Source organism: Variovorax sp. M-6 (assembly GCF_052114385.1).
GTDB lineage: Bacteria > Pseudomonadota > Gammaproteobacteria > Burkholderiales > Burkholderiaceae_C > Variovorax.
On the sequence record NZ_JBFREQ010000001.1, the window covers coordinates 443,568 to 497,813 of the forward strand.

Consider the following 54,246-nt stretch of genomic DNA (forward strand, 5'->3'; position numbering starts at 1 on the left):
GATGCTCGATGGCTGCATCGAAGCGCCGTTCTTGTGGGCCCAGTAGCGCGAGACGAACTCGCTCATGCGATAGAAGACCGCACCGGCCGGCCCGAGCCCGACCGCCGCGAGGATCGAAAACCATGCGAGCACGCCGAACACGTGCCGGTGCGCGGCGATCACCGAGTGCTCGATCACGTGGCGCACGATCTCGCTGCGCGGCAGGTCGGCCGCGTCGACCTGCTGCCAGTGGGCGAGCAGCGAACGCGCGAGCGGCTCGTCGCCTTCGTCGAGCGCGTCGCGGATGCCGGTGAAATGGTGGCTGAACTGGCGGAAACCCAGCGTGACATAGAGCAGCGCGATGCTCCAGAGCACGGCAAAGGGCAAGCCCAGCGTGAGGACCAGCGCCCAGTGCACCGCCAGCGCGAGCAGCGTCGGCACCCCCACCGCGAGGCTCCAGGCCACCCAGCCGTGGTGCGGCTTGCCGGCGTCGAAGTTGCGGCTGGTCCAGCGCGTCCACGCCAGCACGCCGCCGTACACGGGGTTGTGGTACGCCAGCGGGCGCACCTGCTCGATCAGCAACGCGCAGAGGATCGCAAAGAAGCTCATCTGTCGATGATAGCGACTGGTGCAACCGAGTTCAGACGCGCCACGCTTCGGCCTGCGAATCCAGGCCCGTTGGTGAAACACCGCGGAACCGGCTTTGCCGGGCCGCCGGTGTTGCCCCCGGCCGGGGGTGGGCGGCTACACGAAGTGAGCCAACCTGGGGGCGAGCCAGATTTCAGGCGCTCAGGAAACGGTAGAGATTTCTGAGCATGCCGGCGGTCGCGCCCCACACGTAGCGCTCGTGCGGGCCGTCCTGGTAGGGCATCGAGAGCCATTGGCGCGCGTTCTGGCCGTCGCCGACCAGGGCATGGCGGCGGTGGTTCGCCGGGTTCATCAGGAAGGCGAAGGGCACCTCGAAGGACTCCTCGACCTCGTAGGGATTGAGGTTCAGCTCGAAGCCCGGACGCACCAGCGCGACCACCGGCGTCACGATGAAGGAAGTGACCGTGGTGTAGGTCGGCAGGCTGCCGAGGATCTCGATGTAGTCCGCCGACAGGCCGACCTCCTCCCAGGCCTCGCGCAGCGCGGCGGCGGCGATGTTGGCGTCTTCGGGATCGACCCGGCCACCGGGGAAAGCCACCTGGCCCGAATGGTTCTTCAGGTGCGAGCTGCGCTCGGTCAACAGCACCGTGGGCTCGTCGCGCATCACGATCGGGACCAGCACGGCCGCCTGCGCAGGCGCGCGGTCGAACATCCGCGGCTCGCGCCGCAGCTCGGGCGTCCAGGCCGGCGGCGTGGCGAAGCGCTCGCGCAAGGCCTTGACTCCGAGGCGTGCCGGATCGACCGGCGGCAGGCCGCTGTCGACGCCGATCACGGGCACCGCGCGCGGGTCGAAGGTCTGCAACGCCGGCGGGATGATGGCGTTGATGACTTCGACGGGAGAGGCGCGCATGGCCGGCGGTGGAGTAGTCAAAGAGGGCACTCGACGAGTAAAACGCAAAATCCCCGGCCAGGTGGCACGGGGCACACAACTAAATCATGAATCTGCAGCCTCCTTGCGGCACCAATGCAAAAAGCCGCCTCGAGTGGCGGCTTTCTGCACGGCAAGGGGGCGCTCTTCTTACTGAGCGGCCGCAGCGGACGGGGCCTTGCCCGGCAGCTTTTCCTTGATGCGAGCCGAACGGCCGCTGCGCTCGCGCAGGTAGTACAGCTTGGCGCGGCGGACGTCGCCGCGGCGCTTGACTTCGATCTTGGCGATCAGCGGGCTGTAGGTCTGGAAGGTGCGCTCCACGCCTTCGCCGCTGGAGATCTTGCGCACGATGAAGCCGCTGTTGAGGCCGCGATTGCGCTTGGCGATCACGACGCCTTCGTAGGCCTGCAGACGCTTGCGGGTGCCTTCGACGACGTTCACGCTGACGATGACCGTGTCACCGGGCATGAAATCGGGAATCTGCTTGTTGAGCCGGGCGATTTCTTCCTGCTCGAGAGTCTGGATAAGGTTCATTTTTTCCTGCGTTCGATCTTGTCCGCGCTACACAAAAGGCGCCATGAAGTCCGTTGAGCCAACTCGGATGGCTCGGCGCGGCCGGATAGAGGATCGGGGAACCGCAAATTATAGCTTTTTTTTCAGCGACGTCTCATCGACCGCGCTGAGCCTTCCCGCGCGCCGGGCGGCGTCGATCAGATCGGGGCGCCTGTCGCGGGTGATCGCGAGCCGCTGGTCGCGGCGCCAGCGCTCGATCTGCAAGTGATGGCCCGACAGCAGCGGCGCCGGCACGCCTTCGCCTCGCCATTGCTCCGGCCGCGTGTAGTGGGGGCAGTCGAGCAGGCCGTCGAGCGCCGGATTGAAGCTGTCCTGCACATGGCTGGCTTCGTCGCCAAGCACGCCGGGCTGCAGCCGCGCGACCGCGTCCAGCAGCGCCATGGCCGGGATCTCGCCGCCCGAGAGCACGAAATCGCCCAGGCTCAGCTGGTGCGTGACCCGCGCATCGATGAAGCGCTGGTCGATCCCCTCGTAGCGCCCGCAGACCAGCACCGCGCCCTCGCCGGCCGACCAGCGCTCGACCGCCTCGTGGCGCAGCGCCTCGCCGATCGGCGAGAAGAGCACCACCGGCGCCGGCGCGCCACGCGCGGCCAGCGCCGCGTCGAGGCAGGCCGCAAGGGGCTCGGCCATCATGACCATGCCGGGGCCGCCGCCGAAGGGCCGGTCGTCGACGCGCCGGTAGTTGCCCTCGGCGAAGTCGCGCGGATTCCACAGCACGACTTCGACCTGCTTCGACTCGTAGGCGCGGCGGGTCACGCCGCTCGCGAGGAAGGGCGCGAACAGTTCGGGGAAAAGGGTGATGACGTCGAAGCGCATGAGGCGCCGGGCCGCGGCCGGATCTGGCCGGGTCAGTAGTCGGGCTGCCAGTCGACCGTGATCAGCCGACCCGCCAGATCGACCTTGTCGACGAACACGGAAACGAAAGGCACCATGCGCTCGACCGGCTTGCCGTCTTCCTGCGCATCGAGCACCAGCGTGGTCTGCGGGCCGGACGACAGAAGCTCGCGCACGGTGCCGAGTGCCACGCCCTCGCGGTTGACCACCGCCAGGCCGATCAGGTCGACCCAGTAGTACTCGTCATCGCCGGCGGTCGGGAAACTCGAGCGCGGCACGAACACGCGCGCGCCGCGCAGCGCCTCGGCCGCATTGCGGTCGGGCACGTCCTCGGACGAGGCGACGATGCAGTCGGAATGTTCCTTGGCCTCGCGGATCGCGAGCCGGAATGCCTGGCCGCCCGCTGCGCCCGGGGGCTGGAGCAGCCATCGCTTGGAAGAAAAAAGCGCCTCGGGCTGGGCGCTGTGGGGCAGGACCTTGAACCAGCCCTTGATGCCCCAGGCATCGGCGATGCGGCCCACTTCGATCGCGTCCGCCGGCAATGCGGCGGCTTCGAGGGTGGGCAGCATCGCTTTGGCCGGCTGCTTAGGCAGCGGCCTTGGGAGCGGCTGCAGCGGCTTGCTTGATCAGGCGCGTGACCGTGGGCGAGGCTTGGGCGCCGACGCTCTTCCAGTAGGTCAGGCGGTCCTGGGCGATGCGGATGCTTTCCTCGTTTTCCTTCGCGGTCGGGTTGTAGAAACCCAGGCGCTCGATGAAACGGCCATCGCGGCGAACGCGCTTGTCCGACACGACGATGTTGAAGAACGGACGGCCTTTGGAACCGCCGCGGGAGAGTCGAATGACGACCATGATTTATCCTTGGGGTGGTGCAGCAAACCCGCAAGGTTCGCCCACAGTGTTCTTTCAGCGTCGAGACACGCGACATGGCCACCCGGCCAGCGACACGCTGAAAAGCCCACGATTATAGCCCGCTCTCCCGATTTTCAATCCCCGGCCTCGCCAAGTTCCCCCGAATGACCCAGATCCGACCCAGCCGCGACGACGACGTCGCGGCCATCACCGCCATTTACGCGCACCACGTGCTGCACGGCACAGGCACCTTCGAGACCGAGGCGCCGACCGCCACCGACATGGCCGCCCGCCGCGCCGACGTGCTGGCAAAGAACCTGCCCTACCTGGTGGCCGAGCGCGACGGCGAGCTGCTCGGCTTCGCCTACTGCAACTGGTTCAAGCCGCGCCCCGCCTATCGCTTCTCGGCCGAGGATTCGATCTACCTGGCCGACGGCGCCCGCGGCCAGGGCCTCGGCGCCCGGCTGCTGTCGGCGCTGTCGCAGGCCGCCGAAACGGTGGGCGTGCGCAAGCTGATCGCGGTGATCGGCGACTCGGCCAACGCCGGCTCGATCGGCGTGCACCGCGCCCAGGGCTTCACCCACGTCGGCGTGCTGAAGGACTGCGGCTGGAAGTTCGGCGCATGGCGCGACGTGGTCCTGATGGAGAAGGTGCTGGGCGAAGGCGCCACCACCCGCCCCGAATGAAAAACAAGACCGTGGCCGCGTGGCTGGCCTTCCTGGGCGGCCCGCTGGGGCTGCATTGCTTCTACCTGCGCGGCTTCTCGAGCGTGCTGGGCTGGCTGCTGCCGATCCCGACCGCGCTCGGCCTCTACGGCATCGAGCGGGTCCGCATGTTCGGCACCGACGACGGCCTGAGCTGGGCGCTGATCCCGATGCTGGGCTTCACCATCGCGGGCTGCGCGCTTACCGCCATCGTCTACGGGCTCATGACCCCGGAGAAATGGAATGCACGCTACAACGCCGGCCGCTCCGGCGACGCCGCAGCCGGCAACACCAGCTGGCTCACCATCGGCGCGGTGGTGCTGGCGCTGTTCTTCGGCAGCACGATCCTGATGGCCAGCATCGCCTTCAGCTTCCAGCGCTTCTTCGAGCACCAGATCGAAGAGGGCCGAAAGATGTCGCAGTAGCCGCGCGCAGAAGGCGCTGCGGCCTCAGAGGCGAACACCGGACTCGGGCGTCTTGCGCGGCCCATGTATCGGAAATCGCAGGGTGATGCTGCGATCGCCCAGCGGCGAGGGGGCGGCATAGATCCGCGCGCCGTACCTGGCGGCAATCGCCTGGCAGCTCAATGCCCGCGAGGCCATCGTTCCGCCGGCGCCGTCGAAAGCGCGCGCAAGGCACGGCGATTCGTCCCCAGTGTCGCGCCAGTTGATCACGGCATGGTGTCCGTCGACACGGGCCAGCACCTGCAGCGCGGCGCCACCCTGCAACATGCAGGCCGCCATGTCGACGATCTCCCCGAGGAGGTTCTGAAGGTCTTCAGGAACCGCGAAGACGCGCAGCGGTTCGTCCGGCAGGACCAGATCGAGGCGGATCTCGAGACCTTGCAGCGTGGGACCGTGGGTTTGCGACATTAGGCGCAGCGATTGCCGCAGGTCGATGGACTCGCGGACACCGGCAGGCACCGACGGGGCTGAGACCCACGCGGGGCGTGGGACCGGTGCCGGTGCGCCCTTGCGCGCCTCGATCCTCCTTGCCACGAACCCGACGAAGAAGACGAAGAGCACGAGCAGGACTGCAATGGCGGGGCCAAGGGCACCCATGGTCATGCGGCCCTCGCGCGAGCTGGTGAACGGAAGGATTCGGGAAGCATCGGGAGACGGGTCCTTTCTGGATTTCTGGTGGATCTGACCCTCGGCCAAACGGGGGTGCCAAAACCCGAAAGAGTGGATCAAAAAATAGAGAACTGCCGCCCTTTCAAGGGGGCGATATCAGCGGCCCGGCGAAACTTGAACCTGCCGGAAAAGCACCCGCGAAAGTCTGGAGCTGGCCTGCTGAGGGGCTACGCCCATGGTAGCGATCGAAGTCAACCAGCAACATCAGAACTGTCTGAAACTGCTTGCGTCAACAGCTGCGAGTGGTCCTTCAATGTCCGAGCGATCCAGCCTGCGCAGCGTCGGTCGGCTTTTCTCGTTGAGCGAGCGCAGGCCTCAGGCCCAGCCGGGAAACCGACTGTCCGCAGAGGATGAAGCCGGGGACCTGTCCCGTGTCTCCACCGACCTTGACGCGCAGCGAGTCACGTCCAAGGCTCCCGACGTCACCAACCGTCTCGATCAGGTTCGGGCAGAGTAAGATTCAAGTGGGTTCCGATCGGCGATGCGATGGTCGTTGAGCGCCAACGTCACACTGCTGGAAGCGCCGTGCGGTCACTTCAAATACATGCTTTGCTAGTCCTGAGCCTCTCAGCATGGTTGAGTGCCTGCTCGTCACCCCCATCAACTCCGTATTTGCCGATGCGCGACGGACATGGGCCATTCGGCTATTCGTCGGAGTCGATGGGAGATCACCTGTTTCGCGTCGAATTCTGGGGATCAGCCAAGACACCCGCACGAACAGCCTATGCCTTCGCACTCTTTCGCGCGGCAGAGTTGGCCTACTCACTCGACATGAAGGCCTTCACGGTAGAAAAGGGCCCGATTGACCGATCCGTGTTGGAGGGGGCAGACACCTTCTCTGCCAATGAATGGGTAGTACCGCAACTCRCATCTCAAGAAGCCATCCCTTCAGTCGAGACGCGCCGGATCCAAACTGCAACGATCTCAGTGCCGATTTATATCGAGACTCCCGAAGCTCGCGACGCACGCACGGCTTCAAAGCTCGTGATCCTGAGGGTACGCATGCACCCTGAACGAGTCGAGTCGAAGGATCCACGACAGTTTGCTACCGAGGACGTGTTGCGTCGTTTGGGCCCTCGAATTGTTCACGGGCAGCCAACATGAGCCAATGCGCAGGAACAGTGTCCATTTTTCTTTCAGAGAGCAGATGAAAGCGTTTTTGCGTCTTGCAACCATTCTTTGCGTGACTTGCGCGATGCTCATGGCATGCGCGTCGCGAGGGCCTGAAGAGCTGGAAGCAGCGCCCTTCCGACTTTCCGCAGGAGACAAGGTCGGTGTGTTCGTCGGGATCAGCCCGCAACCGAAGCAGTTTCATCAAGGCATGACCGCTGGCGGAAATTTCGTAAAGACCTACCCCTTCAACTGGGGGCTTGAGGAAGGCGTCAGGTCAGCGATCAACGAGGCGCTGAAGTCCCAAGGATTGGTTCCCGTCGATCTGAATGCAGCCAGGCTCAACGCCGGGTACATGAGCCCGGAAGAGCTGCCAGCGATGCGAGAGAAGTCAGGTGTCCATGCCATCATCGTCGTCAAGAGTGTGCGTGCGTACATAGGTCTGCCGGTCCATCTGCACGCCGATGCACCAGGCGTGTACAGCGTCCGATCAATTTTTGGAACGGGTTTCACGACCGTCGCGCCGCTTCAATGGAATGTGTGGGCACTCGACGGGTCAGGTGAAGATGTTGCCCTCCGACCCGAACTCTCGACGCAACTCAATACGCTTGTTCAAGTCCGACCTGAGTTGTGGAAAGGCGTCGCGGTCGCTGACTATGAGGCCATCAGCGCTGCCGAGTTCGAGCCCGTCAAAGCGATCATTCTCAGGTCCGTCTCCCAGACGGCTGAAGATGTCGCGAGGACATTGATTGCACAGTAGCTCGTTCTGAGTCTTCGAGCCGTCTGACCGGCTACATCTTCAGTACTGGAAGGAGGCCATCCATGGCAGGGCCCCGCCATTCGGACTGGATCACTTGATGCCATTTTCTAGCCCCGTAGGCACTCAAGCCGAGGCCGATCGCCAGCATGAGGCGGCCGCCTTCCTCGGGTCCAGACCAGCACCGCTTCTCTGACGAGCGCAAATCAAGCCCCCGAAGATCCCTCAGAAGATCTGCAGCCCGATCCAGTAAGCCAGCGCCGCCACGAACGCCGACGCCGGAATCGTCAGCACCCAGGCCCAGACGATGTTGCCCGCCACACCCCAGCGCACCGCGCTGGCGCGCTGCGTGGAGCCGACGCCCACGATCGCACCGGTGATGGTGTGGGTGGTCGACACCGGGATGCCCAGCGCGGTCGCGAGGAACAGCGTCAGCGCGCCGCCGGTCTCGGCACAGAAGCCACCCACCGGCTTCAGCTTGGTGATCTTCTGCCCCATGGTCTTGACGATGCGCCAGCCGCCGAACATGGTGCCCAGCGCGATCGCGGTGTAGCAGCTCACGATGGTCCAGGTCGGCGGCGCGGCCGCATCGGCGGCCGCGTAGCCGGTGGCGATCAGCAGCATCCAGATGATGCCGATGGTCTTCTGCGCGTCGTTGCCGCCGTGGCCCAGGCTGTAGGCACCGGCCGAGACCAGCTGCAGTCGCCGGAACCAGCGGTCGATGCGTGACGGCGTCGAGCGCCGGCAGATCCAGGCCACCGCGATCATCATGAACGAGCCGAGCAGGAAGCCCAGCAGCGGCGAGACGAAGATGAACGCCACGGTCTTCCAGATGCCGGAGGCGACCAGGGCGCCCGCGCCGGCCTTGGCGATCACCGCGCCGACGATGCCGCCGATCAGTGCGTGCGACGAGCTGCTCGGGATGCCGTAGTACCAGGTGACGAAGTTCCAGCTGATCGCACCGACCAGGGCGCCGAACACCACGTGCACGTCGACGACGCCCGGTTGCGCGATGCCCTTGCCGATCGTCGCCGCCACGCTCAGGTGGAAGACGAAGATCGCGATCAGATTGAAGAAGGCTGCAAACACCACGGCCTGGCCGGGCTTGAGGACCCCGGTCGACACGACGGTGGCGATCGAGTTCGCCGCGTCGTGGAAGCCGTTCATGAAATCGAAGGCAATGGCCAGCGCGACCAGAACCACCACCACCCAGAGGGCGACCTGAACCGTTGCCATTCGAAAGTCCGTCAGTTCAGGAATTCTCGAGGACGATGCCCTCGATCACGTTGGCGACGTCCTCGCACTTGTCGGTGATGGTCTCGAGCAGCTCGTAGATGGCCTTGAGCTTGATGACCTCGCGCACATCGGGTTCCTCGCGGAACAGTTTGCTCATGGCGCTGCGCATCACGCGGTCGGCATCGGATTCGAGCCGGTCGATCTCCTCGCAGGTCTTCAGCGTGGCCTCGGCCGTGGCCGGGTCGGCGATCTTCGAGAGGAACTTGACCGCGTCCTTGACCCGTTCGCAGCACTTCACGCTGAGCGTGGTGAGGCGCGTGATCTCCTCGGTCATGTGCCGCACGTCGTACAGCGCCATGGTTTCGGCCGAGTCCTGGATCAGGTCGGCCACGTCGTCCATGGTGTTGATCAGCTTGTGGATCTGCTCGCGGTCGATCGGCGTGATGAAGGTCTTGTGGATCAGCCGGTTGACGTCATGCGTGACGCGGTCGGCCGCCCGCTCGGCGTTGTCGACGTCGCGGTTGTATTGCTCCCGCAGGTGCAGGTCGTTGTAGTTGGCCACGAGCTGCTCGAACGCGCGCGCGGCTTCGACGATGCGGTCGGCGTGCTGATTGAACATCTCGAAAAAATTCCCCTCGCGGGGCAGCAGCTTGCCGAACATGGCGCTCTCCTGGGTTCGCAGCACTCACAGGCACATGCCTGTGACGCCATCGTGAAAAAATCCGCGCAAGTGTAATGGCCGGGCCTGGAAGCGGCTCTCAGAGCCGTTCGATCCGTTGGTCCGCCACCTGCGCGAGTTGAAGGGATGTGACCTGCTCCGGGGCGATTTCCGCCAATGGCAGCAGGACGAAGGCGCGCTCGCCCATCCGCGGATGCGGCAGGCGCAGCTGCGGGGTGTCGAGCACCGTGTCGCCATGGGCGAGCAGGTCGAGATCGAGGGTGCGGGGCGCATGGCGGTAGGGCCGCTCGCGGCCCGCCCCGGCTTCGAGGCGCTGCAGCTCGGCCAGCAGCGCATGCGGGTCGAGCCCGGTCCGCAGCTCGACCACCGCATTGATGAAATCGGGGCCTGCGGCATCCACGGGCGCGCTGCGATAGAGCGAGGAACGGGCGCCGACGCGGGTCTGCGGCAGCGCATCCAGGTCGTCCATGGCCTGCCGCACCGTCTCGCGGGCGTCGCCGAGATTGGCGCCGATCGCGACAAAAGCTCTGAAACTCATTCGGCCGCGACGCTGCCCGCCTCGCCGGCGCCACCGCTGCGCGGCTTGCGCCGGCGGCGGCGCTTGCGCGGCGCATCGGTGGCCTCGCCGTCCGGCGGCAGCTCAGCGTCGGCCTCCGCGGTCGGCGACGCCGCCCGTCGCTCTGCAGGGGCTTCGGCCTGCGAAGAACGCGCCGGCACGCGCTGGCGCGTCTTCTTGTGCTGCTCGTCGCGCACCTGGTCCATCAGGTCCTGGCGGCGCAAGTCGTCGGCGGTGCTGAATTCCTGCCACCACTCGGCAATCGCCTCGCTGACCTCGCCGACGTCGGCGCGCAGCCGCATGAAGTCGAAGGCGGCGCGGAAGCGCGCCTGCTCGACCAGGCTGTGGGGCGTGGCGCCGCTGCGCTTGTCGAAGCGCGGCTGCATCATCCAGATTTCGCGCATGTCGGCCGCCAGCTTGCCGCGGCCCGAGACATCGCCGATACGGGCATTGAAGACGTCGTCGATCGCATCCTGCAGCGCCGGGAACGAGGCCTGCGGCCGCTGGCCGTGCCGGCCCTCGAGCCGCTGGGCCCAGCCGTCGCGCACGTCGGCCCACAGCACGCAGGCCAGCAGGAAGCTCGGCGCCACCGGCTTGCCCTCGCCGACCCGGCGGTCGGTGTCCTGCAGCGCGGCATGGACGAAGGGCTGGTCGGCACGCTCGACCACGACGTCCAGCAGCGGATAGATGCCGGTCGCGAGACCGAGCTTGCGCAGCTGCGCCACCGTGGCGACCGCGTGGCCGGTCTGCAGCAGCTTGAGCATCTCGTCGAACAGGCGGCTCTGCGGCACGTCGGCCAGCAGCCGGCTCGACTCGATCAGCGGCGCCGCGGTCTTGGGCTCGAGCTTGAAGCCCAGCGCCGCCAGCTTGGCCGAGAAGCGGATCGCGCGGATGATGCGGACCGGATCCTCGCGGTAGCGTGTGATCGGGTCTCCGATCATGCGCAGCGTGAGCTTCTTGGCGTCCTTGATACCGTTGTGGTAGTCGACCACGATCTGGCTCGCCGGGTCGTAATACATCGCGTTGACCGTGAAGTCGCGCCGCGCGGCGTCCTCTTCCTGCGGGCCCCAGACGTTGTCGCGCAGCACCCGGCCGCTGGCGTCCACGGCGTGCTTCATGCCCGCGAGCTCGCCCTTGCTGGTGCGCTCGTTGCCGGCCACCTGCTCGGCGCCGGCGTTGTCCATGTAGGCGCGGAAGGTCGAGACCTCGATCACCTCGTGCTCGCGCCCGCGCCCGTACACCACGTGCACGATGCGAAAACGCCGGCCGATGATGAACGCGCGGCGAAACAGGCCCTTGACCTGCTCCGGCGTGGCGTTGGTGGCGACGTCGAAATCCTTGGGACGCAGGCCCAGCAGCAGGTCGCGCACCGCGCCGCCCACCACGTAGGCCTCGTAGCCGGCCTGCTGCAGCGTGGTCACCACGTTCCTGGCGCGCTCGTCGACCAGCGCCGGGTCGATGCCGTGGACGGAGGCGTCCACCTCCTGCCGTTTGCCGAAGCGGGCCTTGCCGCCGGGCGCGGCAGCGCCGGACTTGCCGAGGAGTTTGTCGATGAATTTCTTGATCATTGGAAAGTGGGCTGGGCCCTATTCGTTTTCGAGCATCGACCGGATCAGCGGGATCGTGATCGCGCGCTGGGTCTGCAAGGCGTAGCCGTCGAGCTGCGCGAGCAGCTCCATCAGGCTGCCGAGGTCGCGGCTGAAGCGGTGCAGCATGTAGTCGAGCACCTCGTCCGACAGCATCACGCCACGATCGTCGGCCGCCTGACGCAGCACCGCGCGCCGTTCGGCCTCGCTCAACACCTGCAAGTGGAACACATGGCCCCAGCCCAGGCGCGTGCGCAGGTCCTCGCGCAGCGGCAGGTCGGCCGGCGGCAGCGCACCCGCCGCCACCACGCCGCACCGCAGGCTCTGCGCATTGACGAACCAGTTGAAGGCCGCGTGCTGCTGGACCGCGGAGTAGAGATGGACGTCGTCGAGCAGCACCGCGCCCCAGCGCTCATCGAACTCGGGCGGGTTCATCGCTCCCGGGTCCAGCCAGCCGACGCTGGCGCCCTGCTCGCGCAGCGCGCCGCGCACGGCCTCCAGCAGGTGGGTCTTGCCGCTGCCGCCCTCGCCCCAGAGGTAGGTCGGCACCGGCGAATGGAGCGTGGGCGCGCGCGCATCGCCGACCCACAGCTGCAGGTGGCGCAGGGCCGGCTCGTTCGGGCCGGCGAAGAAGCCCGCGAGGGTCGGGCCGGTCGCGATGCCGATATCGAGCGCGAGCTGCTTCATGCCGTGGCCGCCGAGGGCGGCATGGATGGCGCGGACGACGCAATGGAAGGGTTCATGGAGAATTGGCGCAGGACACGAAGTGGCAAGCGGGGGGAGGGTCGACCAGGACCCTTAAAATCGTGGCGAATTCTATCGGCCCGCCCAGATCGGTCGCCGGCCTCATTGTCCTCTCCTTCCGCCCTCCCCCTCCAGCCCGGCCCGCCATGAACTCCAACACCACCTCCCCGCTCAGCTACAAGGACGCCGGCGTCGACATCGATGCCGGCGATGCGCTGGTCGACCGCATCAAGCCGCTGGCCAGGAAGACGATGCGCGAGGGCGTCCTGGCCGGCATCGGCGGCTTCGGCGCCCTGTTCGAGGTGCCCAAGCGCTACAAGGAGCCGGTGCTGGTGAGCGGCACCGACGGGGTGGGCACCAAGCTCAAGCTGGCCTTCGAATGGAACATGCACGACACCGTCGGCATCGACCTGGTGGCGATGAGCGTCAACGACGTGCTGGTGCAGGGCGCCGAGCCGCTCTTCTTTCTCGACTACTTCGCCTGCGGCAAGCTCGATGTCGACACCGCCGCGGCGGTGGTCGGCGGCATCGCCCGGGGCTGCGAACTGAGCGGCTGCGCGCTGATCGGCGGCGAGACGGCCGAAATGCCCGGCATGTACCCGGCCGGCGAATACGACCTCGCCGGCTTCGCGGTCGGCGCAGTCGAGAAATCCCTGATCCTGACCGGCAAGGACGTCAAGCCAGGAGACGTGGTGCTGGGCCTGGCCTCGTCGGGCGTTCATTCCAACGGCTTCAGCCTGGTGCGCAAGGTGATCGACCGCGCCGCCGGCGCCCTGCCCGCGACGCTGGACGGCCAACCCTTCCGCGACGCCGTGATGGCGCCGACCCGGCTCTACGTGAAGCCGGTGCTGGCGGCGCTGGCCCAGCACCCGATCAAGGCGCTGGCCCACATCACGGGCGGCGGCCTGCTCGAGAACATCCCGCGCGTGCTGCCCGAAGGCACGGCGGCCCTCCTGCGCAAAGGCAGCTGGCCGCAGACCGAACTGTTCGCCTGGCTGCAGAAGGTGGCCGGCATCGACGACATCGAGATGAACCGGACCTTCAACAACGGCATCGGGATGGTGGTCGTGATCGACGCGGCCGAAGCCGCCGCCTGCGCGGCCACGCTGCGGGCCGCCGGCGAGACGGTGCACGAGATCGGGGTCATCGCCGAGCGCGGCACCGGCGCGGCCGTGGTCGTCGGCTGAAGCGCCCCGCCGCGTGAGCGACCCCACTGCTGCCTCTTCGCGTTCCGTGGTCACGGCGAGCTACCTGCTCATCGCCGCGGCTTTGCTGCTCATCATGTGGCAGGGTCTGCTGCCGGGCCTGCTGTGCGTGTGCATCGGCTTCCTCGGCACGCGCTGGCTGGTGCGCGCGCTCGACGTCGGCCTGCGCCGGCGCGAGAAGGTCAGCGCCAACGACCCGACCTGGAGCGCGGCGCCGCCGCTGCCCCGCGTGGTCGCCGCGACGCTGGTGATGCTGGCGCCGATCGGCCTGCTGATCCTGGGATTCTCCGAGGCGCGCGAGTTCGTGCTCAACGCCCCCGAACAGTACAAGGAACTGCTCGACTACATCGCGCGCACGGTGCTGGAACTGCGGCTCAAGCTGCCGCCGGACATCGGCGCCTACCTGCCCGAAGGCTCGGCGGAAGTGCAGCGCGTCGTCGCCGGCTACCTGCGCGGGCAGGCCGGCTCGCTGGCACTGACCGGCCGCGCCTGGCTCGGCGGGCTGCTGTTCGCCTATGTCGGCCTGATCGTCGGGGCGCTGGCGGCGGTCGCCATCCGCCCGCCCGCCCGCCGGCCGCTCGCGCGCGAGCTGAGGGCGCGCATCGTGCTGTTCGGCGAAGCCTTCGGCCAGATCGTGGCCGCGCAGTTCTGGATCGCGGCCTTCAACACCTTCCTGACCGCCATCTTCCTGCTGTTCCTGCTGCCGATGTGGCAGATGGAGCTGCCCTACACGCCGGCCCTGATCACCCTGACCTTCGTCGCCGGACTGGTGCCGATCGTGGGCAACCTGATCTGCAACGCGGTCATCACGCTGGTGGGCCTGTCGGTCTCGCCGATCACGGCACTGGCCTGCCTGGCCTTCCTGGTCCTGATCCACAAGGCCGAGTACCTGATCAATGCCAAGGTGGTGGGCAGCCGCACCCAGATGGCGGTGTGGGAACTGCTGGCCGTGATGTTCGTGGCCGAGGCGGTGTTCGGCCCGGCCGGGCTGGTGGCGGCGCCGCTGTTCTACGCCTATCTCAAGAAAGAGCTGAAGGCGGCGGCGCTGGTCTAGCGACGCCCGATGTCCGGAATTGATCGATTCCGGTCCGCGACGGCCCGGACGATGCGCCGGTGACACTCGAAAATTGGGTGCATCATCCACTTCTCTTCCGGAGATTGCCCCCATGTCCAGCTGTCTGATAGTGATCGATGTCCAGGAGTCGTTCCGCCGCCGCCCCTACTTCGACGAGCGCGGCCTGCCGGCCTACCTGGCAGCCCAGAACGCGCTGATCGAGGGCTTCGCTGCAGCCGGTGCGCCGATCGTCCGGATCTTCCACAGCGACGGGCCCGCCGTCGCGAGCAACGCCTTCGCGGTCGAATCGGGCCACGTCCGCCCGCTCGAAGGGCTGGCGCCATTCGAAGCCGCCGCCACCTTCACCAAGCGACGCCACAGCGCGCTGGTGGGCACCGGCCTTGACGTCTGGCTGACCCAGAACCGCATCGACCGGCTGGTGGTCAGCGGCATCCGCACCGAGCAGTGCTGCGAGACCACCGCGCGTCATGCGTCCGACCTGGGCTGGCAGGTCGACTACGTGACCGACGCCACGCTGACCTTCGACATGGTTCAGCCCGACGGCCGGCCCCTCGCGGCGGCCGACATCCAGGCGCGCACGGCGACGGTGCTCGATGGCCGCTTCGCGAAGGTGTGCGGCGTGAGCGAGGCGCTCGAGCGGCTCTCGGCATCGGCCTGAGCCGACACCCGGCCGATTCCGCATGGACGAGCGCCCAGGTCCGATCCGGGTCGTCTTCGCGCTGCTGCCGCACAGCCTGGTGCTCGACTGGGCCGGCCCGGCGGAGGCGCTGCGCATCGCCAACCAGTTGCGCATCGCGGCCGGCCTGCCGCCGCGCTTCGAACTGGTGTTCGCGAGTCCCGAGCCGGAGTCGGCCAGCTCGGTCGGCGTCAGGCTCGCGGGCCTGCAGCCGCTGCCTTCGGACTGGGCGGCGCCGACCTGGGTGGTGCTGGTCGGCCTGCCGGGCGACGCCATCGAGGTCGACAACGCGCCGGCACGGGCGCTGCTGCACTGGCTGCGCGGCCTGCGGCTCGAGGCCGGCCGACTCGAACTGGTCACGGTCTGCGCCGGCACGCTGCTCGCGGCCCATGCCGGCCTGCTCGCGGGCCGCCGCGCCACCACGCACCACCACCACCTGGACGAATTGCAAAAAGTCGAGCCGCGCTGCGACGTGGTCGCCAACCGGGTCTTCGTGCTCGACGCCCCGCTCTACAGCAGCGCCGGCGTAACCACCGGCATCGACCTGATGCTGCACCGCATCGGCCAGGCCTGCGGTGAATCGCTGGCGGCGCGCGTCGCCCAGACCATGGTGGTCGCGATGCGGCGCGGCCCGCAGGACCCCGAGCTTTCGCCCTTCCTGGCCTACCGCAACCACCTGCATGCAGCGCTGCACCGGGTGCAGGACGCGGTCAGCGAACGACCCCAGGCCGACTGGACCGTGCCGCGCATGGCCGAAGTGGCGCACACCTCGCCGCGGCACCTGACGCGCCTCTTCGACGAACATGCAGGCGTGGCGCCGCTGACCTACCTGCGCCGGCTGCGGCTCGCCACGGCACAGCTGGCGCTGCAATCTGGCGCCAACGTCACGCGCGCGGCAGAACTGTCAGGGTTCGGCTCCGACACGCAATTGCGCCGCGCCTGGCATCAGTTCGGATTGGCCGGCTCACCCTCAGCGCCAACCTGAACCCGGCCGGCGCAGCCAGGCCCCTTCGCGGAACACCGCGGAACCGGCTCCGCCGGGCCGCCGGTGTTGCCCCCGGCAGGGGGTGGGCGCCCCGACACGAAGTGCGGGGCAACCTGGGGGCGAGCTAAAGATATCCGCAGAAGCGCAACACATGACCGTCGGGTTCGCGGATCGCGAATTCGCGCAGGCCCCAGGGCTGCGAGGTCGGTGGCTCGACCACCTGGACGCCGCGCTTCAGGTACGCCGCGTGCAGGCCGTCCACGTCGCGCCCGACGTGGATCACGATCTCGCCGCGCCACGGGCTGGCCTCGCGCCGGCCGCATTGCCAGAGGCGAAGGTAGACCGGATCGCCATAGCTTCGATCGCCCTTCTTCACGCGCGCATAGCTCGGCGGCTCGCCGGCGATGAAGTCGAGCTCGAAGCCCAGGACGTCGCAGAAATAGCGCGCCGCCCGCGCCGCATCGGCCACCGGCAGCACGGGCTGCACGCCGTGGAACTCGTGCAGTGTGCCCAGATCCGCGACGGGCGCCCTGACCGGCTCCATCAGTACTCCGCGCGACGCAGCGCAGCGACCTTTTCGGCGATCGCATCGAGATCGAGCGCGTCCTCGGCATGCGCGAGGTAGGTCTCGAGGTCGCGCACCGCGAGTGCGGGGTTGCCCTGCTCGGCATGCGCCAGGCCGCGGTCGCGGTGCTCGCCCCAGGCCTCGGGCAGGAGCGCGATCAGACGGTCCTGCACCGCGATCGCGCGCTGCCAGTCTTCCTGGGCGCGATGGATCTCCTTCAGGTTGCGCAGCATCCGCCCGATGATCTCGCGCGGCGTCGCCGGCTGCAGGTACAGGCCCAGCGGCACGTCGAAATCGCCGACCAGGCCATTGCTGCGCTTGTAGGGCTCGAGCCGCTCGCTGAGCTCTTCGCGCGACAGCGACTTGCCGGTGAAGGGATCGATCACCACCTGCCCCTTGGGCAGCGTGACCTTGAGCATGAAATGGCCCGGGAAGCCGACGCCGCGCGCCTGCAGGCCCAGCCCCTGCGCCAGTTCCATCCACAGCACCGCGAGCGAGATCGGGATGCCGCGCCGCGTGCGCAGCACCGCGTTGAGGTAGCTGTTGTCGGGGTCGTAGTAGTCGTTGACGTTGCCGCCGAAGCTCAGGTCATGGAAGAAGAACTGGTTCAGCGAGCGCAGGCGGTGCAGCGGCGCGGCATCGGCCGGCAGGCGTCGCTTGAGGCGCGCCAGCAGCTGGTCGACATCGCCCAGCACCTGCTGGACGTCCAGCTCGGGATATTCGTCCTGCGCCAGGCTGGCGGCCGCCTCGAGCAGCGGGAACTGCTCGTCGCTCTTCACGAGCGAATCGAAGTATTCGAGAGCGGTGGGCGTCGAGAAGCTGAACGTCATGTGGCTTTGTAGAGGAGCGGGCGGAGACCGTCAAGGCGGCGGCGGAGATGGGCGTCGATCAGCGGCGCACCAGACTGCGCAGCTTGACGCCGGTCATCGCCAGCACCGCGAAATAGAGCAGCGCCGCGCCGGAAATGAGCGCCGCCAGCAGGCCGACGCGGTACAGGCGCTGGGACTGCAGGCCGATCCAGTCGAAATGGCCATTGCCCCAGACCAGCAGCGCGCCGAGCGCCACGGTGGCGAGCAGCACCTGGAGCACGAATTTGCCCCAGCCCGGCTCGGGCTGGTAGCTGCCGCGGCGGATCAGCCCGACCAGCAGCCAGATCGCATTGACCAGCGCGCCGATGCTGATCGTGAGCGTCAGCGCCGCATGCTGCATCAGCGGCACCAGGAAGACGTTGAGCAGCTGCGTCAGCACCAGCACCCCGACCGCGATCAGCATCGGCGTGCGCGTGTCCTGCTTCGCGTAGTAGCCGGGCGCCAGCACCTTGATCGCCACCAGGCCGACCAGGCCAACGCCGTAGCCCATCAGCGCCACGCTGGTGCGCTGCACGTGGAGCGCGGTGAATTCGCCGTTGTGGAACAGCACCGCGACCAGCGGGCGCGAAAAGACCAGCAGCGCCAGCGCGCAGGGCACCGACAGCAGCACCACCAGGCGCAGCCCCCAGTCCAGCATCGCCGAGTAGCGCGCATCGTCCTTGGCCGCGCGCGCGCCGGCCAGTTGCGGCATCAGCACCACGCCGAGCGCCACGCCGAGCATGGCGGTCGGGAACTCCATCAGGCGGTCGGCGTTGGTGATCCAGCTGACGCTGCCGGTCGCCAGGTGGGAAGCGATCTGGGTGTTGATCAGCAGCGAGATCTGCGCCACGCTGACGCCGATCAGCGCCGGCAGCATCAGCCGCATCACGCGGCGGGTCGTCGGGTCGGTCCAGGCGGCTCGCAGCGCGCCGAAGCTGGCGCCGATGCGCGGCAGCATGCCCAGGCCGCGCAGGGCCGGAATCTGGATCGCCAGCTGCAGCACGCCGCCCACCATCACGCCCACGCACTGGGCGTAGATCGGCTCGATGCCGAAGCGCCTGAAGAGCGGCGCGCCGAGCACGATCGCCGCGATCAGCGCCAGGTTCAGCAGCACCGGCGAGGCCGCCGGCACCGCGAACTTGCGCCAGGTGTTGAGGACGCCGCCGGCCAGCGCCACCAGCGACATGAAGCCGATGTAGGGGAACATCCAGCGCGTCATGACCACCGCGGCGTCGAAGCCCTGCGGGTTCTGCTTCAGGCCGCTGGCCATGGCCCAGACCATCAGCGGCGCCCCGATGACGCCGAGCGCGCAGACGACCACCAGGGTCCACGTCAGCAGCGTCGCCACGTGGTCGACCAGCGCCTTGGCGCCGGCGTCGCCGTGCTCGGTCCTGGAGGCCGCCAGGACGGGAACGAAGGCCTGGCTGAAGGCCCCCTCGCCGAAAACACGCCGGAACAGGTTCGGGATGCGAAACGCGACGTAGAAGGCGTCGGTCATCGCGCTGACGCCGAACACCGAGGTCATGAGCACGTCGCGGATCAGGCCGGTCACCCGGGAGGCGAGCGTCAGCAGCGAGACGGTGGAGGCGGATTTGAACAGGGACACGGGGGAGAAGTGTATGTGCCCGCGCGTGCTCTCCAGGCTCCCGCTGGCACCCTGGCCCATCTCGCCTATAATGGAGGGCTTTGCTGCATCATCCCCAAACCCTCAAGGAACACTGAATATGGCATCCGCCAAGCCCAAGAAGAAGAACCCGCGCCTCGCGTCGGGCCGTAAACGCGTCCGCCAGGACGTCAAGCTCAACGCCGCGAACACCTCGCTGCGCTCCAAATACCGCACCGCCGTGAAGAATGTCGAGAAGGCCGTGCTGGCCGGCGACAAGACCAAGGCGGCAGAAGCCTTCGCGAAGGCCCAGAGCATCGTCGACACCGTCGCCGACAAGGGCATCTTCCACAAGAACAAGGCCGCTCGCGACAAGAGCCGCCTGTCGGCCAAGGTCAAGAACCTGGCCCTCGCCCCTGAAAAGGCCGCCGCCTGACGCTATCAGGCAAACAGCCCGGATTGGTTTTCCAGTCCGCCGTTTGATCGGGGTGCGCTGCAGCAAAGTGAAAAACCGCCTTCGGGCGGTTTTTTCATGGGCGATCGTTCGAAGAACCGCTATTTCTTGTCGGCCGTGGGCGCGGCCACCGGCGCCGCATCCGGAACCAGGCAGGCCTCCGCCACCTGCAGACCGTTGTCCTTGGCGAAGTTGAGGCAGAAATCCCAGGCCATCGGCTCGGCATTGCGCAGTTCGCTGTTCACCACCACGCATTTGATGCCGTTGATGACCGTCGGCACGCACCAGGGCGAATAGTTCAGGTGGCTGCCCGGCTGGGGCCCGCCGGGCCGGAACGAGCACATCACGCCCGCCAGCCGTTCTGCCCAGTCGCTGGGGCGAAATGTCCGACCATCCTGGGTGATGCCCTGGATGAAAACTTCTTTGGCGGAGGGAGAAACCATCGGTTGGCGTGAGGGAATGCGGGCGCCATTGCTGCGCCGCACAACGATTCTATCCGGGGGTCCCGAGGGCGACACGCGCGGGGGCATTGCTCTGATGCGCAATCCTCAATGAAGCAGTCGGAGCGGACGCCTAGAATCCGCGTTCCCTTTTCCGGAGATCCGCATGAGCGCCACTGCTGCCCCCTCGTCGCCCCACGTCATGAACACCTACGGTCGCCTGCCGATCGCACTGTCGCACGGCCAGGGCTGCCGAGTCTGGGACACCAACGGCCGCGCCTACCTCGACGGTCTCGGCGGCATCGCGGTCAACACGCTGGGCCACAACCACCCGGAGCTGGTGCCGGCGCTGCAGGACCAGATCGCCAAGCTGATCCACAGCTCGAACTACTACCACGTGCCCGGCCAGGAACAGCTGGCGACCAAGCTGACCGAGCTGTCGGGCCTGACCAACGCCTTCTTCTGCAGTACCGGCCTGGAGGCCAACGAGGCGGCGCTCAAGCTGGCGCGCAAGTTCGGCCATGACAAGGGCATCGAACGGCCCGAGATCGTGGTCTACGAGGCCGCATTCCATGGCCGCAGCATCGCCACGCTGTCGGCGACCGGCAATCCCAAGGTGCAGGCAGGCTTCGGTCCGCTGGTCGAAGGCTTCATCCGGGTGCCGCTGAACGACATCGACGCATTGAAGAAGGCCACCGAAGGCAACCCGAACGTGGTCGCCGTGTTCTTCGAGACCATTCAGGGCGAAGGCGGCATCCACCCCATGCGCTGGGAATACCTGCGGCAGGTCCGCCAGCTCTGCGACGAGCGCGACTGGCTCATGATGATCGACGAAGTGCAGTGCGGCATGGGCCGCACCGGCAAGTGGTTCGCGCACCAGTGGGCGGGCATCTTGCCGGACGTGATGCCGCTGGCCAAAGGCCTGGGCTCGGGCGTGCCGATCGGCGCCGTGGTCGCCGGACCGCGCGCCGCCAACATCTTCGGCCCGGGCAACCACGGCACGACCTTCGGCGGCAACCCGCTGGCGATGCGCGCCGGCATCGAGACCATCCGCATCATGGAAGAGCAGAAACTGCTCGAGAACGCGGCCAGCGTCGGCAGCCACCTGAAGGCGGCGCTCGAGCGTGAGCTCGGCGGCCTCGCGGGCGTGAAGGAGATCCGCGGCCAGGGCCTGATGCTCGGCATCGAGCTCGACCGTCCCTGCGGCGTGATCCTGGGCCGCGCGTGCGACGCCGGCCTGCTGCTGAGCGTGACCGCCGACAGCGTGATTCGCCTGGTGCCGCCGCTGATTCTCAGCATCGCCGAAGCCGACGAGATCGTTGCCATCCTGGCGCCGATCGTGAAGGCCTTTCTCGCGGAGCCTCAACCATGACCGATCCACTTGCCGTCCGGCACTACCTGCAGTTCTCCGACTTCAGCGCCGACGAGTACGCGCACCTGTTCGCGCGGGCGGCGCTGATCAAGAAGAAGTTCAAGGCCTACGAAAGGCACCAGCCGCTGGTCGACCGCACGTTGGCCATGATCTTCGAGAAGGCCTCGACCCGCACCCGCGTGAGCTTCGAGGCCGGCATGTACCAGCTCGGCGGCAGCGTGGTGCACCTGACCACCGGCGACAGCCAGCTCGGCCGCGCCGAGCCGATCGAGGACAGCGCCAAGGTCATCAGCCGGATGGTCGACCTGGTCATGATCCGCACCTACGAGCAGACCAAGATCGAGGCCTTCGCCGCGCACTCGCGGGTGCCGGTCATCAACGGCCTGACCAACGAATTCCACCCGTGCCAGATCCTGGCCGACCTCTTCACCTTCATCGAGCACCGCGGCTCGATCGCGGGCAAGACCGTGGCCTGGGTCGGCGACGGCAACAACATGGCCAACACCTGGCTGCAGGCCAGCGAGATTCTCGGCTTCAAGGTGCACGTGAGCACGCCCAGCGGCTATGAAGTCGACCAGTCGATCGCCGGCCTGCGCTCGGGCGACAGCTATCGGGTCTTCAAGGATCCGATGGAGGCCTGCCGTGGCGCCGACCTCGTGACCACCGACGTCTGGACCAGCATGGGCTACGAGGCCGAGAACGATGCCCGCCGCACCGCCTTCGCCGACTGGTGCGTCGACACCGAGATGATGCGCGCGGCCCAGCCCGACGCCCTCTTCATGCACTGCCTGCCCGCGCACCGGGGCGAGGAAGTCGAGGCCGACGTCATCGACGGCCCGCAATCGGTGGTCTGGGACGAGGCCGAGAACCGGATGCACGTGCAGAAGGCGTTGATGGAATTCCTGCTCCTTGGCAGGATCTAGCTCGCCCCCAGGTTGGGCTCACTTCGTGTAGCCCGCCCACCCCCTACCGGGGGCAACACCAGCGGCCCGGCGAAGCCGGTTCCGCGGTGTTTCACCAACGGGCCTGGCTGCGCCGGCCAAGGAAAGAGGGGCGCGGTGCCTTTGTCGTCGGCTGCGCGCAGCGCGCCTGTTCGTGGGCAGTCGCGGAACCGGCTTTGCCGGGCCGCTGACTGCGCCCCCGGCAGGGGGTGGGCGTCCCGACACGAAGTGCGGGACAACCTGGGGGCGAGCAATATCCCTTTGTTGGAAATAACCGACACCACGACCCCCTGCGTGGCGCTAACTTTGCGCCATGACTCTACGACTCTGGGACATCTCGCCACCGGTGCATGAAGGCGCGCCGGTCTTCCCCGGCGACACGCCCTACCGCCAGCGCTGGGCGGCGACGATCTCGCCCGGCTGCCCGGTCAATGTCAGCGAGATCAGCCTGTCGCCGCACGTCGGCGCGCATGCCGACGCACCGCTGCACTACGACCCGACGGGCGCCACCATCGGCGAGGTCGACCTCGCGCCCTTTCTCGGCCGCTGCCGCGTGATCCACGCGATCGCGCGCGGGCCGCTGATCGAATGGGACCACCTGGCGCACGCGCTCGCCGACCTGCCGCCGCGCGTGCTCGTGCGCACCTACCAGCGCGCACCGGTCGAGCGCTGGGACGGCGCACTCGCCGCCTACGCGCCCGCCACCATCGAACGCCTCGCGGCACTCGGCGTGAAGCTCGTGGGCATCGACACGGCCAGCATCGACCCGGCCGACAGCAAGACGCTCGACAGCCACCAGGTCATCCGCCGGCTCGGCCTGCGCGTGCTCGAGAACCTCGTGCTCGACGAGGTGCCCGAGGGCGACTACGAACTGATCGCCCTGCCGCTCAAGCTCGTGAGCGCCGATGCCTCCCCGGTGCGCGCGGTGCTGCGCGAACTTCAACCTGGAACGCCATGACACACGACGATTGCCGGCGCCTCGATGCGCAAGACCCCCTGGCGCCGCTGCGCGAGCAATTCCTGCTGCCCGACGGCGTGATCTACCTCGACGGCAACTCGCTGGGCGTGCTGCCGAAGACCGCACCCGGGCGCATCGCCGAGGTGGTCGCGAAGGAATGGGGCGAAGGCCTGATCCGCTCCTGGAACAATGCCGGCTGGTTCGACCTGCCGCAGCGTCTCGGCGACAAGGTCGCGCGCCTGATCGGTGCGGCGCCCGGCGAGGTCGTCTGCACCGACAGCACCTCGATCAACCTCTACAAGGTGCTGTTCGCGGCGCTGAGCCAGGTGCTGCTGACCACGCCGGCCGACCGCAAGCGCCGGGTCGTGCTGAGCGAACGCAGCAACTTCCCGACCGACCTCTACATCGCCGAGTCGATGTGCCGGGAGCGCGGCTTCACGCTCAGGCTGATCGACGCCGGCGAGTTGCCCGGGGCGCTCGACGACGAGGTCGCGGTGCTGATGCTCACGCACGTCAACTACCGCACCGGCGCCATGCACGACATGAAGGCGCTCACCGCCGCCGCCCACGCGGCCGGTGCGCTCACGGTCTGGGACCTCGCGCACAGCGCCGGCGCGGTGCCGGTCGCGCTCAACGACAGCGAGGCCGACTTCGCGATCGGCTGCGGCTACAAGTACCTCAACGGCGGCCCCGGCGCCCCGGCCTTCGTGTGGGTGCACAGGCGCCACGCCGGCCAGTTCGCGCAGCCGCTCTCCGGCTGGTGGGGGCACGCGGCGCCTTTCGAATTCACGCCGCACTACCGCCCGGCGCCCGGCATCGCCCGCTACCTGTGCGGCACGCAGCCGATCATCGCGCTGGCCGGCCTCGAATGCGGCATCGACAGCGTGCTCGCGGCCGAGGCCTTCGACGGCGGCCAAGGCCCGATGGCGGCGCTGCGCAGCAAGTCGCTGGCGCTCACCGATGCCTTCATCGCGCTGGTCGAGCAACGCTGCGCCGGCCGCTTCACCCTGGTGACGCCGCGCGACCATGCGCGGCGCGGCTCCCAGGTGTGCCTGGCCCTGCATGACGGCGGCCCGGGCGCCTACGCGATCGTGCAAGCCCTGATCGCGCGCGGCGTGATCGGCGACTTCCGCGCCGGCGACGCGCAGGTCCCCGACATCCTGCGCTTCGGCTTCACGCCGCTGTACCTCGGTTTCGAGGATGTATGGAACGCGGTCGAGCATCTGGTTCAAGTGCTCGACCGCGAAGAATGGAAACGACCCGAGTTCAACCAGAAACTCGCGGTCACTTGAGGAAATTTATGAGTACGGAACAGATCGTCCACGAAGAAAAGGCCAAGCTCGACTTCAGCGCCTCGATGAGCTACAGCGACTACCTGAGTCTCGACCAGGTCCTGAACGCGCAGCATCCGCGCTCGCCGGCGCACGACGAATTGCTCTTCATCGTGCAGCACCAGACCAGCGAGCTCTGGATGAAGCTGATGCTGCACGAGCTGCGTGCCGCGATCCGCAGCATTGCGCAGGACGACCTGTCGAGCGCCTTCAAGATGCTGGCGCGGGTCTCGCGCATCATGGAGCAGCTGGTGCACGCCTGGGATGTGCTGGCCACCATGACGCCGCCCGAATACAGCGCGATGCGCCCCTACCTCGGCAGCTCGAGCGGCTTCCAGAGCTGGCAGTACCGCTGCATCGAATTCGCGCTGGGCAACAAGAATGCCGCCATGCTCAAGCCGCATTCGCACCGGCCCGAACTGCTGGCCGAGGTCGAGGCGGCCTGGCGCGCGCCCTCCCTCTACGACGAGGCGCTGCGCCTGCTGGCGCGCCGCGGGCTCGAGGTGCCGGCCGACCACCTGGAGCGCGACTGGACGAAGCCCTACGAGTCCAGCGACATCGTCGAGCAGGCCTGGCTGGTGGCCTACCGCGAGCCCAAGAAGCACTGGGACCTCTACCAGCTCGGCGAGGAACTCACCGACCTCGAGGACGCCTTCCGCCTCTGGCGCTTCCGCCACGTGACCACGGTCGAGCGCGTGATCGGCTTCAAGCGTGGCACCGGCGGCACCGGCGGCGTAAGCTATCTGCGCAAGATGCTCGACGTGGTGCTGTTCCCGGAAATCTGGAAGCTCAGAACGGATCTCTAGGCTGCCCCGCGTTGGCCCGCTTCGAATCACGACAAAGAGGAGACGAGGATGGACAACGATTTCTTCGGGGATGAGGAACTCGCGCTGCTGCGCGCCCACGGCATCGCGCTGTTCGCGCGGCGCGTGATCTTCGACGCGCAGCCGCCGATGGCGGAGGCGCAGATCGCCTCGCTGCAGGCCCTGTGCGCGGGGCCGCTGCCGCCCGAACTGCTCGCGCTGTGGCGCTTGACCGCGGGCGGCCGGATCGACTACGACCTCCATCTGCACATGAACGGCAACGAGGAATCGGTGGCCTGGAGCGAACTGTTCTGGAACGGCGGCGATGGCCCGCGCGACCTGCAGGGCTGGATCGATCACGAGCTCGAAGGCGCACGGCAGGCGGTCGATCACGGCGGCGAGCCGTGGGACGGCAAGCTGACCCTGCTGCCTTTCGGCGGCTTGGAGGACTGCGACCGGGTCTACGCCGTGGTCGAGCCCGGCCCGGACTACGGCCATGTGCTGGCGTGGAAGCAGGGCTTGCCGGCCGCCTGGTCGCACGAGATGCACGAGGACGGCATGACCACCATCGCGCACGACCTGTGCGCCGCCTTCGAGGCCCTGCGCCTCGACGAAGACCCGCTGGCGCCGGCGGGCGACTACTTCACCGGGCAGGCGCTGCTCGAATACCTCGACCAGCGGCACCAGGAGCACGACCTGTCGATCGAGCTGATGGACCGGCTGATCGCCTTCTATCGCCGCGCGATGGTCGACTGGCGCTCGCCGCTCGCCGCCGGCACGCTGGGCCAGGACGCGCCGCTGGCGCGCATCGCCTTGCGCCACGCGATCGCCACCGACGACGCCGAGTTGGTCGCCCGGCTGGCGGCGGCCGAGGTGGCGCTCGACGGGCCGCTGCACGGCAGCGCGATCGCAACCGACCTCGCGCTGAGCCACGGCGCCCACGCCGCCGCAGAAGCGCTGGTGCGTGCCGGCGCGCCGGTGGCACGCGATGCGCTCGACTACATCGACAGCGCGGTCTCGCCCGAACTGGTCGAGCTGCTGCTGGCACGCGGCGCCGAACCCAGCGCCACCGCGATCGCGGAGTGCGTGGCCTGCGGTGCGCCGGCCGCCGCACGGCTGATCGCCGGAGCCTACGCGCAATCGCACGGCGACCTGCCCACCGCCTATGCGGCGGTCAGGGATGGCATGCTCGCCGAGCTCGAAGCCTCGCTGGTCGAGGTGCATGCCGGCCGGCTCACGCACTACCTGGGGCCGGTCGGGCTCGCCAAGCGCGTCGACCACCTCCAGAGCTTCAAGTTGTGAGGGCGAGCTAGTGCTCGTATAACCAGGGAACGTCGAGCAAGCGGGCACCGAGCAGCCGCAGAGCCGCGTCGCGACCGACGCGCACCAGCCCGGTGGCATGGAAGATCTCCCCGTTGCGCCGGGCTCGCGCCTGCACCTGGGCATTGCGCTGCCAGCGCTGCGCGGCATAGCGCGCGAACGCGGCCGGCACCGACGCCGCATCGCCGCCATCGAGCGCCTCGGCCAGCGCCACGGCATCCTCGATCGCCATGCCCGCCCCCTGCGCGAGGTACGGCAGCATCGGGTGCGCCGCGTCGCCAACCAACGCCGTGCGCTCGCTCGCCATCTGCAGCGGGCCGGTCAGCGGCGGCCGGTCGTTGAGGGTCCAGGCGCGCCAGGTGGGCACGGCCTCCAGCAGTGCCTGCAGCCCCGCGCTGGTGCGGCCGGTCGCCGCCTGCAAAGCGGCCAGGCTGGAGGATTGGTCCCAGTCGCGCGCATCGCCGGCCGGCGCCGCCTCGGCCAGCACCACCACATTGAGGGCCTCGCCGCGGCGCACCGGATAGGCCACCGCGTGCAGCCGCGGCCCGAGCCAGACCGTGATCTGCGTGCTGCGCAGCGACGCCGGCAAAGCGGACTGGTCGACCAGTGCGCGCCAGGCCGTGTGGCCGGTCGGTCGCGGCGGCGGGCAGTCCGCCAGCAAGCGCGGCCGCACCGTGCTCCAGAGGCCATCGGCGCCGATCAGCGCATCGCCCTCCCAGACGCGATCTTCCGTGCTCGAGACGCAGACCGCGTGATCGTGCGCCACCACCTCGGTCACGCGCGCCGCGGTCGTCAGGGTCACGGCGCCGGTGCCGCGAGCCGCCGCCAGCAGCAGCGCGTGCAGGTCGGCGCGATGGACGCAGAAATAGGGAGCGGCGTAGTTGTGCAGCATCGCGTTGCCGAGCGGCAGGCGGGCGATCTCCCGGTCGTCGGTGGCGCTGCGCACCACCAGCGCCTCGGGTCGCGCGGCGACGCGCACCAGCGCCTCCCAGACGCCGAGCGACTGCAGTCGGCGCGTGACGTTGGGCCCCAGTTGTATGCCGGCGCCCACCTCGCCGAAGGCGACCGCCTGCTCGAGCAGGTCGACGCGATGGCATCGCCGGGCCAGCGCCAGCGCGCTCGCGAGGCCCGCGATACCGCCGCCTGCAATCAGGATGTGGGCCGACATCGCGCGCACTCTCAGTGCGAGCGCGCGGGAGTGGTCTTGCCGGCCGCATCCGGCTTCGCGCCGGTGCCGCAACTGCCGCAGCTGTCGCAGGAACCGCAGCCGGAGGCCTTGCCCAGCGAGGTGGCCAGGCGCTCGGCGCGCTCGGCGTCGACCAGGCCGGCGCGCTGGGTGCCGGCGGCCACCCGGCCGGCCGCCGCACGGCGCCAGCTCCCGGGCATCCAGCGCCAGATCGCATAAAGCGCGGCCAGCGCGACGATCAATCCGACGAGGACTTCTTGCGTCATGTCACACCTCCACCGCGCTGCACGCGCGACCATGGCCGATGGAACCCGCGGTTCCGAGCCTGGAGACACCGGGGAACCGGCTTCGCCGGGCCGCTGGTGTCGCCCCCGGAGAGGGAGTGGGCGGCCACACGAAGTGGGCCAACCTGGGGGAGAGCATCATTCATCCTCCTGTGAGCGCCAGGGCCACCCGGTAGGTGATCCAGCATGCAATGTAGGCGAGCGCGAACAAATAGCCCGCCATGATCCAAACATAACGCCAGGAGCCGGTCTCGCGTTTGACGGCGGCCAAGGTCGATACGCATTGGGGCGCGAAGACGTACCAGACCAGGAGAGACAGCGCCGTGGCGAGCGACCAGCTGCCGGCGATCAGCGGCTCGAGCTGACCCGCCACGTCGTCGCCGGTGGCCGAGAGCGCATACACGGTGCCGAGTGCACCGACGGCCACCTCGCGCGCCGCCATGCCGGGCACCAGCGCGATCGAGATCTGCCAGTTGAAGCCGATGGGCGCGAAGATGTGCTCCAGACCGCGGCCGATCATGCCGGCCAGGCTGTACTGGATCGCCGGGCCGGTGGCGCCTTCGGGTGGCGACGGGAAGGTCGAGAGGAACCACAGCAGGATCGTCAGCGTGAGGATGATCGTGCCCACGCGCTGGATGAAGATCCAGGCCCGCTCGTAGAGGCCGAGCACCAGGTTGCGCAGGTTGGGCCAGCGGTAGGCCGGCAGCTCCATCAGCAGCGGCGACTGCTGCTTGGAATCGCGGAAGCGCTTCATGACCCAGGCCACGGCCATCGCCGAGACGATGCCGAAGACGTACAGCGCGAACAGCACCACGCCCTGCAGGTTGAACACTCCGCCCACGGTGCGTGCCGGAATGAAGGCCGCGATCAGGAGCGCATAGACCGGCAGCCGCGCCGAACAGGTCATGAGCGGCGCGATCATGATGGTGGTGATGCGATCGCGCCAGTTGCTGATGGTCCGGGTGGCCATCACGCCCGGAATCGCGCAGGCGAAGCTCGACAGCAGCGGGATGAAGGAGCGGCCCGAGAGCCCCACCGTCCCCATCACGCGGTCGAGCAGGAAGGCCGCGCGCGGCAGGTAGCCCGAGTCCTCGAGCGCGAGGATGAACAGGAACAGGATCAGGATCTGCGGCAGGAAGACGATCACGCCGCCGACGCCCGCGATGATGCCGTCGACCAGCAGGCTCTGCAGCATCCCTTCGGGAAGGTAGTGCTTGACGAGTTCGCCGAACGCCGTGGTGGCGTCCTTGATCGCGTCCATCGGCACTTCGGCCCAGCTGAACACGGCCTGGAACATCAGGAACATCGCGACCGCGAGCACCACCATGCCCCACACCGGATGCATCACGATGCGGTCGATGCGGTCGCTGGTGGCCAGGCTGCCGGCCGGCTCGCGCACCGCCAGGCCGAGGACGCGGCGCACCTCGCGCTGGGTGTCGAGCACGTCGTCAAGCCCGGGCGCCTGCCATTGCTGCTGGGGGCCCGGGGCGGCCACCGGCGCGTCGAGCGCCTCCAGCAAGCCCTGGGCGCCGCCGCTGTGCACGCCGACGGTCTCGATCACCGGCAGGCCGAGTTCACGCGACAGCACGGCCGCATCGATCGTGATGCCCTGCTTTTTCGCCATGTCGGTCATGTTGAGCGCCACCACCAGCGGCAGCCCCAGGCGCTTGGCCTCGAGCACCAGCCGCAGATTGAGGCGCAGGTTGGTGGCGTCGGTGACGCACACCAGCAGGTCGGGCAGCGCCTCGTGGCTCTTGCCCGTGACCACGTCGCGCGTGACGGCCTCGTCGGCCGACAGCGCATTGAGGCTGTAGGCGCCCGGCAGGTCGAGCACGAAGACGCGGCGGCCGGCGGCGGTGCGCAAGGTGCCTTCCTTGCGCTCGACGGTCACGCCCGCGTAGTTGGCCACTTTCTGGCGGCTGCCCGTCAGCAGATTGAACAGCGCCGTCTTGCCGCAGTTGGGATTGCCCAGCAGCGCGATGCGCTCGGGCAGGCTGCTCGAATGGGCGGCGCCGGGCTGGAAGGTCAGGGTCGCTTCAACCATGGCCGACCGCTCCCGGCGTCACGCGGATCAGCGACGCTTCGTGGCGGCGCAGCGCGAAAGTGGTGTGTCCCAGCCGCACGGCGAGCGGCTCGCGGCCGGGCACGCCCGTGGCGACGATGCGCACGGCCTCACCCGGCACGAAGCCGATTTCGGTCAGGCGCAGCACCAGTTCCCTGCCCTCGGCCTCCTCGGGCCGGAGGACGTCGAGTACCGTGGCCCATTGGTGCGTGGGAAGCTGATCGAGGCTGATGGCGGCCGAGGCCGCGCCGTTCATTGTGGTCACCCGCGGAATCCAGAGAATGCAAAAGAGAATTATTCTCGAAAACTCCGGGGTTTGGGGCGATCTGGCGCAAGAATCCCTTCAAGACGTCCGCGTCCAGTCAGTCTCCGGTCAGGCCGCCAGCAGCTGACGCAGCACGAAGGGCAGGATGCCGCCGTGCTTGTAGTAGTCGACCTCGATCGGCGTGTCGATGCGCAGGCGCACCGTGACTTCCTGGTGCGTGCCGTCCGGGCGGTGGACCACGATCTTGACGTCCATCTGCGGCTTCAGGTCGCCGCCGATCACGACATCGATCTTCTCGTCGCCGGTCAGGCCCAGGCTTTCCCACGAATCGGCGCCGCGGAACTGCAGCGGCAGCACGCCCATGCCGACCAGGTTGGCGCGGTGGATCCGCTCGAAACTGCGCGCCACCACGGCCTTGATGCCGAGCAATTGCGTGCCCTTGGCGGCCCAGTCGCGCGAGGAGCCGGTGCCGTACTCCTCGCCGCCGAAGATCACGGTCGGCACGCCCTGCTCGATGTACTTCATCGCGGCGTCGTAGATGAACATCTTCTCGTTGCCCGGCTGAAACAGCGTGAGCCCGCCCTCCTCGCGCGAACCCTCCGCATCGGCCGGGATCATGAGGTTCTTGATGCGCACGTTGGCGAAGGTGCCGCGCATCATCACGTCATGGTTGCCGCGGCGCGAGCCGTAGCTGTTGAAGTCGGCCTTCGCCACGCCGTGCGCCTTGAGCCAGATGCCCGCCGGCGAGCTTTCCTTGATCGAGCCGGCCGGTGAAATGTGGTCGGTGGTGATCGAGTCCCCGAACAGCGCCATGATGCGCGCGCCTGTGAAGCCGGCGTCGCTCGCGTGCGGCTCCATCTTGAAGCCCTCGAAGAACGGCGGCTCGGCGATGTAGGTCGACTTGGGCCAGTCGTAGACCTGCCCCTTGGTGCCCTTGATGCTGCTCCAGAGCTTGCCCGGGTTGTCCTTGATCTGCTCGTAGTTCTTCCGGAAGGCCTTGGCGTTCATCGCGAAGCGCAGGTTGTCGTCGATCTCCTTCGGGCTGGGCCAGATGTCGCCGAGGTAGACGTCCTGCCCCTTCTTGCCCTTGCCCACCGGCTGGGTCATGAGGTCGACCATCACGTTGCCCGCGATCGCGAAGGCCACCACCAGCGGCGGCGAGGCCAGGAAGTTGGCCTTCAGGTTCGGATGGATGCGGGCTTCGAAATTGCGATTGCCCGACAGCACCGCGGCACCGATCAGGTTGTTCTTGGTGATGACTTCGTTGATCTCGGGCGTGAGGTCGCCGGCATTGCCGATGCAGGTGGTGCAGCCGTAGCCGGCCAGGTAGAAGCCGAGCTTCTCGAGGTAGGGCAGCAGACCGGCCTTCTCGAGGTACTCGGTCACGATTCGGGACCCCGGAGCCAGCGAGGTCTTGACGTGCGGCTTCACGGTGAGCCCCGCCTCCACCGCCTTCTTCGCCAGCAGGCCCGCGGCCAGCATCACGCTCGGGTTCGAGGTGTTGGTGCAAGAGGTGATGGCGGCGATCAGCACGTCGCCGTTGCCGATGGTCACCTGGCCCTTCGGCGCGGGCGGCGCGGAGGCCCCCACATGGGCTGCAGCCTTGGTGGAGCGGTTTGCGACCATTTCCATCTCGGCGCGCGGCGCACCGGGCGCAGGTGCAGCCGTCTCCTTTTCGCCGCTGCGGCCATCGTGCGTCAGCGGATAGCGCAGCTTCAGCGTGTCGGCCGGCTGGTTGAAGCCGTTGGCTTCGTTCGGCTTGCTGTAGAGCTCGGAGAACTTGGTCGCCAGGTGCCCCAGGTCGATGCGGTCCTGCGGCCGCTTCGGGCCTGCCAGGCTGGGCGACACGGTGCCGAGGTCGAGCTTCACGACCTTGGTGTATTGCAGCTCGCCCGGCGCCGGCATGCCGAACAGTCCCTGCGCCTTGTAGTAGGCCTCGAAGCGCTCGACCTCGGCGTCGGTGCGGCCGGTGCCCTTGAAATAGGCCACGGTCATCTCGTCGACCGGGAAGAAGCCCATGGTGGCGCCGTACTCGGGCGCCATGTTGCCGATGGTGGCGCGGTCGGGCACCGCGATCGAGGCGGCGCCGGGGCCGAAGAACTCGACGAACTTGCCCACCACCTTCTCGCCGCGCAGGATCGCCGTGACATAGAGCACCAGGTCGGTCGCGGTGACGCCCTCGCGCAGCTTGCCCGTGAGTTCGAAGCCCACCACGTCGGGGGTCAGCATGTAGACCGGCTGGCCCAGCATCGCGGCCTCGGCCTCGATCCCGCCCACGCCCCAGCCGACCACGCCGATGCCGTTGATCATGGTCGTGTGGCTGTCGGTGCCGACCAGCGAGTCGGGGTAGTAGGTCGGCGGATCCGCCTTGTCGTGCGGGCTCTTGTAGACGCCGCGCGCAAAGTACTCGAGATTGACCTGGTGCACGATGCCGAAGCCGGGCGGCACGACGCCGAAGGTGTCGAAGGCCTGCATGCCCCATTTCATGAACTGGTAGCGCTCGTTGTTGCGCTGGAACTCGAGCTTCATGTTGAGGTCGAGCGCCTTCGGCGTGCCGTAGTAGTCGACCATCACCGAGTGGTCGACCACCAGGTCGACCGGCACCAGCGGCTCGATGGTCTTGGGCGACTTGCCCAGCGACTGGGCCACGCTGCGCATCGCGGCCAGGTCGGCCAGCAGCGGCACCCCGGTGAAATCCTGCAGCACCACGCGGGTCACGACGAAGGGCACTTCGTCGGTGCGCTCCGCGTTGGGCGTCCAGTTGGCGAGCTGTTCGACATGCTCGGCCGTGACCTTCTGGCCGTCGCAGTTGCGCAGCACCGATTCGAGCACGATGCGGATCGAGACCGGCAGCTTGTCGACGTTGGGGTATTGCTTCGCAAGTTCCTTGAGCGACCAGTACTTGCCGGCCTTGCCCGAAGCGGTCTTGAAGGTCTTGAGCGTGGAGGCGAAGGCGTGCGCCGGTACTTTGGCCATGAAGAAACTCCTGTGTTCGTGGAAGCTCCTCAAAGATAGCAGGGTTCGGTGACGCCGGCAGCAATCGGGAGCCCGCCGGCGCGGCATCGGCTCGATGACCTGGGAGGTCATGGCTGCGGCGTGCCGGTTCACTAGGATGTCGTCCATGCACACATCGAGCGCCCCCCCGACCGCGGCCGACCCGTTCGGCGCCCACCTGCGCCACTGGCGCCAGCACCGACGCCTGAGCCAGCTCGACCTGGCCCACGAGGCTCAGGTGTCGACCCGCCACCTGAGCTACGTCGAGACCGGCCGCGCCGAGCCCAGCCGCGAGATGGTGCTGCGGCTGGCCGAGCGGCTGGAAGTGCCGCTGCGCGAGCGCAACGCGCTGCTGGTGGCCGCGGGCTACGCGCCGATGTACCGGCAACGCTCGCTCGACGACCCGGCCCTGGCGGCGGCACGGCGGGCGGTCGACCTGGTGCTCAAGGGCCACGAGCCCTTCCCCGCGCTGGCGGTCGATCGCCACTGGAATCTGGTGGCGCACAACGCGCTGGTGCCGATGCTGATGGCCGGTGCGGCCCCGCACCTGCTCGAGGCGCCGATCAACGTGCTGCGGCTCAGCCTGCACCCGGACGGCCTGGCGCCGCGGATCGCCAACCTGGCGCAATGGCGCGGCCACCTGCTCGAACGGCTGCAGCAGCAGATCGCCGCCACCGGCGATACCGCGCTGGCGGCGCTGCACGACGAACTGGCGGCCTATCCGACGCCGCAGGTGAGCCACGACGCGCCGGCCGCCGGCATCGAACTCTCCAACGTGATCGTGCCCTTCCAGCTCGTCACGCCCGACGGCGTGCTGAGCTTCATCAGCACCACCACGATCTTCGGCACCCCGGTGGACGTCACCTTGCAGGAACTCGCGGTGGAATCGTTCTTCCCGGCGGACGCGCAGACGGCGAAGGCGCTGAGCGCACTGGCGCCGCGCTGAATCGGCCGGCCGCCTGGCGGTCGCCCATGAAAAAAGCCCCGCGGGCGCGGGGCTTCGTGCTCGGACGGCCGAGGATCAGGCGGCGACCGTGGCCGCGACGTCCTTGTAGTCGTCGATCTTGTCGAAGCTCAGGTACTGGTAGATCTGGTCGCTGGCGGCGTCGAGCACGCCGACGCTCGCCATGTACTCGGCCTTGGTCGGGATCCGGCCCAGTCGCGAGCAGATCGCGGCCAGTTCGGCGCTGCCGAGGTACACATTGGAGTTCTTGCCCAGGCGGTTCGGGAAATTGCGCGTGCTGGTCGACATCACGGTCGCGCCTTCGCGCACCTGCGCCTGGTTGCCCATGCACAGCGAGCAGCCCGGCATTTCGGTGCGGGCACCGGCATTGCCGAAGACGCCGTAGTGGCCTTCCTCGGTGAGCTGCTGCGCGTCCATCTTGGTCGGCGGCGCGATCCACAGCTTGACCGGGATGTCGCGCTTGCCTTCGAGCAGCTTGGAGGCTGCGCGGAAGTGACCGATGTTGGTCATGCACGAGCCGATGAACACTTCGTCGATGGTCGCGCCGGCCACGTCCGACAGCGTCTTCACGTCGTCGGGGTCGTTCGGGCAGGCGACGATCGGCTCATGGATGTCGGCCAGGTCGATCTCGATCACGGCCGCGTAGTCGGCGTCGGCGTCGCCCTTGAGCAGCTGCGGGTCCTTGAGCCAGGCTTCCTGCGCGGCGATGCGGCGCGCCAGCGTGCGGCCGTCGGCATAGCCCTCGGCGATCATCCAGCGCATCAGCGTGATGTTGCTGTTGATGTACTCGATGATCGGTTCCTTGTTCAGGTGCACCGTGCAGCCGGCGGCCGAGCGTTCGGCCGAGGCATCGCTGAGTTCGAAAGCCTGTTCGACCTTCAGATCGGGCAGGCCCTCGATCTCGAGGATGCGGCCCGAGAAGACGTTCTTCTTGCCCTTCTTCTCGACCGTCAGCAGGCCCGCCTTGATCGCGTAGAGCGGAATCGCGTTGACCAGGTCGCGCAGGGTCACGCCCGGCTGCATCTTGCCCTTGAAGCGCACCAGCACGGATTCGGGCATGTCCAGCGGCATCACGCCGGTGGCGGCCGCGAAGGCCACCAGGCCGGAGCCGGCCGGGAAGCTGATGCCGATCGGGAAACGCGTGTGGCTGTCGCCGCCGGTGCCGACCGTGTCGGGCGTCAGCAGGCGGTTGAGCCAGCTGTGGATCACGCCGTCGCCCGGGCGCAGCGAGACGCCGCCGCGGGTGGCCATGAAGTCCGGCAGCTCGTGGTGCATCTTGACGTCGACCTTCTTCGGATAGGCCGCCGTGTGGCAGAACGACTGCATCACGAGGTCGGCGCTGAAGCCGAGGCAGGCCAGGTCCTTGAGTTCGTCGCGGGTCATCGGGCCGGTGGTGTCCTGGCTGCCGACCGAGGTCATCTTCGGCTCGCAGTAGGTGCCGGGGCGAACGCCCTGGCCTTCAGGAAGACCGCAGGCGCGGCCGACCATCTTCTGCGCCAGCGAGAAGCCCTTCTTGGTGTCCACCGGGCTGACCGGCAGGCGGAACAGCGTCGAGGCCGGCAGGCCCAGCGCCTCGCGCGCCTTGGCCGTGAGGCCGCGGCCGATGATCAGGGGAATGCGGCCGCCGGCACGCACTTCGTCGAACAGCACGTCGCTCTTGACGGAGAACTCGGCAATCACCTTGCCGTCCTTGAGCGCCTTGCCCTCATAGGGACGCAGCTCGACCACGTCGCCCATGTTCATCTGGCTGACGTCGAGTTCGATCGGCAGCGCGCCGGAGTCTTCCATCGTGTTGTAGAAGATCGGAGCAATCTTTCCGCCGAGGCAGACGCCACCGAAGCGCTTGTTCGGCACATACGGAATGTCTTCGCCGGTGAACCACAGCACCGAATTGGTCGCACTCTTGCGCGACGAGCCCGTGCCGACCACGTCGCCGGCGTAGGCCACCAGATGACCGCGGGCGCGCAGGTCCTCGATGAACTTGACCGGGCCGCGCTTGCCGTCTTCCTCGGGAACGATGCCGGGACGCGCGTTCTTGTGCATCGCCAGTGCGTGCAAGGGAATGTCCGGACGCGTGGTCGCATCAGGCGCGGGCGACAGGTCGTCGGTGTTGATTTCGCCTGCGACCTTGAAGATGCTGACGGTGATGCTTTGCGGCACTTCGGGGCGGCTGGTGAACCATTCGGCATCGGCCCAGCTCTGCAACACCGACTTGGCGTTCGCATTGCCCTTGTCGGCCTTCTCCTTGACGTCGTGGAACTGGTCGAACATCAGCAGGGTCTTCTTCAGGCCTTCGGCCGCGACGGCGCCGACTTCGGCGTCGTCCAGCAGGTCGACCAGCGGTCCGATGTTGTAGCCACCGAGCATGGTGCCGAGCAGTTCGGTCGCGCGGGCGCGCGTGAGCAGCAGGCTCTTCTCGGTGCCGTGGGCCACGGCCGCGAGGTAGCTGGCCTTGACCTTGGCGGCGTCGTCCACGCCCGCCGGCACGCGGTTCGTCAGCAGGTTGAGCAGGAAATCGGCCTGGGCCACGGCCGGCGACTTCATGAGCTCGATCAGTTCGGCAGTCTGCTTGGCGGTCAGCGGCAGCGGCGGGATGCCGAGCGCGGCGCGTTCGGCAACATGTTCAACGTAGGCTTGCAACATCTTCTTTTCTCCGGATACACAAAAGGGCGGGCGGCTCCCGCCCGAAAGCGGGAGCCGCGCCTTGACGGATGACTACTGCTTCTTGGTGGCCGGCGCAGCGTCGGCGCCGTCGAACAGGCTCTTGGGCGGGTTCTTCTTCATGTCCTCGGCCACTTCGGCCTGCTTGGCAGCCTGGCATTCGTCGGCCAGCCGCAGGCCCTGCTTCTGGCTCATCAGCATCGACTTGTTGCCCAGCTGCAGCCACATGGCCTCGCGGACCGGGTCTTCGAGCCGGACCGCGCCGGTGCGGCTGGTGACCGGGTGCAGGCGGTACTTCACGTTGGCATGCGTCAGGATGAAGAAGCCGGGCTTCTTGGGATCGGGCTCGATGTTCACGCTGGCGCCGAGTTCGCACTTGATGGTGCCGGTCAGGATGGTCTCGGCGACCTTCAGGTCCTGCTCCGAGAGCGTGATGTCGGTGTCTTCGCTGATGGGTTTGGCCTCTTCGACCTTCTTGATGATGCGCTTGGGCACCACCTTCTGCACGACCTTCTTGCCGGTCGTGTTGGCTGCCGGCTGCTTCGCCGGGGTGCTTGCAGCATTGGTCTGGGCCATCGCCGCGAGCGGCAATGCGAGGGCGGTGGCGGCGATCAGGGCAATCGTCTTCATGGGTAGGTTCTTTCGGGGGTGGATTTCAGGAGATGGCGGGAGCGAACCAGGCCTGTGCCTCGGGAGGCAGGCTGCGGCCGGTGGCGTGCGCCCGTTCAAGCACCTGCCAGAAATGGCGGTAACTGGCGCGGTCATGCAATGTGCCATTGATACTGACCGGCGCCCACGCTGCGGCTGCCGCCGCGGACATGATTTTTGTAGCGATTTGAATCTGCCGCTCGTCGGGCGCGAAGGCCTCGAGGATCGGGCGGATCTGGTTCGGATGGATGCTCCACATCCGGGTGTAGCCGAATTCGAGGGCCGCCTTGCGGGCCGCGGCGCGCATCGCGTCGATGTCGTTGAACTCGGTCACGACGCAGTGCGAAGGCACCTTGCCATGCGCATGGGCGGCCGATGCGATCTCGAGCTTGGCGCGCACCACCAGCGGGTGCGTGAATTGCCCGGCGGCAGCCATGCCGTCGGCCGGAATGGCGCCGCCGTGCGCCGAGACGAAATCCATCAGCCCGAAGCTCAGCGACTGCACCCGGGGGTGGGCCGCGATCTCGAAGGCATGGTGCACCGCCAGCGGCGATTCGATCAGCACATGCAACGGCAGCGCGTCGGCATCGGCGGCGTCGAGCGCCTGCACGGCCTCGAGAACGTCGGCGATCGTTTCCACCTTGGGCACCATCAGGTGACTCAGGCGATGGCCGGCCCGGCCGGCGATCGTCATGACGTCGCCGGGGAACGAAGGGTGATCGACCGGATGGACCCGCGCGCCGACACGCATGCCGGCGGCCGCGGAGAGCGCGAGCTCGGTGACCAGCGCCGCATGCTCGGCCTCGCCGCCGACCGGGGCTCCGTCCTCACAGTCGAGGGTAACGTCGAACACGCAGGCGCCGAATTCCTGGGCCAGCTCGGCCTGCAGCGCCAGGCTCTTGCGCATGCGTGCTTCGACACCGCTGTAGTGGTCGCAGACCGGCAGCGCCACCGCGCCGGCCTGGGCACCGAGCAGCACCTCGCGCGGATGAGAAGTCGAAATGCTCACGCTCATGCTTTCTTCTGCGCCACGATGAACATGCGCGGAAAGGCCAGCAGCAGCCGGCCATCGGTGCGCGCCGGATAGGCCCGCGCAATGCGGCGTTCGTATTCGGCCAGGTAGCTGGTCTTGAGTTCGCTGGGCAAGGGGTCGACGAAGGGCTTGAGGCCTGTGCCGCTGACCCATTCGACGATGGCCGCCGCGGAGGCCATCGGATGCTGGTAGGCGGTGCGCCAGACATCGACCGTCGCCGCCTCGCGGGCGAGCAGGTCGTAGTAGCCGTCGATCGCCAGCAGTTGGGTGCGCAGCCGGTCGGGATTGCCGATGGCCTGCGCCCAGGGTGCCTCGGCCGCCACCTCGCGCATCAGCCGATGCGTGGGCTCCTGCCGGTTGTCGGGCATCTGGATCGCCAGCACGCCCCCGGGCGCCAGTGCCGCGAAGAGCCTGGGGATCAGGGCCTCGTGATCGGGCACCCACTGCAGGGCGGCATTGGCATAGATGAGGTCGGGCGCCGCCTCGGGCGCCCAGGTCGCGATGTCGCCGAGCTCGAAGCGGGCCTGCGGCAGGCGCTCGCGCGCGCTCGCGAGCATCGCCTCGGAGTTGTCGGTGCCGACGACGGCAGCACCGGGAAAGCGCTGCACCAGCAGCTCGGTGGAATTGCCCGGCCCGCAGCCGAGGTCGAACACGCGCGGGGCCTCGGCCAGCGGCACGCGTGCCAGCAACTCCCGGGCCGGACGCGTGCGCTCGTCCTCGTAGCGGCTGTAGAGCGCGGGATTCCAGTCGAGCATGCAGCGACGGCTTACAGCAGGTGGGCGACGCCGGCCTGTTCGTCCTGCAGTTCCTTGAGCGTCTTGTTGATGCGCTCCTGGCTGAAGGCGTCGATCTCGAGGCCTTCGACCAGCTTGTACTCGCCGTTCTCGCAGGTGACCGGGAAACCGAACATGGTGTCCTTCGGAATGCCGTACTGGCCGTCCGAGGGGATGCCCATCGTGACCCACTTGCCCTTGGTGCCCAGCGCCCAGTCGCGCATGTGGTCGATCGCGGCGTTGGCGGCCGAGGCGGCCGACGACAGGCCGCGCGCCTCGATGATGGCGGCACCGCGCTTGCCGACCGTCGGCAGGAACACGTTGGCGTTCCATTCCTGGTCGTTGATCATCTTGGCGACGCTTTCGCCGTTGATGGTGGCGAAGCGGTAGTCGGCGTACATCGTGGGCGAATGGTTGCCCCAGACGGTGAGCTTCTCGATGTCGGCCACGGCCTTGCCGGTCTTGGCGGCGAGCTGGCTGGCGGCGCGGTTGTGGTCGAGGCGCAGCATGGCGGTGAAGTTCTTGCGCGGCAGGTCCGGTGCGCTCTTCATCGCGATGTAGGCGTTGGTGTTGGCCGGGTTGCCGACCACCAGCACCTTCACGTTGCGGCTGGCCACGGCGTTGAGCGCCTTGCCCTGTGCGGTGAAGATGGCGCCGTTGACGGCCAGCAGTTCGGCGCGTTCCATGCCCGGGCCGCGCGGACGCGAGCCCACCAGCAGCGCGTAGTCGGCGTCCTTGAAGGCGGTCATCGGATCGCTGTGGGCTTCCATGCCGACCAGCAGCGGGAAGGCGCAGTCGTCGAGCTCCATCATCACGCCCTTGAGCGCCTTTTGCGGGCCTTCGACGGGGACTTCGAGCAATTGCAGGATGACCGGCTGGTCCTTGCCCAGCATTTCGCCGGAGGCGATGCGGAACAGCAGGGCGTAACCGATTTGGCCAGCGGCACCGGTGACGGCAACGCGAACGGGCTTTTTGCTCATGGGAAAACTCCAGGAAATGAGTGAAAACGGTGCGTGGCCGCACGCTGCGGCCACAAGGTCGGGCCGGACGATGGCGCCCAGGCTTCGGACGTCTTCGATTTTATGCCGATTTGCGGTTTCGGTGGCGCCTGTCTTATGTCTTATATAAGATGTCGCCCGGAAAGCACCCGCCGCGGTGCGCCGATGCACCCATGACCACCTCTCCCACCGCCGTCGCCGAGCTCGCCACGCCGTCGTTCAGTCCGCTCTACCAGCAGATCAAATCGCTGATCCTGCAGAGCCTGCACGCCGGCGAATGGAAGCCGGGCGAACCGATTCCGAGCGAAATCGACCTCGCGGCGCGCTTCCGGGTCAGCCAGGGCACGGTGCGCAAGGCCATCGACGAACTCGCGGCCGAGAACCTCGTGGTGCGCCGCCAGGGCAAGGGCACTTTCGTCGCGACCCACGCCGAGCAGCACGTGCAGTACCGCTTCCTCAAGCTGGTTCCGGACAACGGCGATGTCGACGGCGAAGGGCCGGCCCAGCGCACGATCGTCGATTGCCGGCGCCAGCGCGCCAGCGCCGATGTCGCCCGCGCGCTGGCGCTGCGCACCGGCGACGCCGTGCTCCAGGTGCGCCGCGTGCTGGCCTATCGCGGCACGCCGACCATCCTGGAGGAGCTCTGGCTGCCGGGAACGCCGTTCAAGGGGCTCACGGCCGAACGGCTCACCGCATGGCGCGGGCCCATGTACGCGCTGTTCGAGACCGAATTCGGCGTGCGCATGGTGCGCGCCGAGGAAAAAATCCGCGCCGTTCTGCCGGACGCGGCGCAGGCCGCGCTGCTGGCCGTCACTTGCGCAACGCCGCTGCTGAGCGTGGAACGCCTGGCCCATACGTACCACGACACCCCGATGGAATTGCGCCGCGGCCTCTACCGTACGGACACGCACCACTACCGAAACGAGCTGGGGTGAACAGGCTCGCCGACGGCGCGCGGGAACTCGATCATCCGAGTGTCCCGGTGCGATGACCTATCCTCGCCGAGCGGCACGATGGTGCATTGCAATAGAATTTTGAGTTGTTTGCATTTCCTTGCTTCAGAACAAGCCGCCCTCTAAAAAATACCGAAAGCCCCCATGACAGAGCTGGCCAACCCTCCCCGACCGCCGCGGCGCGAGTTCCGCAACATCAACGCGATCACCGATCTGACGACCTACCGGTTTCCGCCGGCGGCGCTGGTCTCGATCCTGCACCGCATCAGCGGCGTGCTGATGTTCCTGCTGCTGCCCTTCATCATCTGGATGTTCGACACCTCGGTGTCTTCCGAGATTTCCTTCGCGCGCTTCACGGCCGCCTTCAGCGTCGGGATCGGATTCCTTCCGGGCTGGTTCCTCAAGCTCGTGGCGCTGGCGCTGATCTGGGCCTACCTGCATCACTTCATCGCCGGCCTGCGCCACCTGTGGATGGACGTGAACCACGCCGCGGTGGAAAAGAAGAGCGGCAACAGCACGGCACTCGCCACGCTGTTCCTGAGCGTTCTGCTGACCGTCGTCCTCGGCGCCAAGCTGTTCGGCCTTTACTGAATCTAGGAACCAGACTATGTCCGTGAACTACGGCTCCAAGCGCATCGTCGTCGGTGCGCACTATGGCTTGCGCGACTGGCTCAGCCAGCGCATCACCGGCGCGCTGATGGCGCTCTTCACCGTGATCCTGCTGGCGCAGGTGATCTTCAAGCGCGGCCCGATCGGCTACGACCTCTGGGCCGGCATCTTCGCCGCCCAATGGATGAAGGTGCTCACCTTCGTGGTGATCGCCTCGCTGCTCTATCACGTGTGGGTCGGCATGCGCGACGTCTGGATGGACTACGTCCAGCCGGTCGCCATCCGCCTGCTGCTGCAAGTTTTCACGATCGTCTGGCTTGTCGGTTGCGCGGGTTGGGCCATTCAAGTGCTCTGGAGGCTCTAACCCAATGACTTACACCAAAGACCAAATCACCAAGCGCAAGTTCGACGTCGTGATCGTCGGCGCCGGCGGCTCCGGCATGCGTGCATCCCTGCAACTGGCACGCGCCGGCCTCAACGTCGCCGTGCTGTCGAAGGTGTTCCCGACCCGCTCGCACACCGTCGCCGCCCAAGGCGGCGTCGGCGCCTCGCTCGGCAACATGAGCGAGGACAACTGGCACTACCACTTCTACGACACGATCAAGGGCTCCGACTGGCTCGGCGACCAGGACGCGATCGAGTTCATGTGCCGCGAAGCACCCAAGGTGGTGTATGAGCTCGAGCACTTCGGCATGCCCTTCGACCGCAACCCGGACGGCACGATCTACCAGCGTCCGTTCGGCGGCCATACCGCGAACTACGGCGAAAAGCCGGTGCAGCGCGCCTGCGCCGCGGCCGACCGCACCGGCCACGCGATGCTGCACACGCTCTACCAGAAGAACGTCGAGGCCCGCACCCAGTTCTTCGTCGAATGGATGGCGCTCGACCTGATCCGCGACGCCGAAGGCGACGTGGTCGGCGTGACCGCGCTCGAGATGGAAACCGGCGACCTGCACATCCTGCAGGCCAAGACCGTGCTGCTGGCCACCGGCGGCGCAGGGCGCATCTTCGCGGCCTCGACCAACGCCTTCATCAACACCGGCGACGGCCTCGGCATGGCCGCGCGCTCGGGCATCCCGCTGCAGGACATGGAGTTCTGGCAGTTCCACCCGACCGGCGTGGCCGGCGCCGGCGTGCTGCTGACCGAAGGCTGCCGCGGCGAAGGCGCGATCCTGCTCAACAGCAATGGCGAGCGCTTCATGGAGCGCTATGCCCCCACCCTGAAGGACCTGGCGCCGCGCGACTTCGTCTCGCGCTCGATGGACCAGGAAATCAAGGAAGGCCGAGGCTGCGGTCCCAACAAGGACTACGTGCTGCTGAAGCTCGACCACCTCGGTGCCGAGACCATCCACAAGCGGCTGCCCTCGGTGTACGAAATCGGCGTCAACTTCGCCAACGTCGACATCACCAAGGAACCGATCCCGGTGGTGCCGACCATCCACTACCAGATGGGCGGCATCCCGACCAACATCAACGGCCAGGTCGTGATCCAGAAGGGCGAGGACAACAGCGCCGTGGTCAACGGCCTCTATGCGGTGGGCGAATGCTCCTGCGTGAGCGTGCACGGCGCCAACCGCCTGGGCACCAACTCGCTGCTCGACCTGCTGGTGTTCGGCCGCGCGGCCGGCAACCACATCGTCGAGTTCAACGACAAGCTCAAGGAGCACAAGGACCTGCCGGCCGATGCCGCCGACCGAACCCTGGAGCGCCTGAACCAGCTCGAGGCCTCGACCTCGGGCGAGTACGCGCAGGACGTGGCCAACGAGATCCGCTCGGTGATGCAGCAGCACGCAGCCGTGTTCCGCAAGCAGGCCACGATGGACGAAGGCGTGAAGAAGATCGCCGACGTGCGCAAGCGCGTCGCCTCCGTCACCCTCAAGGACAAGTCGCGGGTCTTCAACACCGCGCGCATCGAAGCGCTGGAAGTCGACAACCTGATCGAAGTGGCGCAGGCCACGATGGTCTCGGCCGCCGCCCGCCGCGAATGCCGCGGCGCCCACACGGTCGAAGACTACGAGCGTCCCGCCGACGATCCGGTGGCGCCGCTGGGCCGCAACGACGCCGAGTGGATGAAGCACACGCTCTGGTACAGCCAGGACAACCGCCTTTCCTACAAGCCCGTCAAGCTGCAGCCGCTGACGGTGGCGTCGGTGCCGCCCAAGGTCCGTACATTCTGAGAACTTGCGGGACAGAGCGCCGTGGCGCATGGCGCCACAAGCTCTGTCCCCAACCGATTAAAAAAAGGTCATCCCGATGAAGCGCACATTCCAGATCTACCGCTACGACCCGGACAAGGACGCCAAGCCCTACATGCAGACCATCGAGATCGAACTCGACGGCCACGAGCGCATGCTGCTGGACGCCCTCATGAAGCTCAAGGCGCAGGACCCGACGCTGTCGTTCCGCCGCTCCTGCCGCGAAGGCGTCTGCGGCTCGGATGCGATGAACATCAACGGCAAGAACGGCCTGGCCTGCCTGACCAACATGCTGACGCTCAAGGGCACGATCGTGCTCAAGCCGCTGCCCGGCCTGCCGGTGATCCGCGACCTGATCGTGGACATGACGCAGTTCTTCAAGCAGTACAACTCGATCAAGCCCTACCTGCAGAACGACACCGTGCCGCCCGAGAAGGAGCGCCTGCAGTCGCCCGAGGAGCGCGACGAGCTCAACGGCCTGTACGAGTGCATCCTGTGCGCGAGCTGCTCCACCAGCTGCCCGAGCTTCTGGTGGAACCCCGACAAGTTCGTCGGCCCGGCCGGCCTGCTGCAAGCCTACCGCTTCATCGCCGACAGCCGCGACGAAGCCACCGGCGAGCGCCTGGACAACCTGGAAGACCCGTACCGCCTGTTCCGCTGCCACTCGATCATGAACTGCGTCGACGTGTGCCCCAAGAACCTGAACCCGACCCGGGCCATCGGCAAGATCAAGGAACTCATGGTGCGTCGCGCCATCTAGCCCAAGTGACGGACCCGATGCAAGCCACCGACGACCTCTCCGAGCCGATCAGCGTGCGTGCGCTGAGCAAGCTCAAGTGGCGCTGCCGGCGCGGCCTGCTTGAAAACGACCTGTTCATTGCCCGCTTCTTCGAACGGCACGAGGCAAGCCTGACCCGCGGGCAGGCACAGGCACTGGAGACATTGATGGACCTGTCGGACAACGACCTGCTCGACCTCCTGCTCGCGCGAAAGGAGCCCGAGCCCGGATGGGCCGGGGCCGAGGTGGTCGAACTGCTGCGGCTGATGCGCAGCGACGGTGCGCAATCCCTATCTTCCTGATCCATTCTTTGAAAGACACTCGAAATGAAAGCATCCGAGAACAAGGCCACTCTGTCGTTCAGCAACGGCGGACAGAACGTCGAGCTACCGATCTACAAGGGGACCCTCGGCCCTGACGTGATCGACATCCGCAAGCTCTACGCCCAGACGGGCATGTTCACCTACGACCCGGGCTTCATGTCGACGGCCTCGTGCGAATCGGCCATCACCTACATCGACGGCGACAAGGGCGAGCTGCTGTACCGCGGCTACCCGATCGAGCAGCTCGCGACCAACTGCGACTTCCTCGAAACCTGCCACCTGCTGCTGTACGGCGAGCTGCCCGACCAGGGCAAGAAGACCAGCTTCACGAAGCTCGTGACCAACCACACGATGGTCAACGAGCAGATGCAGTTCTTCCTGCGCGGTTTCCGCCGCGACGCGCACCCGATGGCCATCATGACCGGCCTGGTCGGCGCGCTGTCGGCCTTCTATCACGACAGCACGGACATCAACAATCCGAAGCACCGCGAGATCGCCGCGATCCGCCTGATCGCGAAGATGCCGACGCTGGTCGCCATGGCCTACAAGTACACCGTGGGCCAGCCCTACATGTACCCGAAGAACGACCTCAGCTATGCGGGCAACTTCCTGCACATGATGTTCGCGACGCCGTGCGAGGAGTACAAGGTGAGCCCGGTGCTCGAGCGCGCGCTCGACCGCATCTTCATTTTGCATGCCGACCACGAGCAGAACGCCTCGACCTCGACCGTGCGCCTGTGCGGCTCGTCGGGCACCAACCCCTTCGCGGCGATCGCGGCCGGCGTGGCCTGCCTCTGGGGCCCGGCCCACGGCGGCGCCAACGAGGCGGCGCTCAACATGCTTTACGACATCCAGAAGGCGGGCGGCGTCGACAAGATCGGCGAGTTCATCAAGCAGGTCAAGGACAAGAACTCGAACGTCAAGCTGATGGGCTTCGGGCATCGCGTCTACAAGAACTACGACCCGCGCGCCAAGCTGATGCAGGAAACCTGCAAGGAAGTGCTGGGCGAACTGGGCCTCGAGAACGATCCCCTGTTCAAGCTCGCGATGGCGCTCGAGAAGATCGCCCTGGAAGACGAATACTTCGTCTCGCGCAAGCTCTACCCGAACGTCGACTTCTACTCGGGCATCGTGCAGCGCGCGATCGGCATCCCGGTGCCGCTGTTCACCGCCGTCTTCGCGCTCGCGCGCACCGTCGGCTGGATTGCCCAGCTCAACGAGATGATCGGCGACCCCGACTACAAGATCGGCCGCCCGCGCCAACTCTTCGAAGGCTCGGTCAAGCGCGACGTCAAGCCGATCGCACAACGCTGATTGCCGTCAGGCTCTCACACAGGAAAGCTGCCTTCGGGCAGCTTTTTTGCGTTTTGGCTGACAGGAAGCCGAACTGCGGGCGAATACCTTGATAGCGTCAACCACACCAAGGAGTTCCGCCATGAAGAAACTTGCCGCCATGATCGCCGTCCTCTTCGCCTTCACCGTGCCGCTGGCCGGCTGCAACACCATGAAGGGTGCCGGCCAGGACATCCAGAAGGGTGGCCAGAAGATGGAAGACGCCGCGCAGAAGAAGCAATAGGCCGGCAGCCTGGGCCCGCGGCGCTCATCGCGCCGCGGCATTAAAGCCATCTCCGATCGCGATGGCCCCGACATCGAAACTGAGGGAAAATAGGCGCTTCCATCTCTGAACGAGATGCCAAAGCCCAATGACTTCCTCAGAGCGCAGTTTCGCCCGCCGCATCGACCTCACGTCGCTGCAGTTGTTCGTGGCCGTCTGCGAACTCGGCAGCATCGGCCGCGCCGCGGAGCGTGAATTCATCGCGGCGTCGGCCATCAGCAAGCGGCTGTCCGACCTCGAAGCCACCCTCGGCACTCCCCTGCTCTACCGCCACGCGCGCGGCGTCGACCTGACGCCGGCCGGCGAGAGCCTGCTGCACCATGCGCGCTCGGTGCTCTACAGCCTCGAGAAGATGCAGGGCGAACTCAGCGAGTACGCCGACGGCGTGCGCGGGCACGTCCGGGTGCACGCCAACATCTCGGCCATCGTTCAGTTCCTTCCCGAGGACCTCGGCGCCTTCACGCGCGAGCACGACGCGATCAAGATCGACCTCGAAGAGCACTTGAGCAGCGAGGTCGTGCGCGCCGTTCACGAGGGCGCGGCCGACCTCGGCGTCTGCCACGTCGCCGACGGCGCGGCCGAACTGCAGAGCCTGCCCTACCGCGACGACGCGCTGGCGCTGATCGTGCCCGCAGGCCACGCGCTGGCATCCGAGCGGGTGATCGATTTCGTCGACTCGCTGGCCTACGACCACGTCGGCCTGCACACCAACAGCTCGATTTATGTCGCGATGCACCAGGCCGCGCTGGCCGCAAGCCGCAGCATCCGCCTGCGCATCCACGTGACGGGCCTCGACGCGATGTGCCGGATGATCGAGAACGGCCTCGGCGTCGGCGTGATGCCGCTGCGCGCCTTCGAGCTGATGCAGGGCGGCATCGGCCGCGGCCTGACCAGCGTCGCGCTCAACGACGCCTGGGCCGCGCGCCAGATCCGCCTGATCGCACGCGACTTCTCGACCCTGCCGGTCGCCGCCCGCATGCTCGTCAAGCACCTGCACACGCCGGCCGACGCGACGCCCGCGCAGCTGGCCGCATAAGACAATTCACCTCCCCACGAAAGAGACCCATGGCACGCACGCTCTACGACAAACTCTGGGACGAACACGTCGTCCACACCGAGGAAGACGGCACCTCGATCCTCTACATCGACCGCCACCTGGTGCACGAAGTCACCAGCCCTCAGGCTTTCGAAGGGCTGCGCGAGGCCGGGCGCAAGCTGTGGCGCATCAGCTCGGTGGTGGCGACGGCCGACCACAACACGCCGACCACCCACTGGGAACTGGGCTACGACGGCATCACCGATCCCGTCAGCAAGGAACAGATCACCACGCTGGACACGAACATCAAGGAATTCGGCGCCGCCGCCTTCTTCCCGTTCCTGAGCAAGCGCCAGGGCATCGTGCACGTGATCGGGCCCGAATCGGGCGCCACCCTGCCCGGCATGACCGTGGTCTGCGGCGACTCGCACACCTCGACCCACGGCGCCTTCGGCGCGCTCGCGCACGGCATCGGCACCAGCGAGGTCGAGCACGTGATGGCGACCCAGACCCTGCTCGCCAAGAAGGCCAAGAACCTGCTCGTGAAGGTCGAAGGCAAGCTGCCGCTCGGCTGCACCGCCAAGGACATCGTGCTCGCGGTCATCGGCAGGATCGGCACCGCCGGCGGCACGGGCTACACCATCGAGTTCGCCGGTTCGGCGATCCGCGACCTGAGCATGGAAGGCCGCATGACGGTCTGCAACATGGCGATCGAGGCCGGCGCACGCGCCGGGCTGGTGGCGGTGGACGACAAGACCATCGCCTACGTGAAGGGCCGCCCGCTGGCGCCGACCGGCGTCGAATGGGACCAGGCCGTCGCCTACTGGAAGACGCTGCAGTCCGACCCCGGCGCGCACTTCGACCTGGTGGTCGAGCTCGACGCCGCGCAGATCAAGCCGCAAGTCACCTGGGGCACCTCGCCCGAGATGGTGGTTCCGGTGGACGGCCGCGTGCCCGACCCGGACAAGGAAAAGGACGCCAACAAGCGCGGCGCGATCGAGCGCGCGCTGGCCTACATGGGCCTGGAGCCGAACAAGCCGATGAACGACATCCTGATCGACAAGGTCTTCATCGGCTCCTGCACCAACAGCCGCATCGAGGACATGCGCGAGGCCGCGGCGATGGTCAAGAAGCTGGGCCAGAAGGTCGCCAAGAACGTCAAGCTCGCGATGGTCGTGCCAGGCTCCGGCCTGGTGAAGGAACAAGCCGAGCGCGAAGGGCTGGATGTGATCTTCAAGGCCGCCGGCTTCGAATGGCGCGAACCCGGCTGCTCGATGTGCCTGGCGATGAACGCCGACCGGCTCGAGCCGGGCGAGCGCTGCGCATCGACCASCAACCGCAACTTCGAAGGCCGCCAGGGCGCGGGTGGGCGCACCCATCTCGTGAGCCCGGCGATGGCTGCCGCTGCCGCCGTGCACGGCCACTTCGTCGACGTTCGTCAATTCGCCTGATCCCGGAGCCCGCACCATGCAAAAGTTCACCGTACACAAGGGCCTCGTGGCGCCGATGGACCGCGAGAACGTCGACACCGACGCGATCATCCCGAAGCAGTTCCTGAAGTCGATCCGCAAGACCGGCTTCGGCCCCAACCTGTTCGACGCCTGGCGCTACCTGGACCCGGGCGAGCCGGGCCAGGACCCGAAGTCGCGCAAGCCGAACCCCGATTTCGTGCTGAACCAGCCGCGCTATGCGGGCGCCTCGGTGCTGATCGCGCGCAAGAACTTCGGCTGTGGCTCGTCGCGCGAGCACGCGCCCTGGGCGCTCGACCAGTACGGCTTCCGCGCCATCATCGCGCCGAGCTACGCCGACATCTTCTTCAACAACAGCTTCAAGAACGGCCTGCTGCCGATCGTGCTGAGAGACGCCCAGGTGGCGCAGCTGTTCGACGAGACCTTCGCGTTCCCGGGCTACAGCCTGACCATCGATCTCGAGCGCCAGGTGGTGATCAAGCCGGACGGCAGCGAGATTCCGTTCGAAGTCCAGGCCTTCCGCAAGTACTGCCTGATCAACGGGCTGGACGACATCGGCCTGACCCTGCGCCACAAGGACAAGATCAAGGCCTTCGAGGCCGAGCGCCTGGCCGCCAAGCCCTGGCTGTCGCACCAGCTGATCGCCTGATGGATGTGGCCCGCCCGAGGGGGCCGCAGGCCGCCTTGGGGCGGCCCGGCGCCCGCCTGAGCCTCTCCCCGTTCAACCCAACCTCTAGCTCCTCATGAAAATCGCAGTCCTCCCCGGTGATGGCATCGGCACCGAAATCGTCGCCGAAGCCATCCGCGTGCTCGAAACGCTCGACCTGAAGTTCGAAATGGAATCGGCGCTGGTCGGCGGCGCGGCCTACGAGGCCCACGGCCACCCGCTGCCCGAATCCACGCTGAAACTGGCCAAGGAGGCCGACGCGGTGCTGTTCGGCGCCGTGGGCGACTGGAAGTACGACCAGCTCGAACGCTCGCTGCGCCCCGAACAGGCCATCCTGGGCCTGCGCAAGAACCTCGGCCTGTTCGCCAACTTCCGTCCGGCCATCTGCTATGAGCAGCTGGTCGACGCCTCCAGCCTGAAGCCCGAGCTGATCGCGGGCCTGGACATCCTGATCATCCGCGAGCTGACCGGCGACATCTATTTCGGCCAGCCGCGCGGCCGCCGCACCGCGGTCGACGGCCATTTCCCGGGCGCCGAGGAAGCCTTCGACACCATGCGCTACTCGCGCCCCGAGGTCGAGCGCATCGCCCACGTCGCCTTCCAGGCGGCGCGCAAGCGCAGCAAGCGCGTGACCAGCGTCGACAAGGCCAACGTGCTCGAGACCTTCCAGTTCTGGAAGGACATCGTGACCGAGGTCGGCAAGGAGTACCCCGACGTCGAGCTCGACCACATGTACGTCGACAACGCCGCGATGCAGCTGGTCAAGGCACCCAAGAAGTTCGACGTGGTGGTGACCGGCAACATGTTCGGCGACATCCTGTCGGACGAGGCCGCGATGCTCACCGGCTCGATCGGCATGCTGCCCTCGGCCTCGCTCAATGCCAGCAACCAGGGCCTCTACGAGCCCAGTCACGGCAGCGCGCCCGACATTGCCGGCAAAGGGGTTGCCAATCCTTTGGCTACAATCCTGTCCGCTGCCATGATGCTTCGCTTCTCCCTCAACCAGCCCGAGGCTGCCGACCGGATCGAGTCGGCGGTCAAGTCCGTGCTGGCCCGGGGATTGCGCACGGCAGACATCTGGTCCGCGGGCACGACCAGGGTCGGCACCCGCGAAATGGGCGACGCGGTGGTGGCAGCCATCTCCTCTTCGATCACCAAAAAGACGATTACCGGCTAACCGCAGCCCGCTTCGTCACGCCCTCCCCCGGCTCGACGAGCCGGGCGCAAAGAAAAGACAACTTTCTTTTTTTCACAAGGGCACTTTGAAATGGCGAACGCAAATCAACCTCTGGTCGGCCTCGTGGGCTGGCGCGGCATGGTCGGCTCGGTCCTGATGGACCGGATGCAGGCCGAAGGCGACTTCGGACTGATCGAGCCGGTCTTCTTCTCGACTTCCAACGCCGGCGGCAAGGCCCCGGCGATGGCCAAGAACGAGACCACGCTGAAGGACGCCTACGACATCGAGGCACTGAAGAAGTGCGACATCGTCGTCACCGCCCAGGGCGGCGACTACACGACCGAGGTGTTCGCCAAGCTTCGCGCCGCGGGCTGGAAGGGCCACTGGATCGACGCCGCGTCCACGCTGCGCATGAACGACGACGCGATCATCGTGCTCGATCCGGTCAACCTGCCGGTGATCCAGAACGCGCTCGCCAAGGGCGGCAAGAACTGGATCGGCGGCAACTGCACCGTCAGCTGCATGCTGATGGGCGTGGGCGCGCTCTACAAGGCCGGCCTGGTCGAGTGGATGACCAGCATGACCTACCAGGCGGCCTCGGGCGGCGGCGCGCAGCACATGCGCGAGCTGCTGACCCAGTTCGGCACGATCAACGCCGAGGTGCGTTCGCTGCTCGACGACCCGAAGTCGGCGATCCTCGAGATCGACCGCAAGGTGCTGGCCAGGCAGCAGTCGCTGAGCGCGGCCGAAACGGCGAACTTCGGCGCCCCGCTCGGCGGCAGCCTGATCCCCTGGATCGACAAGGACCTGGGCGACGGCATGAGCAAGGAAGAATGGAAGGGCGGTGCCGAGACCAACAAGATCCTCGGCCAGGGCGCCGGCTTCGGTACCGCGGCGACCCCGGTCGACGGCTTCTGCGTGCGCATCGGCGCGATGCGCTGCCACAGCCAGGCGCTGACCTTCAAGCTCAAGAAGGACGTCCCGGTGGCCGACATCGAGGCGCTCATGGCCGCCGACAACGAGTGGGTCAAGGTGGTGCCGAACACTCGCGAGGCCACGGTGCGCGACCTGACGCCGGTGGCCGTCACCGGCACGATGACGATTCCGGTCGGCCGCGTGCGCAAGCTCGCGATGGGCCCGGAGTACGTGGGCGCCTTCACCATCGGCGACCAGCTGCTGTGGGGCGCGGCCGAACCGCTGCGCCGCATGTTGCGGATCCTCCTTCAGGCATAAGCTTCCTTGTCGCGTCCCTTCGGGGGCGCGTCGTTGCTATACAGCAACGGCAAATGCATGACGAAGTTTGCACGCACTGGGTAGAAAAGCCTCGTCGCCTTGTCAGTGCAAGGTCTTGATGTTAACGTCCCCTTACACTTATGGGCCGAGCTGCCCCCTACCAGCATGACACGACAACCGTTGCCTGCGGCCCGCCCTTTGGCCCTCCCTCCGAGCACGACGAACGCCGGTCGCGGCCAGCTCACCCTCCTCAGTGCGGCAGTGGGTTTGGCCCTGGGCGCGTTCGCGGTCGACGCCAGCGCGTTGACCTTGGGGCGGTTGAATGTTCAGTCGGCGCTGGGCGAGCCGCTGCGCGCGGAAATCGAAGTCACCGAGATCACGCCGGCCGAAGCCGATGGGCTGAAGGTCAACATCGCCTCTTCCGAGGCTTTTCGCGCCGCCGGGATTCCATACAACGCGGCGCTGTCGGACGTCCGGGCCGGCGTCCAGAAGCGCCCCGACGGTCGCTACGTCATTCGACTCACCAGCAATCGCCTGCTCAGCGAGCCCTTCGTCGACCTGTTGCTTGAAGCCAACTGGAACACCGGCCGCATCGTGCGCGACTACACCGTCCTGCTCGACCCGCCGGCCAGCCGTCAGGCGGCGGCCCCGGTGGCCCCCGTTGCCCCCCAGATCAGCGCGCCGCCACCGCAGCGCGTCGCCCCGGCCGTCGTGCAGGCGCCTCCGAGCCGACGCGAGCGCGCAACCGCTGCGGCATCCGCAGCGCCGCCCGCCCCGGCGGAGAGCGGCACGGTACGCACGGGCACCGGCGAACACGTCAAGGTCCAGGCCGGCGATACCGCCGGGAAGATCGCCGCCGCCTACAAACCGGCCGAGGTCTCGCTCGACCAGATGCTCGTGGCCCTGCTGCGCGCCAACCCTAACGCTTTCATCGGCGGCAATGTCAACCGGATCAAGGCCGGCGCAGTGCTCGAGATGCCCGGCACGCCCCAGGCCGAAGCCATTCCCGCGGGCGAGGCGCGCCGCACCGTGACCGCGCAGAGCCAGGATTTCGGTGAATACCGCCGTCGCCTGGCCGACAACGCGCCGACCTCGCGGGTCGCCGATGCCGATCGCCAGGCCTCGGGCAAGCTGCAGGCCAATGTCGAGGACCGCAACGCGGCCAATGCCTCCAGCGACAAGCTCAAGATCTCCCAGGGCATCGCCCCGGGCCGACCCACCGAAGAACAGATCGCTCAGGCGCGCCAGGCGCAGGCCAGCAACGCCCGGGTCGCCGAGCTGTCGAAGAACATCTCCGAGCTGAACAAGATCCAGGCCGCCAGCGGCGCGACGCCAACGGCAGCCAGTCCGGCGCCGGCCGCTGCCCCGGCGCCCGCCGCGGCCGCCAGCCCCGCACCAGCCGCTGCGCCAGCCGCCGCTGCGCCAGCAGTTCCTGCCGCAGCGCCGGCCGCAGCCGGCACCCCCGCCACCGCGACGCCACCGGCCGTGGTC

56 protein-coding genes (1 of these 56 cut by a window edge) are annotated in these 54,246 nt (G+C 67.5%); 30 read left to right on the forward strand and 26 right to left on the reverse strand.

What is annotated here, in order from left to right; all coding sequences use genetic code 11:
• The 6 genes from AB4Z46_RS02140 to rpsP all read right to left on the reverse strand — a co-directional run.
• Positions 1–588, reverse strand: the 5' portion of a protein-coding gene (locus AB4Z46_RS02140; protein WP_442281821.1) for a CobD/CbiB family protein. 414 nt of this gene lie to the left of the window's left edge; 588 of the gene's 1,002 nt are visible here — the first part of the coding sequence; its start codon is at positions 586–588; its stop codon lies beyond the left edge, outside the window.
• Between the two features lie 172 nt (positions 589–760).
• Positions 761–1,477: a CoA pyrophosphatase gene (locus tag AB4Z46_RS02145; protein ID WP_442281822.1), complete on the reverse strand. Its 717-nt coding sequence runs from the start codon at positions 1,475–1,477 to the stop codon at positions 761–763.
• Between the two features lie 168 nt (positions 1,478–1,645).
• A complete protein-coding gene (rplS, locus tag AB4Z46_RS02150; RefSeq protein WP_286368449.1) occupies positions 1,646–2,029 on the reverse strand; it encodes a 50S ribosomal protein L19 in 384 nt (127 codons plus the stop codon).
• A gap of 108 nt (positions 2,030–2,137) precedes the next feature.
• Positions 2,138–2,884 carry a tRNA (guanosine(37)-N1)-methyltransferase TrmD gene (gene trmD, locus AB4Z46_RS02155; RefSeq protein WP_442281823.1) on the reverse strand — a complete coding sequence of 249 codons (747 nt, stop codon included), beginning with the start codon at positions 2,882–2,884 and terminating at the stop codon, positions 2,138–2,140.
• 32 nt (positions 2,885–2,916) lie between these two features.
• On the reverse strand, positions 2,917–3,471 hold the full coding sequence (gene rimM, locus AB4Z46_RS02160) for a ribosome maturation factor RimM (protein ID WP_442281824.1): 555 nt from the start codon (positions 3,469–3,471) through the stop codon (positions 2,917–2,919).
• A 16-nt stretch (positions 3,472–3,487) separates the two neighbouring features.
• On the reverse strand, positions 3,488–3,751 hold the full coding sequence (gene rpsP, locus AB4Z46_RS02165) for a 30S ribosomal protein S16 (protein WP_028248676.1): 264 nt from the start codon (positions 3,749–3,751) through the stop codon (positions 3,488–3,490).
• Between the two features lie 164 nt (positions 3,752–3,915).
• Between rpsP and AB4Z46_RS02170 the strand changes: the two genes are divergently transcribed.
• Complete coding sequence (locus AB4Z46_RS02170; protein WP_442281825.1) at positions 3,916–4,437, forward strand: GNAT family N-acetyltransferase; 522 nt, start codon at positions 3,916–3,918, stop codon at positions 4,435–4,437.
• On the forward strand, positions 4,434–4,880 hold the full coding sequence (locus tag AB4Z46_RS02175) for a hypothetical protein (RefSeq protein WP_442281826.1): 447 nt from the start codon (positions 4,434–4,436) through the stop codon (positions 4,878–4,880). The genes AB4Z46_RS02170 and AB4Z46_RS02175 overlap by 4 nt, the downstream gene beginning before the upstream one ends.
• Positions 4,881–4,904: 24 nt before the next feature.
• On the opposite strand, the gene AB4Z46_RS02180 is transcribed toward AB4Z46_RS02175, so the two are convergent.
• Positions 4,905–5,522, reverse strand: a complete 618-nt coding sequence (locus AB4Z46_RS02180) for a hypothetical protein (RefSeq protein WP_442281827.1) — start codon at positions 5,520–5,522, stop codon at positions 4,905–4,907.
• 552 nt (positions 5,523–6,074) lie between these two features.
• Here AB4Z46_RS02180 and AB4Z46_RS02185 point away from each other — a divergent pair.
• Positions 6,075–6,692, forward strand: coding sequence for a CC0125/CC1285 family lipoprotein (locus tag AB4Z46_RS02185; protein ID WP_442281828.1), 618 nt, complete (start codon positions 6,075–6,077; stop codon positions 6,690–6,692).
• A gap of 43 nt (positions 6,693–6,735) precedes the next feature.
• Positions 6,736–7,458, forward strand: coding sequence for a hypothetical protein (locus AB4Z46_RS02190; RefSeq protein ID WP_442281829.1), 723 nt, complete (start codon positions 6,736–6,738; stop codon positions 7,456–7,458).
• 222 nt (positions 7,459–7,680) lie between these two features.
• On the opposite strand, the gene AB4Z46_RS02195 is transcribed toward AB4Z46_RS02190, so the two are convergent.
• From AB4Z46_RS02195 to hda, 5 genes are all read right to left on the reverse strand, one after another.
• On the reverse strand, positions 7,681–8,691 hold the full coding sequence (locus AB4Z46_RS02195) for an anion permease (RefSeq protein ID WP_442281830.1): 1,011 nt from the start codon (positions 8,689–8,691) through the stop codon (positions 7,681–7,683).
• 16 nt (positions 8,692–8,707) lie between these two features.
• The gene (locus AB4Z46_RS02200) at positions 8,708–9,352 is read right to left on the reverse strand and encodes a DUF47 domain-containing protein (protein WP_286368443.1); all 645 of its coding nucleotides are present in this window, start codon (positions 9,350–9,352) and stop codon (positions 8,708–8,710) included.
• Positions 9,353–9,449: 97 nt separating this feature from the next.
• Positions 9,450–9,908, reverse strand: a complete 459-nt coding sequence (folK, locus tag AB4Z46_RS02205; protein WP_442281831.1) for a 2-amino-4-hydroxy-6-hydroxymethyldihydropteridine diphosphokinase — start codon at positions 9,906–9,908, stop codon at positions 9,450–9,452.
• A complete protein-coding gene (gene pcnB, locus AB4Z46_RS02210; RefSeq protein ID WP_442281832.1) occupies positions 9,905–11,494 on the reverse strand; it encodes a polynucleotide adenylyltransferase PcnB in 1,590 nt (529 codons plus the stop codon). The genes folK and pcnB overlap by 4 nt, the downstream gene beginning before the upstream one ends.
• A gap of 18 nt (positions 11,495–11,512) precedes the next feature.
• Entirely contained in the window at positions 11,513–12,199 is a 687-nt protein-coding gene (gene hda / locus AB4Z46_RS02215; RefSeq protein ID WP_442281833.1) for a DnaA regulatory inactivator Hda, read from the reverse strand.
• Positions 12,200–12,402: 203 nt separating this feature from the next.
• Here hda and purM point away from each other — a divergent pair, with 203 nt between their 5' ends.
• The 4 genes from purM to AB4Z46_RS02235 all read left to right on the forward strand — a co-directional run bounded on the left by purM (position 12,403) and on the right by AB4Z46_RS02235 (position 16,197).
• On the forward strand, positions 12,403–13,443 hold the full coding sequence (gene purM, locus AB4Z46_RS02220) for a phosphoribosylformylglycinamidine cyclo-ligase (RefSeq protein ID WP_442281834.1): 1,041 nt from the start codon (positions 12,403–12,405) through the stop codon (positions 13,441–13,443).
• A 13-nt stretch (positions 13,444–13,456) separates the two neighbouring features.
• The gene (locus AB4Z46_RS02225) at positions 13,457–14,515 is read left to right on the forward strand and encodes an AI-2E family transporter (protein ID WP_442281835.1); all 1,059 of its coding nucleotides are present in this window, start codon (positions 13,457–13,459) and stop codon (positions 14,513–14,515) included.
• A 112-nt stretch (positions 14,516–14,627) separates the two neighbouring features.
• Positions 14,628–15,194 (forward strand): cysteine hydrolase family protein, encoded by a 567-nt coding sequence (locus AB4Z46_RS02230; protein ID WP_442281836.1) that lies wholly within the window; start codon positions 14,628–14,630, stop codon positions 15,192–15,194.
• A 22-nt stretch (positions 15,195–15,216) separates the two neighbouring features.
• Positions 15,217–16,197 carry a GlxA family transcriptional regulator gene (locus AB4Z46_RS02235; protein WP_442281837.1) on the forward strand — a complete coding sequence of 327 codons (981 nt, stop codon included), beginning with the start codon at positions 15,217–15,219 and terminating at the stop codon, positions 16,195–16,197.
• 124 nt (positions 16,198–16,321) lie between these two features.
• On the opposite strand, the gene AB4Z46_RS02240 is transcribed toward AB4Z46_RS02235, so the two are convergent.
• From AB4Z46_RS02240 to murJ, 3 genes are read right to left on the reverse strand one after another with little or no spacing between them, the layout of a single operon-like run.
• Positions 16,322–16,741, reverse strand: a complete 420-nt coding sequence (locus AB4Z46_RS02240; protein WP_442281838.1) for a bleomycin resistance protein — start codon at positions 16,739–16,741, stop codon at positions 16,322–16,324.
• The gene (locus AB4Z46_RS02245; protein WP_442281839.1) at positions 16,741–17,592 is read right to left on the reverse strand and encodes a SirB1 family protein; all 852 of its coding nucleotides are present in this window, start codon (positions 17,590–17,592) and stop codon (positions 16,741–16,743) included. The genes AB4Z46_RS02240 and AB4Z46_RS02245 overlap by 1 nt, the downstream gene beginning before the upstream one ends.
• Positions 17,593–17,650: 58 nt before the next feature.
• Positions 17,651–19,216, reverse strand: coding sequence for a murein biosynthesis integral membrane protein MurJ (murJ, locus tag AB4Z46_RS02250; RefSeq protein ID WP_442281840.1), 1,566 nt, complete (start codon positions 19,214–19,216; stop codon positions 17,651–17,653).
• Positions 19,217–19,334: 118 nt separating this feature from the next.
• Between murJ and rpsT the strand changes: the two genes are divergently transcribed.
• Positions 19,335–19,649, forward strand: coding sequence for a 30S ribosomal protein S20 (gene rpsT / locus AB4Z46_RS02255; RefSeq protein WP_442281841.1), 315 nt, complete (start codon positions 19,335–19,337; stop codon positions 19,647–19,649).
• 119 nt (positions 19,650–19,768) lie between these two features.
• Here the strand turns inward: rpsT and AB4Z46_RS02260 are convergent, their stop codons facing one another.
• Complete coding sequence (locus AB4Z46_RS02260; RefSeq protein WP_442281885.1) at positions 19,769–20,110, reverse strand: DUF3579 domain-containing protein; 342 nt, start codon at positions 20,108–20,110, stop codon at positions 19,769–19,771.
• 163 nt (positions 20,111–20,273) lie between these two features.
• Between AB4Z46_RS02260 and AB4Z46_RS02265 the strand changes: the two genes are divergently transcribed.
• From AB4Z46_RS02265 to AB4Z46_RS02290, 6 genes are all read left to right on the forward strand, one after another.
• Positions 20,274–21,479 (forward strand): aspartate aminotransferase family protein, encoded by a 1,206-nt coding sequence (locus tag AB4Z46_RS02265; protein ID WP_442281842.1) that lies wholly within the window; start codon positions 20,274–20,276, stop codon positions 21,477–21,479.
• Complete coding sequence (gene argF / locus AB4Z46_RS02270) at positions 21,476–22,402, forward strand: ornithine carbamoyltransferase (RefSeq protein ID WP_442281843.1); 927 nt, start codon at positions 21,476–21,478, stop codon at positions 22,400–22,402. The genes AB4Z46_RS02265 and argF overlap by 4 nt, the downstream gene beginning before the upstream one ends.
• Before the next feature lie 331 nt (positions 22,403–22,733).
• Positions 22,734–23,378, forward strand: coding sequence for an arylformamidase (gene kynB / locus AB4Z46_RS02275; RefSeq protein ID WP_442281844.1), 645 nt, complete (start codon positions 22,734–22,736; stop codon positions 23,376–23,378).
• A complete protein-coding gene (kynU, locus tag AB4Z46_RS02280) occupies positions 23,375–24,670 on the forward strand; it encodes a kynureninase (RefSeq protein WP_442281845.1) in 1,296 nt (431 codons plus the stop codon). The genes kynB and kynU overlap by 4 nt, the downstream gene beginning before the upstream one ends.
• An 8-nt stretch (positions 24,671–24,678) precedes the next feature.
• On the forward strand, positions 24,679–25,515 hold the full coding sequence (gene kynA / locus AB4Z46_RS02285) for a tryptophan 2,3-dioxygenase (protein ID WP_442281846.1): 837 nt from the start codon (positions 24,679–24,681) through the stop codon (positions 25,513–25,515).
• A gap of 48 nt (positions 25,516–25,563) precedes the next feature.
• Positions 25,564–26,814: an SMI1/KNR4 family protein gene (locus tag AB4Z46_RS02290; protein WP_442281847.1), complete on the forward strand. Its 1,251-nt coding sequence runs from the start codon at positions 25,564–25,566 to the stop codon at positions 26,812–26,814.
• A 7-nt stretch (positions 26,815–26,821) separates the two neighbouring features.
• Here the strand turns inward: AB4Z46_RS02290 and AB4Z46_RS02295 are convergent, their stop codons facing one another.
• The 5 genes from AB4Z46_RS02295 to AB4Z46_RS02315 form a co-directional block, all read right to left on the reverse strand.
• Entirely contained in the window at positions 26,822–28,000 is a 1,179-nt protein-coding gene (locus tag AB4Z46_RS02295; protein ID WP_442281848.1) for an FAD-dependent monooxygenase, read from the reverse strand.
• Between the two features lie 11 nt (positions 28,001–28,011).
• Entirely contained in the window at positions 28,012–28,284 is a 273-nt protein-coding gene (locus AB4Z46_RS02300; RefSeq protein ID WP_442281849.1) for a DUF6587 family protein, read from the reverse strand.
• Between the two features lie 160 nt (positions 28,285–28,444).
• Positions 28,445–30,346 carry a ferrous iron transporter B gene (feoB, locus tag AB4Z46_RS02305; protein ID WP_442281850.1) on the reverse strand — a complete coding sequence of 634 codons (1,902 nt, stop codon included), beginning with the start codon at positions 30,344–30,346 and terminating at the stop codon, positions 28,445–28,447.
• A complete protein-coding gene (locus AB4Z46_RS02310; protein ID WP_442281886.1) occupies positions 30,339–30,620 on the reverse strand; it encodes a FeoA family protein in 282 nt (93 codons plus the stop codon). The genes feoB and AB4Z46_RS02310 overlap by 8 nt, the downstream gene beginning before the upstream one ends.
• A gap of 117 nt (positions 30,621–30,737) precedes the next feature.
• A complete protein-coding gene (locus tag AB4Z46_RS02315; RefSeq protein WP_442281851.1) occupies positions 30,738–33,605 on the reverse strand; it encodes an aconitate hydratase in 2,868 nt (955 codons plus the stop codon).
• Between the two features lie 136 nt (positions 33,606–33,741).
• Between AB4Z46_RS02315 and AB4Z46_RS02320 the strand changes: the two genes are divergently transcribed.
• The gene (locus AB4Z46_RS02320) at positions 33,742–34,569 is read left to right on the forward strand and encodes a helix-turn-helix domain-containing protein (RefSeq protein ID WP_442281852.1); all 828 of its coding nucleotides are present in this window, start codon (positions 33,742–33,744) and stop codon (positions 34,567–34,569) included.
• A gap of 75 nt (positions 34,570–34,644) precedes the next feature.
• Here the strand turns inward: AB4Z46_RS02320 and AB4Z46_RS02325 are convergent, their stop codons facing one another.
• The 5 genes from AB4Z46_RS02325 to AB4Z46_RS02345 form a co-directional block, all read right to left on the reverse strand.
• Positions 34,645–37,230, reverse strand: a complete 2,586-nt coding sequence (locus AB4Z46_RS02325; protein ID WP_442281853.1) for a bifunctional aconitate hydratase 2/2-methylisocitrate dehydratase — start codon at positions 37,228–37,230, stop codon at positions 34,645–34,647.
• 72 nt (positions 37,231–37,302) lie between these two features.
• Complete coding sequence (locus AB4Z46_RS02330) at positions 37,303–37,878, reverse strand: hypothetical protein (RefSeq protein ID WP_442281854.1); 576 nt, start codon at positions 37,876–37,878, stop codon at positions 37,303–37,305.
• Between the two features lie 25 nt (positions 37,879–37,903).
• Positions 37,904–38,911 (reverse strand): HpcH/HpaI aldolase/citrate lyase family protein, encoded by a 1,008-nt coding sequence (locus tag AB4Z46_RS02335; RefSeq protein ID WP_442281855.1) that lies wholly within the window; start codon positions 38,909–38,911, stop codon positions 37,904–37,906.
• Positions 38,908–39,684, reverse strand: coding sequence for a trans-aconitate 2-methyltransferase (gene tam / locus AB4Z46_RS02340; RefSeq protein ID WP_442281856.1), 777 nt, complete (start codon positions 39,682–39,684; stop codon positions 38,908–38,910). Before tam ends, AB4Z46_RS02335 begins: the two co-directional genes overlap by 4 nt.
• Before the next feature lie 11 nt (positions 39,685–39,695).
• Positions 39,696–40,682 carry a malate dehydrogenase gene (locus AB4Z46_RS02345; RefSeq protein WP_442281857.1) on the reverse strand — a complete coding sequence of 329 codons (987 nt, stop codon included), beginning with the start codon at positions 40,680–40,682 and terminating at the stop codon, positions 39,696–39,698.
• A gap of 191 nt (positions 40,683–40,873) precedes the next feature.
• Here AB4Z46_RS02345 and AB4Z46_RS02350 point away from each other — a divergent pair, with 191 nt between their 5' ends.
• From AB4Z46_RS02350 to AB4Z46_RS02415, 14 genes are all read left to right on the forward strand, one after another.
• Complete coding sequence (locus AB4Z46_RS02350) at positions 40,874–41,635, forward strand: GntR family transcriptional regulator (RefSeq protein ID WP_442281858.1); 762 nt, start codon at positions 40,874–40,876, stop codon at positions 41,633–41,635.
• Between the two features lie 162 nt (positions 41,636–41,797).
• The gene (gene sdhC, locus AB4Z46_RS02355) at positions 41,798–42,244 is read left to right on the forward strand and encodes a succinate dehydrogenase, cytochrome b556 subunit (protein WP_442281859.1); all 447 of its coding nucleotides are present in this window, start codon (positions 41,798–41,800) and stop codon (positions 42,242–42,244) included.
• A gap of 16 nt (positions 42,245–42,260) precedes the next feature.
• Positions 42,261–42,626, forward strand: coding sequence for a succinate dehydrogenase, hydrophobic membrane anchor protein (gene sdhD, locus AB4Z46_RS02360; protein WP_442281860.1), 366 nt, complete (start codon positions 42,261–42,263; stop codon positions 42,624–42,626).
• 4 nt (positions 42,627–42,630) lie between these two features.
• The gene (gene sdhA, locus AB4Z46_RS02365) at positions 42,631–44,439 is read left to right on the forward strand and encodes a succinate dehydrogenase flavoprotein subunit (RefSeq protein WP_442281861.1); all 1,809 of its coding nucleotides are present in this window, start codon (positions 42,631–42,633) and stop codon (positions 44,437–44,439) included.
• Between the two features lie 76 nt (positions 44,440–44,515).
• Positions 44,516–45,217 (forward strand): succinate dehydrogenase iron-sulfur subunit, encoded by a 702-nt coding sequence (locus tag AB4Z46_RS02370; protein WP_442281862.1) that lies wholly within the window; start codon positions 44,516–44,518, stop codon positions 45,215–45,217.
• Positions 45,218–45,234: 17 nt separating this feature from the next.
• A complete protein-coding gene (locus tag AB4Z46_RS02375) occupies positions 45,235–45,537 on the forward strand; it encodes an FAD assembly factor SdhE (RefSeq protein ID WP_442281863.1) in 303 nt (100 codons plus the stop codon).
• Positions 45,538–45,561: 24 nt separating this feature from the next.
• Complete coding sequence (gene gltA, locus AB4Z46_RS02380; RefSeq protein ID WP_442281864.1) at positions 45,562–46,872, forward strand: citrate synthase; 1,311 nt, start codon at positions 45,562–45,564, stop codon at positions 46,870–46,872.
• Between the two features lie 121 nt (positions 46,873–46,993).
• Positions 46,994–47,134: an entericidin A/B family lipoprotein gene (locus tag AB4Z46_RS02385; RefSeq protein ID WP_442281865.1), complete on the forward strand. Its 141-nt coding sequence runs from the start codon at positions 46,994–46,996 to the stop codon at positions 47,132–47,134.
• A 127-nt stretch (positions 47,135–47,261) separates the two neighbouring features.
• On the forward strand, positions 47,262–48,209 hold the full coding sequence (locus AB4Z46_RS02390) for a LysR substrate-binding domain-containing protein (RefSeq protein ID WP_442281866.1): 948 nt from the start codon (positions 47,262–47,264) through the stop codon (positions 48,207–48,209).
• A 29-nt stretch (positions 48,210–48,238) separates the two neighbouring features.
• Positions 48,239–49,660 carry a 3-isopropylmalate dehydratase large subunit gene (leuC, locus tag AB4Z46_RS02395; RefSeq protein WP_442281867.1) on the forward strand — a complete coding sequence of 474 codons (1,422 nt, stop codon included), beginning with the start codon at positions 48,239–48,241 and terminating at the stop codon, positions 49,658–49,660.
• A 16-nt stretch (positions 49,661–49,676) separates the two neighbouring features.
• Complete coding sequence (gene leuD / locus AB4Z46_RS02400; protein ID WP_442281868.1) at positions 49,677–50,327, forward strand: 3-isopropylmalate dehydratase small subunit; 651 nt, start codon at positions 49,677–49,679, stop codon at positions 50,325–50,327.
• A 94-nt stretch (positions 50,328–50,421) separates the two neighbouring features.
• Positions 50,422–51,522: a 3-isopropylmalate dehydrogenase gene (leuB, locus tag AB4Z46_RS02405; protein ID WP_442281869.1), complete on the forward strand. Its 1,101-nt coding sequence runs from the start codon at positions 50,422–50,424 to the stop codon at positions 51,520–51,522.
• A gap of 90 nt (positions 51,523–51,612) precedes the next feature.
• Positions 51,613–52,755 (forward strand): aspartate-semialdehyde dehydrogenase, encoded by a 1,143-nt coding sequence (gene asd, locus AB4Z46_RS02410; RefSeq protein ID WP_442281870.1) that lies wholly within the window; start codon positions 51,613–51,615, stop codon positions 52,753–52,755.
• Between the two features lie 261 nt (positions 52,756–53,016).
• Positions 53,017–54,246: type IV pilus assembly protein FimV (locus AB4Z46_RS02415; RefSeq protein ID WP_442281871.1), on the forward strand; the 1,230-nt coding region annotated here is incomplete at its 3' end.

Bases quoted from the DNA above. Each gene is read 5' to 3' on its own strand.
- AB4Z46_RS02230 (WP_442281836.1), top strand. From the start codon at position 14,628: ATGTCCAGCTGTCTGATAGTGATCGATGTCCAGGAGTCGTTCCGCCGC.
- folK (WP_442281831.1), bottom strand. From the start codon at position 9,908: ATGAGTTTCAGAGCTTTTGTCGCGATCGGCGCCAATCTCGGCGACGCC.
- pcnB (WP_442281832.1), bottom strand. From the start codon at position 11,494: ATGATCAAGAAATTCATCGACAAACTCCTCGGCAAGTCCGGCGCTGCC.
- AB4Z46_RS02335 (WP_442281855.1), bottom strand. From the start codon at position 38,911: ATGAGCGTGAGCATTTCGACTTCTCATCCGCGCGAGGTGCTGCTCGGT.
- AB4Z46_RS02145 (WP_442281822.1), bottom strand. From the start codon at position 1,477: ATGCGCGCCTCTCCCGTCGAAGTCATCAACGCCATCATCCCGCCGGCG.
- AB4Z46_RS02295 (WP_442281848.1), bottom strand. From the start codon at position 28,000: ATGTCGGCCCACATCCTGATTGCAGGCGGCGGTATCGCGGGCCTCGCG.
- kynU (WP_442281845.1), top strand. From the start codon at position 23,375: ATGACACACGACGATTGCCGGCGCCTCGATGCGCAAGACCCCCTGGCG.
- sdhA (WP_442281861.1), top strand. From the start codon at position 42,631: ATGACTTACACCAAAGACCAAATCACCAAGCGCAAGTTCGACGTCGTG.
- tam (WP_442281856.1), bottom strand. From the start codon at position 39,684: ATGCTCGACTGGAATCCCGCGCTCTACAGCCGCTACGAGGACGAGCGC.
- AB4Z46_RS02390 (WP_442281866.1), top strand. From the start codon at position 47,262: ATGACTTCCTCAGAGCGCAGTTTCGCCCGCCGCATCGACCTCACGTCG.
- AB4Z46_RS02375 (WP_442281863.1), top strand. From the start codon at position 45,235: ATGCAAGCCACCGACGACCTCTCCGAGCCGATCAGCGTGCGTGCGCTG.
- AB4Z46_RS02370 (WP_442281862.1), top strand. From the start codon at position 44,516: ATGAAGCGCACATTCCAGATCTACCGCTACGACCCGGACAAGGACGCC.
- AB4Z46_RS02325 (WP_442281853.1), bottom strand. From the start codon at position 37,230: ATGTTGCAAGCCTACGTTGAACATGTTGCCGAACGCGCCGCGCTCGGC.
- AB4Z46_RS02300 (WP_442281849.1), bottom strand. From the start codon at position 28,284: ATGACGCAAGAAGTCCTCGTCGGATTGATCGTCGCGCTGGCCGCGCTT.
- leuD (WP_442281868.1), top strand. From the start codon at position 49,677: ATGCAAAAGTTCACCGTACACAAGGGCCTCGTGGCGCCGATGGACCGC.
- argF (WP_442281843.1), top strand. From the start codon at position 21,476: ATGACCGATCCACTTGCCGTCCGGCACTACCTGCAGTTCTCCGACTTC.
- feoB (WP_442281850.1), bottom strand. From the start codon at position 30,346: ATGGTTGAAGCGACCCTGACCTTCCAGCCCGGCGCCGCCCATTCGAGC.
- hda (WP_442281833.1), bottom strand. From the start codon at position 12,199: ATGAAGCAGCTCGCGCTCGATATCGGCATCGCGACCGGCCCGACCCTC.
- AB4Z46_RS02170 (WP_442281825.1), top strand. From the start codon at position 3,916: ATGACCCAGATCCGACCCAGCCGCGACGACGACGTCGCGGCCATCACC.
- gltA (WP_442281864.1), top strand. From the start codon at position 45,562: ATGAAAGCATCCGAGAACAAGGCCACTCTGTCGTTCAGCAACGGCGGA.
- rimM (WP_442281824.1), bottom strand. From the start codon at position 3,471: ATGCTGCCCACCCTCGAAGCCGCCGCATTGCCGGCGGACGCGATCGAA.
- AB4Z46_RS02345 (WP_442281857.1), bottom strand. From the start codon at position 40,682: ATGAGCAAAAAGCCCGTTCGCGTTGCCGTCACCGGTGCCGCTGGCCAA.
- rplS (WP_286368449.1), bottom strand. From the start codon at position 2,029: ATGAACCTTATCCAGACTCTCGAGCAGGAAGAAATCGCCCGGCTCAAC.
- AB4Z46_RS02200 (WP_286368443.1), bottom strand. From the start codon at position 9,352: ATGTTCGGCAAGCTGCTGCCCCGCGAGGGGAATTTTTTCGAGATGTTC.
- AB4Z46_RS02330 (WP_442281854.1), bottom strand. From the start codon at position 37,878: ATGAAGACGATTGCCCTGATCGCCGCCACCGCCCTCGCATTGCCGCTC.
- AB4Z46_RS02320 (WP_442281852.1), top strand. From the start codon at position 33,742: ATGTCGTCCATGCACACATCGAGCGCCCCCCCGACCGCGGCCGACCCG.
- sdhC (WP_442281859.1), top strand. From the start codon at position 41,798: ATGACAGAGCTGGCCAACCCTCCCCGACCGCCGCGGCGCGAGTTCCGC.
- sdhD (WP_442281860.1), top strand. From the start codon at position 42,261: ATGTCCGTGAACTACGGCTCCAAGCGCATCGTCGTCGGTGCGCACTAT.
- AB4Z46_RS02385 (WP_442281865.1), top strand. From the start codon at position 46,994: ATGAAGAAACTTGCCGCCATGATCGCCGTCCTCTTCGCCTTCACCGTG.
- purM (WP_442281834.1), top strand. From the start codon at position 12,403: ATGAACTCCAACACCACCTCCCCGCTCAGCTACAAGGACGCCGGCGTC.
- kynA (WP_442281846.1), top strand. From the start codon at position 24,679: ATGAGTACGGAACAGATCGTCCACGAAGAAAAGGCCAAGCTCGACTTC.
- rpsT (WP_442281841.1), top strand. From the start codon at position 19,335: ATGGCATCCGCCAAGCCCAAGAAGAAGAACCCGCGCCTCGCGTCGGGC.
- AB4Z46_RS02195 (WP_442281830.1), bottom strand. From the start codon at position 8,691: ATGGCAACGGTTCAGGTCGCCCTCTGGGTGGTGGTGGTTCTGGTCGCG.
- AB4Z46_RS02235 (WP_442281837.1), top strand. From the start codon at position 15,217: ATGGACGAGCGCCCAGGTCCGATCCGGGTCGTCTTCGCGCTGCTGCCG.
- AB4Z46_RS02175 (WP_442281826.1), top strand. From the start codon at position 4,434: ATGAAAAACAAGACCGTGGCCGCGTGGCTGGCCTTCCTGGGCGGCCCG.
- AB4Z46_RS02265 (WP_442281842.1), top strand. From the start codon at position 20,274: ATGAGCGCCACTGCTGCCCCCTCGTCGCCCCACGTCATGAACACCTAC.
- AB4Z46_RS02190 (WP_442281829.1), top strand. From the start codon at position 6,736: ATGAAAGCGTTTTTGCGTCTTGCAACCATTCTTTGCGTGACTTGCGCG.
- AB4Z46_RS02260 (WP_442281885.1), bottom strand. From the start codon at position 20,110: ATGGTTTCTCCCTCCGCCAAAGAAGTTTTCATCCAGGGCATCACCCAG.
- asd (WP_442281870.1), top strand. From the start codon at position 51,613: ATGGCGAACGCAAATCAACCTCTGGTCGGCCTCGTGGGCTGGCGCGGC.
- trmD (WP_442281823.1), bottom strand. From the start codon at position 2,884: ATGCGCTTCGACGTCATCACCCTTTTCCCCGAACTGTTCGCGCCCTTC.
- AB4Z46_RS02290 (WP_442281847.1), top strand. From the start codon at position 25,564: ATGGACAACGATTTCTTCGGGGATGAGGAACTCGCGCTGCTGCGCGCC.
- AB4Z46_RS02180 (WP_442281827.1), bottom strand. From the start codon at position 5,522: ATGACCATGGGTGCCCTTGGCCCCGCCATTGCAGTCCTGCTCGTGCTC.
- leuB (WP_442281869.1), top strand. From the start codon at position 50,422: ATGAAAATCGCAGTCCTCCCCGGTGATGGCATCGGCACCGAAATCGTC.
- kynB (WP_442281844.1), top strand. From the start codon at position 22,734: ATGACTCTACGACTCTGGGACATCTCGCCACCGGTGCATGAAGGCGCG.
- AB4Z46_RS02310 (WP_442281886.1), bottom strand. From the start codon at position 30,620: ATGAACGGCGCGGCCTCGGCCGCCATCAGCCTCGATCAGCTTCCCACG.
- rpsP (WP_028248676.1), bottom strand. From the start codon at position 3,751: ATGGTCGTCATTCGACTCTCCCGCGGCGGTTCCAAAGGCCGTCCGTTC.
- AB4Z46_RS02350 (WP_442281858.1), top strand. From the start codon at position 40,874: ATGACCACCTCTCCCACCGCCGTCGCCGAGCTCGCCACGCCGTCGTTC.
- AB4Z46_RS02315 (WP_442281851.1), bottom strand. From the start codon at position 33,605: ATGGCCAAAGTACCGGCGCACGCCTTCGCCTCCACGCTCAAGACCTTC.
- AB4Z46_RS02240 (WP_442281838.1), bottom strand. From the start codon at position 16,741: ATGGAGCCGGTCAGGGCGCCCGTCGCGGATCTGGGCACACTGCACGAG.
- AB4Z46_RS02245 (WP_442281839.1), bottom strand. From the start codon at position 17,592: ATGACGTTCAGCTTCTCGACGCCCACCGCTCTCGAATACTTCGATTCG.